Source organism: Mesorhizobium sp. 01N446, from assembly GCF_056399285.1.
The window spans coordinates 1-57671 of the sequence record NZ_JBFTRA010000005.1 but is presented as its reverse complement, the minus strand read 5'-3'; the positions used below and the strand labels follow the sequence as shown (position 1 = coordinate 57671).

Sequence of the window (57671 nt, the reverse complement as noted above, 5' to 3'; positions counted from 1 at the left end):
GCGCCTTGGTGGAACCGTCCTTGTACTGGGCGTAGATGGTGCCGTCCTTGCTGATCTGGATCTTGTCGATCGTGCTGGGCGCGTTGCCGTTGACCTGGGCGTCGGAAACCGTGAAGCCCGTGCCGAGCTGCGTCAGCTTCGACAGGTCGAGATTGAGGCTCGCGCCGCCCGGCACGGTAAAGGAAATGCTGGTGGGCGTACCGGTGAGCTTGCCGGTCGTGGTGTCGAAGGTCAGGTTGGCCGTGCCGAGTGCGCCGCCGGTGTAGGGGAACGATGTTCCCGGCGTCGCCTTCGACTGATCGAAAACCGCCACCTGCCAGGTGCCGGCACCGGTGTTGGTGAAATAGACGTCGAGCAGTTTCTTGTTGCCGAGATTGTCATAGGCGACCATCGACGACTTCGAGGTGTACTGCGCGGTGGCGGCGTTGGCGCCGGGCAGGTTGGCGGCGACGACAGGCGTCGCACCTGCCGGCAGATTACCGCTGAAACTGCCCAGGGTGCTTGGGGTCGCGGTCAATCCCTGGTCGGAAATGACGACCGGCTCCAGGCCTTCGAAGCCGTTCACTGTCGCCGCCGGAGTACCATTGGCGTAGCTGTAGGCCATCAGCTGGAAGCCGGCCGCGTTGACCAGCCTGCCCTGTGCATCGGGAACGAAGGCGCCGGCGCGGGTCAGGAAAGGCGTGCCGCTCGGATCCTGGACGACGAAGAAGCCATCGCCGCTGACAGCAAGGTCGGAGACAGAGGTCGTGTATTGCAGCACGCCCGGATCGCTGACAGCCTGCCGGATCGTGGTGGTGACGCCGCCGGAATTATAGGCGCCGCCCGTCGAGGGCATGATCAGGGTCGAGAACTCGGCCGAGGACCGCTTGTAGCCGGTGGTGTCGGAGTTCGCGATGTTGTCGGCGGTTGTCGACAGGCGGTTGGCCTGGGCGTTCATGCCGGAAACGCCGGTCCGCATCATTCCGTAGAGGCTCATCGAGATGTCTCCGCAATATCCATGCCACTGGCGGCGAGGCTAAGCGTCCTGTCTTGCGCGAGGCTGGCGCGGCGCGGCATCAGAAGACGAGCCGGTAGCCGAGGAAGCGTTTGGAATCGATCGGGTCGGTGCCCAGCTTCTCGCGCAGCTTCTTGCGCAATTTGCTGATGTGGCTCTCCACCACGTTCTCCTCGACCTCTTCGTCGAAGATGCCGTAGATGGCGTTGAAGACCTGGGTCTTGGTGACGCGCCGGCCACGGTTGCTCGCCAGATATTCGAGGATGCGGCGTTCGCGGCGCGGCAAGGGCAGCGGCTGCCCGTCGATCTCAGGGTCGCGGCCGTCCATGAAGATGCGCATGGCGCCGATCTCGGTGTAGGCGACATCCTCATGGGCGCGACGGCGGATGGCGGTGATGCGGGCCAGGATCTCTCTGATGTGGACGGGCTTGCGGATGACATCGTCAACGCCGCTCTCGAACAACCGCAGCGTGTTTTCCAGGGAATGCTGCTCGCTGAGCGCAATGACCGGAGCGCCGGTGCGGTCGCGGATCTGGCGCGGAGAGATGGCGCCGTCGCGGCAGTCGCCGATCAGGAAGGCCCGCACCGACCGCAGGTCGGTGTCGGCGGCCGAGTTGACCCACTCGCCGAATTCACCCGGCGCGAAGCCCGCGCAGGCAACGCCCTCGCGATCAAAAAGTGAATTGTATCCCTCAGTTACGAGCTCTCGCTCGTCAACGATCACGATCATCGGCCCCGCCTCCGAATCAGCACATCTGCCCCGTGGGGAAAGGCGTAACCGTTGGCGGGAATCCTGAACAACCGTCATTTCTTGTAACTAGTTTCTTGGGAGTCTGGAATCGCACCGGTTGCATTAGCGTGCAGCCAGATATGCTTGCGGCGGGAAGTTCTGAGCAAGTTCAAAACGGCAACCCGAAGCAGCGCGGTCGGCGTATTAGAAGCAGAAAATACGCTTACGGGTTGCAGAAGGCGCGGGCGTTGGTTGTCCATTTGCCGAAACCGGTGGCAACCATGTTGGCGATCACCCTGCACACATAGACCTTCTGCGCCGGGTCGTTGTCGGGGCCGGCATGGTAGCGGGCGACTGCCATCGACCAGGTCTCGTGGCGGGCATGGAGACTGGCCAGGAAACGCGCCGCGTAGTCGACGTTCTGGCGCGGGTCGAGCATGTCCTCGACGCTGCGGAAATGCGAGGAATGATAGTGGTGGTTGATCTGCATGCAGCCGAGATCGATCAGCGTCTTGCCCTCGCGCTGCGCGTTGGCGAAGGTGGCAAGAGCTTCGGCACGGCTCCTTGGGAAGATTGCTTTTCCTTCTATATTCAATGCGTTAGGCTGAAGGCTGCCTTTCTTGCCCGTCTCGGTCAGGCCGACGGCATAGAGGATGCCGGCGGGCACGCCGTAGCGGTCGGCGGCGCGCAGGATCTCGGGCTCGCAGGGATTGGTGGCGGCGAGGGCGGCGTTGGCGAGGCTAGATAAACATATCGCCGCCAGCGCGCTCGCGAGATGGCGAAGCGGCGCGGCCGTGGGCTTGCGCGTCATCATGATTACCCCTTGCGGACTGCTGGCCTGGTTGCTGGCCGCCGGCTCCATTGTTGCCGCCGCTGGAGTTTCCGGGCTGAAAGGCGGACTGGTCGCGGCCAGGCGCGGCAGTGAGCGAGGCGGTTGCATCCGTCCGGGTTGCAGCCGGAACGGCCACTGACGGTTGCATGATGGTGACCTTATCAACCTCGAAACCCAGCCCGCGCAGCGACTTGACGATAGCCTCGCTGTCGCTGGAAAGCCGGCGGTAGGCGTCGTGTGTTTCAGGCTTCAATTCAATCGAGAGTTGTTCTCCCGAGAGGCGAAGATGGGCGGTGACCATGCCCAGTTCGGCCGGGTGAAGTTCGATCTTCAACACATGTGTCGGAACGGCAACAGAGCCGGCCATCTGGCTGGTCGCGGAGGCTGTCGAAAACGCCGGCTGTGGGCCAACATCGGCCGCTACGGCGTTGATTACGTTGAGTGCTGCCTGGCTCATCGGCGCCTGCGGCGGGGCAGGGAAGCTGCGCTCGGAAACGACGTCGACGCGCGCCTGCGCCGAGAGCTGTTTTCCCGGCTCCGACCGCAACGAGGACTGGACGTCGGCGATGGACTTCAGCTGCGGCGGCGCCTGCTTCGGCTCGACGCCGGGCACATCGGCGGTTGTCGTCTCGGGCAGCGGGCCGGCGGCGATCGCATTGTCATGCCGTGGCGCGCCGGTGCCGGCGCTTGCGTCGCGGGCGGACTCGAGCTTCGTCAGCGGCCCGTCGACGAGCGAGACCCGCTCAGGCTTCGGCATCGGTTCGAGATCGTCGTGCCCGGCGGCGGATGCCGACCGATAGGCTTTCGACAGGAGCTGCCCGTCGAGCGCCGGTTCCTGTGCGGCCTCGCCCGCGTCGGCTGACTTGGCCGATGTCGAGAAATGGCGCAGATCATGAAACGCCATCAGCAAAGGCAGATGATCGTCGAGCGGCGTTGCGCCGGCGTCGGTCGTCGGCGTTTCGCTATCGGCGTCCTTGTCCGCTTCGACGTTCTTGCCGTCCTTCATGGATTTCGCCGCCGTCGATCCGGTGGGCATGGTCTGAGCCTTGCCGGACGGCATTGGCTCGCCCTCGCCCGCCTGCGCCGCGAGGCCGGCGGCAAGCTTGCTCCAGCGCGGATCGCGCGCGCCGTGTTCGGTGGTCGGCTGCTTTTCCGCCTGGCCCGCGCCGCCATGCACCATCTTGCCGAAACCAGCATCATCCTTCTTGCCGGACGCGGCCGGCTGCTCCGCGGTGCGGGCGGCGGTGAATCCTGGCAGGGCCGGGCCGAGGCTAGGGGTCATTTGGGGGCGGCTCCGAGCATCTGGTCGATCAGGTCGAGCTGTCGACGGGTTTTCATCATGGCGGCGTCGGTTGGATCGGTCGTGTCGGGGCCGGCGGATTTTGCCGGCGCCGATGCCGGCAGGACCGTCGCCGAATCGACTGGAGGCGCCGGTGTGCTCGGTGCGGCGGCCACCGTTCCGTCGGATGGTGGGGCGGCGGGCTGTTCGGAGGCGGCGCCCTCGACGGGCGGCAATCCGGCCTCGTCGGCGGCTTGCGTGGCGGCGACCTCGGATTTGGGCTGCGGCGCAAGCGGTACGGACACCGGACTTGCGGCCGGAACGGAAGCAGGCGGCGCCACCACCTCACCGGCGATCGCCTGAGCGGCGTCGAGCAGGGCGCGGTCACTGTCCGACAGTTTGCTGCGGTCGATCTTGCCGAGCTTGGTGCGCACATCCTCGATCGTACCGGACGTCACCGTGGACAGGCTGGAGTAAAGCTGGGCGCGCGGATCGCCCTGATTGGTGTTGCCGTCGCGGCCTTGCTCGGCGCGGGTGGAGGCGAAGGCCGACAATTCGCTGAGGCCGTCGATCGCGGCGCGGCGGGCGATGCGCAGATAGATCACCTTCTCGCGCTCGGGATCCATCATCGAGGTGATATCGGCGAGCTTGTCCTGGCTGATCGACATATGCAGCGTGATGACACCGGAGACGAAGGAATCGGCGAACTGGCTGGCATAGGGCGAATAGAGATAGCGCTCGACATACTGGGTGGAGACAAGCGCGAACCGAGCCGCGTCGCCCTGCGCCACGGCGATGCCCACCGAGCGCCGCAAGGCCGCTTCCTCGACCAGTGTGCCGGGGCTGAGCAGCTTGGCCTCGTCGAGCAGCGTCAGCGCCGCCGCCGGGTCGTCCGTCGCCATCAGCGATCCTTTGACCAGGGCAAGAAAGGCCCCGATGTCGCTCGGCAGCGTCATCGGATCGATTGGTCTCAGGACTTCAATAGCGCCGGCGGGCCGACCCACCAGATAGTTGATGACGCCCTTGGCGATCGACAGGTCTTGGGCATCCACCGAGTTGGCGCGAGAAACCGCCGCCTCGACCGTCGACGGATTGCCGCCGCTCATGCCGTAGACCAGGAGCGCGCGAAAATTCTTGGGGTCCTTGAAGTCGTCCGCGTCGGCTTCGCGCAGGCGCTGATCGGTCATTTCGAGCAGTTTGGCCTGCATCGGCATCGCGGCGTGATCGCCGGCGGCGATGCGGTCCTGGACGAGCTGCAGCGAGCGCACCAGCTGGTAGGGCTGCAGCGTGTCCTGGGCGAAGCCGGCCGACGGATATCCGGCTGCCAGCAGCAACAGGCCCATCAGCCGGCTGGTGATGGCCGCCCGCTTCATCCGCCGCTCGCCATCAGGATTTCGATGCGGCGGTTGGCCGCCGACAGGGGATCGGCCGGGTCTTTCGGCTGGCGGTCGGCGAAGCCGGCGACCTCGGTGATACGGCGTTCGTCGACGCCGCCGCGCACCAGCATGTAGTAGGCGGAATGCGCGCGCGCCGTCGACAGCCGCCAATTGTCGTAGCTGGCGCTGCGGAAGGGGCGCGCATCGGTGTGGCCGTTGATGCTGATGGTGCCCTTCTGGCTGTTGATGATGCGGCCGATCTTTTCCATCGCCAGCACCAGTTCGCGGCTCGGCACCGCCGATCCGACTTCGAACATGCCGAAGTCGAGCTGGTCGGTGATCGAGATGACGACGCCCTTGTCGGTGGCTTCGACCGAAACGCCGTCGTGTAGCTTGTCGCCGGGCTTGAAGGCATCGGCCAGCTGCCGCTTGACGTCGGCCGCGGCCTTTACGGCAGCGGCGGTCGGCGGCTTCTCCCCGGCTTCAGGCGCGGTCGTCTCTTGCGCGGCGGCTGCGGCATCGGCCTTGGCGGCAGCCACGGCCTTGCTGTCTCCCGTCTTGGCATCGCCGGCCTTGGCATCTCCGGTCTTGGTTTCGCTGGCCTTGGCCATCGTCGCGACGGTATTCTTGCCATCCTCGGCCAGGGGCTCGAGCGGTGCATCCTTGACGGGCGGCGCCGGCGGCACGGCCTTGACCTTGGCGACCTGCGTCTCGGCGGCCTTGTCGCCCGGCTTGAGCGGATCGCCCTCGATCTTGGGGCGCTGGGCACTCGCCTCGGCGGCGGGTGCTGCCACCTGCTGCGACCAGAAATCCGGTTCGAAGGGATCGCGGTAGGATGCGCCGCCCGAGGCGCCTGTGGCGGGACCGGCGTTCTGCGCGCCGCCGTCACCCTTCTGGCTGACATTCTGCATGACGCCGGTGTCGGTGGCGATTTCGGAGAGCACGGCGTAAGGATCGGCGAACAGATGATCGTCGGACTGCTCGGCCTTGTTCGGCTCCTGCTTGTCCTGCTTGCGGTTGGATGAGCCCGCCGCGCCGATGCCGTCCTGTCCGGATTTGGTCGTCGCCTCCTGCGGGTCGTCGGTCGTCATCCCCACCGCGCGCGGCCCATTGCCGAGATCCTCCAGGCCCTTGCGGCTCGACTCGCGGTCGACGAGCTTGACGGGGTTGAAGTAGCTGGCGACGGCCGCCTTGGTCTGTTCGTTGGCGGCGTTGATCAGCCACATGACCAGGAAGAAGCACATCATGGCCGTCATGAAGTCGGCGAAGGCGATCTTCCAGACGCCACCGTGATGGCCCTCGTCATGGTCGTCATGTGCCCGCCGCACGATGATGATCTCGTGCCTGCCGTGATCGGCATCGACAGCACTCATGACAGGACCTCGGAAAGGGTCGCCGACCATTCGGCGATGCGTGTCTCGAACACGGCCTCGTCAATGTTCACGGTCAGGTCGAAGCCTGGCGCCTCGATGAAGTCGAGATTTGCAATGCGTGGTCCAAGCGATGCCTTCAGCGTTTCGAACAGCGACAGTGGCCCGCGGACGGCGATGCGCACCGCTTCGCCGTCGCCGACAGCTTCGCGAATCGCGCCGGCAAGCGCTTCAAGCGAGCGCTTCTGCAGATCGTCGCTGACAACGCCGCCGATGATGCGGGCGACCGTGGCGGTGACAAGGTCTGTCACGCGCGCCTCCATGGCGTCGATGCGTAGCGAGACCGCCTTGCCGATATCGCCGCCGAAGCTTTCGAGGAAAACCCTCGCTTCCTCGGCATTCGCCTGGCGCTCCGCTTCCAGCGCCGCGTCATGGGCCGCGACGAGCCGTTCCGCCAGCGCTGCCTCCGCCTGGGCAACCGCCTCGGCGATCAGCGTGCCGATATCGGCCTCCGGTGCGGATATCTCCGGTCTGTGCTCGGACGCGGCCTGCGGCTGGCCGGCACGCGGCGCGCGCGTACCGAAATCAGGGAGAAGATCGAAAAGCGCTGCGGAGGCCATGGTTTACGCCGCGACTTCCTGGGCCGCCCATTTGCGCAGGATCTGCGCTGTGCGCTCCTCGTTGAGGTCGACCATGCGGGCAAGCCGCTCCTGTGGCGCCGGTCTGATCTTCTGGCGAAGATCATCGAGCGGATTGACGCCCGGCCGCGACCCGGGCAGGGCGCCGATGGCGGCACCCGCATCGGCGGACGCGACCGCTTCAGGCGTCGGCAGCGAACGCTGCACTTCATCGAAGTTCGGGCCCGACAAAGCGGGCGTCGCTTTTGCCGTCAGCGCGGCCGCCATCGGCCGCAGGCCGAAGAAGGCCACCAGGAACACCACGACGATGAAAGCGGCGGCGTTGATCAGCGTGCCGGCGTGCTGGCCGACGGAATCCAGCATTCCAGCCTGCGGGATCGCTTCGCCGTCCAGCCCGTCGATGAATTCGACCGCCGAGACGTCGATGACGTCGCCGCGCTTGTCGTCGAGGCCGGTGGCCGACGTCACCATCTTCTGGATCTCGGCGACGCGCTTGGCGATCTGCTCCGGTGTCGCGTCCTTGCCCAGGATCGCCTTCAGCCGGTCCTGGTTGACGACGACGGCGATCGACATCTTGGTCACGGTGTAGCCGTTGGAGACGGTGGCGATCTTCTTGGAATTGATCTCGTAATTGGTGATCTCTTCCTTGCGGTCGTTCGCCGAAGAGGTCTGCGGACCCTCGGTGCTGGTCGCCTGGGTCTCCGGCAGGTTCTGTTCGACGCTGGCCGGGGTCGAGGCCTGCTTCTGGTTGCTGTTCTCGTTGGCGCGCACCGACTGCACCGAGCGCTCGACACGTGAATTCGGATCGAAGATCGTCTCTTCGGTCTGGCGGGTGTCGGTGTTGACCTCGGCCTTGACGCTGGCGCGGAAATTGTCGGGTCCGAGATAGGGGGTGAGCGCGCGGCGGATGTTGTCGCCGATCTGCGCCTCGACGGTCTGCTCGACGCCGAGCGTGCGGGCCGCACTGGTGTTGGAGGGATCATCGCCGGCGGCGAGCAGGTTGCCGTTGGAATCGAGCACCGTCACCTTGTCGGCCGACAGGCCAGGCACGGCCGCGGCGACGAGATGGCGGATCGACTGGGCGCTTTTCTCGGCGTCGATGCCGGCATAGCGGATGACCACCGATGCCGAGGGCTGCTGTTCGTCGCGGCGGAAATTGGCGCGCTCGGACATGACGATGTGGACGCGCGCTGCCTTGATGCCCGATATGGACTGGATGGTGCGGGCGATCTCGCCTTCCAGCGCGCGCACGCGGGTGATCTGCTGCATGAACGAGGTCAGGCCCATCGCGCCGACATTGTCGAACAGCTCGTAGCCGGCATTGGCGCTGGTCGGCAGACCCTTTTCGGCAAGCAGCATGCGCGCCTGCGCCGTGGTGCCGGCCGGCACCAGAACCGAGGTTCCGTCGGCGCCGACGTCGAAGCCGATACCGGCCTCGCCCAGCACCAGGCCGATCTGGTTCACGTCGGAGCGGTCGAGCCCGACATAGAGCGTGTCGTAGGCTGGACGGTTGAGGTAGACCGAGGCGATGCCGATGACGCCCATCACCAGAACGGCAATGCCCGCCAGCATGGCGAGGCGCTTCACACCAAAACCGCGGAGATTCGAGATGATGCTCTGGATCTGTTCCGGCACGATAGAGCGACTCCCAGCATGATTGTCCGCCGGAACACTAGCCCTCGAAGCTTGTGCGAAAATGAAATCGGGCCGCGCTTGCGGCGCGGCCCGTGAAATGGAGGGAGCAGTGTCTGGCTGCTATGGCCGGATCAGCCGTTCTTGAACAGTGACAGGATCGACTGCGAGGAGCTGTTGGCGATCGACAGCGACTGGATGCCGAGCTGCTGCTGCACCTGCAATGCCTGCAGGCGGGTCGATTCCTTGTTCATGTCGGCATCGACGAGCTGGCCGACGCCGCGGTCGATGGAGTCCATCAGGCTCTGCGTGAAGGTCTTCTGCAGGTCGATGGAGCTCTTGGCGGCGCCCAGGATGGTGGCCTGGTCGGTCAGCTGGCTCATGACCTTGTCGATCTTGCCGATCATCTGGGTGATGATGTCGTCGGTTACACCCGCTGCCGTGATGTCGAGATTGAAGGCGGAAACGTTGTCGATCCTGGGGACCACCGCGCCCGCAGCCGTCTGGCCGGCGGTGTTGGCAGCGATGTCGGTCTGTCCACCAGCGATCGCAGCCGCATAGGCGGTGTCGTAAAGGTTCTGGGCGGCCGCCGTCGCGTATACGGACGTCTTGCGGTCGAGCGTGCCCTGGTTCTTGACGGCGGTGGCAAGACCGTTGTCGAACAGTTTCGTGCTCTCGACATCGATGTCGATCGTTCCGAGCGAGATGGCGCCGGAGGAGGAGCGATTGAAGGCCGCGACGATCTTGGCGTCGGGCTGGACGCCGTCATTGGGGGCAGAGACCTGCGTTGACGTCACCGAGAGATAATTCGAGCCCGAGAAGGTGGCGGCATCGGCAAAGGACTTCATCTGCGCCTGAAGCGTGGTGATTTCCGTCTGCGTCTTTGCCTTGGCCGCGGCCGTCTGGCCGATGGTGGAGAGCAGCTTGGTCTTGAGCTGACCGATCGACGTCAGAACATTGTTCATGCCGGTATAGGCGGTGTCGACTTTCGAGGCGCCGAGGCCGAGCGCGTCCTGCACCGTCGACAAGGCTGCGTTGTCGGAGCGCATCGTGGTGGCGATCGACCAGTAGGCGGCGTTGTCGGAGGCCTCGGAGACCCTGTAGCCCGTCGAGATTCGCGCCTGTGTCTGCTCGAGCGATTTGTTGGTGGCGTTAAGGCTTTGAAGTGCCGTCAACGCCGCAGCGTTTGTCATGATGCTCGCCAAGAAACTCGCTCCTTTTTCCCAGGCCGGTCTTTGTCAAAGCCGGCATTGCCCTCGCGAGCCGCTGGCCCGCCCATCAATTGCCGTCGCCCGACCGGGCCGATTCGCCAATCCGTTGTAAGCTATTGGTTAACCATGACTAGCGCGTTATGGTTAACGGCCTGTTAAAGGCTCGCTTTCGAGGGGGTAAGAAACGAGGGTTGCGCGGGGCTGGAGCAAACGCAAAACGGGCCGCGCTTTTGGCGCGGCCCGTTTCCTTGATTGGTCGGTCTAGGGCGATCAGCCGCGGAAGAGCGACAGGATCGACTGCGACGAGCCGTTGGCGATCGACAGCGCCTGGACGCCGAGCTGCTGCTGGACCTGCAATGCCTGGAGGCGGGTCGATTCCTTGTTCATGTCGGCATCGACGAGCTGGCCAACGCCGCGATCGATGGAGTCCATCAGGCTCTGCGTGAAGGTCTTCTGCAGGTCGATGGAGCTCTTGGCGGCGCCGAGCTTGGTGGCGGCGGTCGTCATGTCCTTGAGCGCGGCATCGACGACGGTCATCATCTGCGAGATCTGGCTGTCGCTGGCGGCAGTGGTGCCCGAGAAGATCGACAGGCTGGCGACCGAATAGGTATCGGTGGCCGCAGCCGCAGCACCCAGGGTCGGAGCCGAAGCCGTGGCGGTCTCGGCGCCGGAGACGCCGAGCCGGTTGGCGTCGAGGATGCCCTTCGACGTTGCGGCCGTGCCGGCTTCATACAGCTTGATGCTTTCCACGTTGACGTCGATCGTCGAGATCGAAACCGCGCCGGCGGAGGTGCGGTTGAAGGCCGAAACAACCTTGACATCCGCAGCGGTGGTGGCCGTCGCGCCGCTGTTTACTGACAGCATGTTGGTGCCGGAGAAGGTGGCGGAGTCGGCGTAACCCTTCAGCTGTGCCTGAAGGGCGGCGATTTCCACCTGGGTCTTTTCCTTGGCGGCGTCGGTCTGGCCGTAGGACGCGGTCAGCTTCTGCTGGATCGAGTTGATGGTGGTGATCGCGCTGTTCATGCCGGTGTAGGCGGTGTCGACCTTTGAAGCGCCGAGGCCGAGCGAGTCCGAAACGGTGGACATGGCCTGGTTGTCGGAGCGCATCGTGGTGGCAATCGACCAGTAGGCGGCGTTGTCCGAAGCCTGGGAAACGCGATAGCCCGTCGAGATGCGGGACTGGGTGGTGTCGAGGCTCTTCTGGGTGGCGTTAAGGCTCTGCAGCGCCGTCAAAGCGGCGGCGTTCGTCATGATACTGGCCATGGCTACTCGTACCTTGTTTTTACAGGTGTTTTTTTGACATACCGGTTTGTCCGGTATGACGGAGCGGCATCATGCCAATGACCGTTGCGTTTGGGTCACCCGCCATCTGCGAGCGACTATGGCGGCGAGTTCCTACCAAAGGCCTAAACCGGACGGTTAAGCAAAAATAATTGGAGAAAAAATCGACGCCTCGCGCACTGCGCGATCTTTGCGGGCAGTCGTCGCTTCGGGCCGCGACGGCGAGGTCAGTTGAAGGATCGCACCAGGCTGCCGACGAGCAGGTTCCAGCCGTCGATCAGGACGAAGAACAGGATCTTGAACGGCAGCGACACCACGGTGGGCGGCAGCATCATCATGCCCATCGCCATGGTGATGGTGGCGACGATCAGGTCGATGACCAGGAATGGCAGCACGATCAGGAAGCCGATCTCGAAGCCGCGGCGGATCTCGGAGATCATGAAGGCGGGCACCAGGATGCGCAGGTCGACCGTCTCTTTGGCAACGACCTGGCCGCGCTCGCGGGCGAGGTCGGCGAACAGGTCGAAATCCTTGTCGCGCACATTGTGCAGCATGAAGGTGCGGAACGGATCCGAAATCTTCTCGAAGGCCTCGGTCTGGCTGATCTGGTTGTCCATCAACGGCTTGACGCCGGTGTTCCAGGCCTGATCGAAGGTCGGCGCCATGACGTAGAAGGTCATGAACAGCGACAGCGAAATGAGGATGAGGTTCGCCGGCGTCGACTGCAGGCCGATGCCGGCGCGCAGGATCGAGAAGGCGATGACGAAACGGGTGAAGCTCGTCACCATGATCAGCAGCCCGGGCGCCACCGAAAGCACGGTCAGCAGGCCGAACATCTGGATGATGTAGCCGACGGTGGCGCCGTCGGCCTTGCCGATGCCGCCCAGGTCCAGCTGCTGCGCCGCCGCGACGGAGGTGGCGGCGCCGATCAGCGCCGCGGCGAGAAGGAACTTCTTCATTCGAGCAGCAATGTCCTGATGAGAACCTGTTTGGCGTGCCCCTGGCTGCGGATCGAGGCGCGTTCCTCGATATCGGCTTTCAGGTGCTGGTAACCGCTGGCGCCCTCGATCTGATGCATCTTCAGCGTACGCACGAAGGCCAGAAGGTCCTGATGGATGTCCTCCGTCATCGCCGGCGGCTGCGGCGTGTCGTAGACGACGGATACTTCCATCCTGATCCAGGTGTCGGCGGGTGAGGCGATGTTGGTGGTGATCGGCGCCAGCGCGACAAGCGTCGGCCCCGTGCCTGGCTGTTGCGCGGCAACGGGTTCGGCGACCTTGCCCTCATTTTCAGGCGCAGCCGGCACCGATGACGGTGCGCCGGCACCCTTGAGATAGCCGCCGGACATCCAGCCCATGCCGATGGCGGCGGCCGTCACCACCAGCAGCATGGCGCCCTGGACCACAAGGGATGGACCCTTGCGCGGCTGAAGCTGTTCGACATTGGCCACGGCGCTTTGTTCTCCAATCCCTAGAACGGAAGAACCTGGTCGAGAACCTGCTGGCCGTAGGCCGGCTGCTGGATCTCGGTGATGCGGCCGCGGCCGCCATAGGAAATGCGCGCCTCAGCGATGCGTTCGTAGGGGATCGTGTTCTCGGCGCCGATATCGGCCGGTCGCACGATGCCGGCGATGGTCAGCACCCTCAGTTCGGCGTTGACGCGCACTTCCTGCGAGCCGGTGATCATCAGATTGCCGTTCGGCAAGACATCAGTGACGATCGCCGCCACATTGAGTTCAAGCGTTTCCGATCGTTTGATCTCGCCATCGGCCGTCGTGTCCGTGGCGGAGTTGAGCGTGCCCGCACCTTTGCCGGCGGTGCTCCATTTGTCCCACTGCGCGCTGAGGTCGAAGCCGAGCTTGCGGTTGGCGGTGCGACTCCTGTCGTTCTGGTTCTTGAAATTGGCGCGGTCGTTGATCTTGATCCTGACAGTCAGGATGTCGCCCTGCGAGAGCGCCCGGGGATCGGTGAAGAGGCGGCTCTGGCGATCGTCCCACAGCGAGAACTTCTTTACCGGCGCCCGAGGCGGCTCGGGGTATCTGTACAGGGAAGACGTGTTGCCGCCGTCGATGCCTGAGCCGACCGGCGACAGCGACGGTTCCTTGCCGACTTCCCTGAGGTTGGTGCCGCAGCCGGACAGCGTGGCGACCGCGCACAGGATGAGCATTCTGCGGATCATGACGGATCTACCCTTCGGGCTGCGCTGGCCATGATGCCGGTGAGCGTTGCCGCCGCCTTCTGGTCCATTTCGTTGAGAATGACGCTGGCCTTGCGCGAATCGAGCTTCATCAGGATGGCCGCGGCCAGGTCGGCGTTGACGATTGCCAGGCGTTCGGCCGCCGCGTCGGGCTTCATGCCGGCATAGATCTTGACGACGCCGTCCTCGGCCCGAGCCAGGAACACCTCGCGCCGCTTCAGCCAGGTCTCGTATTCGGCTTTCTTCGCGTCCAGCGCTTTCATGCGCTCGTCGATGCCGGCCTGCAGTTGCTTCAGCTCTTCCGCCTGCAAGGCATAGCGGCGGTCGCGGGCGGCATCGGCGATGTTGGAGCAGAAGCGCTCGATCTCGCTCTGGTCAGGCGCCTTTTCCCGCGTCAATTGCTGCGGCGCCGCCGCGGGTTGCGCTCCGGGCAGAACCTGGCGAACGACATCCTCGCCATGTGCGCCGCCACTGGCAATGGCCATGGCCGCCAGAACCACGGCCGCCAACGGGATTGCGCGGGAGGAGCGTCTTTCGTGGGATGAGGGGGAAGAGATCATCGGCATCGCCTATTGGAGAACCAGATCGGCTTGCAGGGCGCCGGCCGACTTGATGCCTTGCAGGATGGCAATGATGCCGTCGGGCTTGACGCCGAGACGGTTCAGGCCGGAGACCAGAGTTTGCAGGTCGGGTCCGTCCAGCACGGCGACGCGCGCGTCGGGCCGGGTGGCGTCGATGGCGGTGAAGGGTTCGACGGCAGTTTCGCCCTTGGAGAAGGGTTCGGGCTGCACGACGCGCGGCGCTTCGGTGATGCGCACCGTCAGCGTGCCATGGCTGATGGCGACGCGCGAGATCTTGACGTCGTTGCCGATGACGATGGTGCCGGTGCGCTCGTCGATGACGACGCGGGCCGGGGTGTCGGATTCGACCACCAGGTTTTCGATCTCGGCATAGAAGCGCGCGGCCGAAACGCTCTTCGGCCTTCTGATCTGCACGGTGCGGGAATCGCGCTCGCCCGCCACGCGCATGCCGAAGCGCTGGCTGGTGTAGTCGTTGATCGCGTCGGCGATGCGGATCGCGGTCGAAAAATCGGGATTGCGCAATTGCAGCGTCAGTGTCGACTGGTCGTCGAACTCGGCCTTCACCGAACGCTCGATGATGGCACCGTTCGGCACCCGGCCGGCGGTCGGCACGCCTTGCGTCAATTGCTCGGCCTGACCCTTGGCGGTGAAGCCGGAAACGATGACCGCGCCCTGGCCCACGGCGTAGATCTCGCCGTCCGCCGCCTTCAGCGGCGTCATGATCAGCGTGCCGCCGGCAAGCGAGGTGGCGTCGCCCATCGAGGAGACGTCGATGTCGATGCGCGCGCCCGATTGCACATAGGGCGGCATGTTGGCGGTGACGATGACGGCGGCGACGTTCTTGGCGCGCGCGCTGCCACCTTCGGTGGCGATGCCGAGATTTTCCAGCATCGCGCGGATCGACTGTTCGGTGAACGGCGAATTGCGCAGGCTGTCGCCTGAGCCGGCAAGACCGATGACCAGGCCGTAGCCGACCAGCTGGTTGTCGCGCGAACTTTGCAGCTGAGCGATATCCTTGATGCGCGAGGCGACCTGGCCGGGCGGCAGCGAGCTTGGCCCGGGCGAAACGCGGAACATGCGGGTCGTGGTGGCCGGATCATATTCCGGATCATTGTCGACGCCGCCGTTCCTGGCGGCGAGTTCACGCTTGGCCTTGGGCGTCAGGCCGTCCGCCAGGGCCGGCTGCAGGCCGAGCGTGGCCGCGATCAGAAGGGCAAGCAGGCGCATCATGAAGCGCTGACCTGGATGGTCCCGTCGGCCATCACCGTGCCGGAGAGGATCTTGCCGCTGTCGCTGTTGCGAACCTTGATGAAGTCGCCGGCCGAACCTGGCTGCAAGGTCACCGCGGTAGCTGTTATCGTCAGTCCGCCGGCGATGAAGAACACCTGCACGGCGGCACCCTGTTCGACCAGCCAGGCTTCGCGGATGGCGGCGGTCGGGATGTAGCGTCCAGGCAGCAGTGTGCGCTTGGCGATCTTGCCCTGAAGTTCCTCGGCGCGGGTCGCCATCGCATCGGGCTTGTGCTTGCCCGGGATGAGGGTCACCTGTTTCAGGGCGGCGAGCTCGATGGTCTCGCCGGGATAGATGACGCGGTTGGGGATCAGCACGACCTCGCCGGCAGGCTGATTGCTGGCGATCTGCGTTGCCGACTGATTTGCCGATTCCTGGGCGAAAGCCGGCATGCCGCCGGACACCAGCGCGAGGATCAGCGCGGTGCGGTGGAATGCGGAGCAGGAGATCGGCATGGCCATCATCCCTTACCTGATGTTCTTGGAGACGACCGAGGCCATGTCGTCGGCGGCCTGGATCACCTTGGAATTCATCTCATAAGCGCGCTGCGCCGAGATCAGCTCGGTGATTTCCTTGACCGGATCGACGTTGGAAGCCTCGAGATAGCCTTGCTGGACGGTGGCGAAGCCAGGGTCGCCGGGCACACCGACGTTGGCCGGGCCGGAGGCCGCCGTTTCCTGGAAGAGGTTGTCGCCGAGCGGTGCGAGTCCCGCCTCGTTGGCGAAGTTGACGATCTGGAGCTGGCCGAGAGTCTGCAGATTGGTCTGGCCGTCGATGCGGGCAAAGACCTGACCGGTCTTGTTGACGATCACCTCGACCGCATCGGTCGGCACGGTGATGGCCGGAATGACATTGGCGCCATCCACCGTCACCAGCTGGCCGGTGGCGTTGGTGTTGAAGGCGCCGGCGCGGGTGTAGAGCGTGCCGCCGTCGGCGCCCTCGATCTGGAACCAGCCCCGGCCGGTCAGGGCCATGTCGAAACTGTTGCCGGTGCTCGTCAGCTCGCCCTGGGTATGCACGTTGCGCACGGCCGTCGTCTTGACGCCGAGACCGATCGAAACGCCTTCCGGCACCAGCGAGGCGTTGGAGCGGTTGGGCACGCCTTGCGTGCGGTCGACCTGGTAGAGCAGGTCGGAGAATTCGGCGCGCGCCCGCTTGTAGCCGGTGGTGTTGATGTTGGCGATGTTGTTGGCGATGACTTCCAGATTTGTCTGCTGGGCATTCATGCCGGTGGCGGCAATGGCAAGTGCTTTCATGCCCTAACTCCTCAAATGCCCATTCGACTGACTTCGAGATAGGCCGAAACGACCTTGTCGCGGATGGCGACGGCGGTCTGAAGCGCCTGCTGGGCGCTCATCACGGCATCGACGACCTGGCGGGTGTCGGCATCGCCCTTGAGCGCCTGGAGCGACACCTGTTCGGCATTTTGCAGCGTGTTGACGGTCTTGGAGGCTGCCTGGCTCACCGCTTCGGCGAAGGAGGTGCCAAGGTTGCCTGATATCGCCGGCGCGACACCGCCCTGAAGCAGGTCGGTCGCCGTATCGCCCAGCCCGGGCTTCAGGTTAAGCGCGCCGATGCCGTTCACGATCATTGGTTCCTCATCAGGTCGATGGTCATTGAAATGAGGTCGCGCGCCTGCTTCACGACCTGCAGGTTGGCCTCGTAGGAGCGGTTGGCCTCGGTCATGTCGGCCATTTCGATCAGCACGTTGACATTGGGCATCTTGACGTAGCCCTTCTCGTCGGCGGCCTCGTTGCCGGGCTGGAATTCGACGGGAAAGTCACTCGGATCGCGATCGATCGAGTTCACTTCAACCGTCGAGCTGCCCGAGGCCCGGTCGAGCTCCGAGACGAAGCTGATGGTCTTGCGCCGATACGGGTCGGCGCCGGGCGTGGTGCCGGTCGACTGGGCATTGGCGAGGTTTTCCGAAACCACGCGCAGGCGCTCGGACTGGGCGCCGAGGCCGGATGCTGCGACTTTCAGGGCTGCGGTCAGTGCGTCCATGGTCAGCTCTTCACCGCCATCATCATCATCGAGTGGAAGGCCTTGACGATCGCCGTGTTGAGCTCGAAGGAGCGGCGCACCTCGCCGGCCTTGAGAAGCTGGTCCTCAAGCACGACCGAGTTCTTGGACGGCAGGACCACGCCGTCATCTTCCTGCGGCTTGATGGTGAAGCCGGCATTGGTCGCCGCGCTGCCGAGATGGCCGGCCTCGGTGGTCCGCAGCGACACAGCCGTGCGGTCGAGCACCTTTTCGAAGGGCTCGACATCGTTTGCCGTGTAGCCGGGCGTGTTGGCGTTGGCGATGTTGCCGGCGATCGCCGACTGGCGCACGGAAAGCCATTGCGCTTGCTTGGCGGCGAGATCGAAAAGGGAAACGGGCTCCATGGGAATCTCCGGGCATGTGCCCAAAGACTAGGCCGCCAGTCTTGCGCGGACCTTGCGGGCAGCCGCTACCTGGAAAGCTGGATCACCTGGTTGGTGCTGGTCAGCATGACCCACTTGCCGTTGCGCTGCTCGATCGACGAGACCGTGCTCGAATCCGGCAGTAGCGAGCCGCGCTGGACGATCCACAGGCCGGTATCGTCCTCGATCATGGCGCGGCCATTGGCGACGTGGACCATGCGGAATTTCGCGACATCGGCCGGGAAGGGCTGATCGCCGGGCGGCTGCATCGGAGTGGCGTCATCCTGCACCGTTCCGGTGGCGAGCAGGTCGATGCTGGTGTTGGGAAGGTCCTTGGCCGTCAGCGGCGCGCTGCGCGAGGTCACCACGCCGCCACCCGCGCGTCCCGAATTGGTGCCGGTGCCGCCAAACTTGATCGCCTGAACGCCGAACTGCTCCTGGTTGAAGAAGATATACCAGGGAAACAGGGCGCAGATCAGGCCGAGCGTGACGCCGAGCGCGGCGATGACGAAGTCGCTTCGCCGGTCCGCTTTCTTGCTCAACTTTGGAAATTGCGCCTTTGGTGGTTGCGGCCATTCGGTGACGGGAAACAAGCCGTCGATCAGCGATTCGCGGCTTTCCTCGGTCATCTCGGCAGCCTTGACACGGGGAACCACGGGCATGGCGGACACGGCAGCCCGAGCCATGGGTTCGGATCGGGGCAGGGTCGGCTTGACGGCCCTGGCCAGAACAGCCGCGGTCTTGGCCGCGATGGCGCTGGCGGCCTTTGCCCTGGCACTTCTCTCTTCCTCGGCCCGAGCCGCCTCGGCGGCGTTCGCCTCGGCGATCATCTCGTTCAGGATGCGCTCGGTGTACTGGCGTTCAGTCTCCTGATTCGGCATTCAGCTTTCCCTTGAGATGGCGGGCGAGATCGGAGAACGGATCGGCCGACGGGCGGTCCCTTGGCGATTGCGTCAGCGCCTCGTAGATCAGCGGCACCTGGCGCACGGCGATGTCGAGTTCAGCGTCGGCGCCGCCCTGATAGGCGCCGAGCAGGCGGATGTCGCGCGTGTCCTCGAAGCGCGAGATCATGGACTTCAGCCGCGTCACCAAAGCGCGCTGTTCGACGCTCCAGGCCTTGCCGGCCAGGCGCGATATGGATGACAGCGGATTGACTGGCGGATAGCGGCCCTGTTCGGCGATCGCGCGGTCGAGCACGACATGGCCATCGAGGATGCCGCGCACGGAATCGGCGACCGGATCATTGTGGTCGTCACCGTCGACCAGCACGGAAATGATGGCGGTGATCGACCCCTTGCCTTCGGCCCCCGGTCCGGCGCGCTCGAGCAATTTGGGGAGTTCGGTGAAAACCGAGGCGGGATAGCCGCGGGCGACCGGCGGCTCGCCGGTTCCCGTCGCCACCTCGCGCAATGCGTGGGCGAAGCGGGTGATCGAATCCAGCACCAGGAGCACACGCTGGCCCTGGTCGCGAAAGTGCTCGGCGACCCGCATGGCGGTATCGGGCGCGCGCCTGCGCATCATGGCGCTCTCGTCGCTGGTGGCGACGACGGCCACGGTCTTGGCCATGCTGTCGCCGATCGTGTCCTCGAGGAATTCACGGACCTCGCGGCCGCGTTCGCCGATCAGCGCCACGACGACGGTGTCGAACGCATCGGCGCCGGCGAGCATGGCGAGCAACGTCGACTTGCCAACGCCCGAACCCGCAAAGACGCCCATGCGCTGGCCGAAGCACAGCGGCGTGAAGATGTCGATGACCTTGACGCCGGTCATGAAGGCGGTGCCGACACGCTGCCGCGCCATGGCGCCGGGCGTCGTGGTGCCACCCGACAGGTCTTCGCCCCTGATCAGCGGCGGACCGCCATCGATCGCCCGGGTGAGCGCGTCGATGGCGCGGCCGCGCCATGAATCGTGCGGCGCCACCGCGAGCGGACCCCGGCGGAACACGGCATCGCCGATACCGGCATCGGCTGAGCGTTCGAAGGGAGCGACGACGACCTCGTCGCGGCTGATCTTGACGATCTCGCCGCGGCGCGCGCCGGACTGGCCGCGCTGCTCGACGATGTCGCCCAGCCTGGCGAAATCGGAAAGGCCGCGCACCTTGTAGTGCGTGGACGTGACTTCGGTTACGAGTCCGCCACGCTTGACCAGCCCGTCGGTGTTGCCGAAACGCCTGATAACGCGTTCCAGCGCGGCGAGCCGATCCTCGGGCGCCGGCTGGAGTTGCCTTTCGGGTGCACGGATGGAGGACCGGTCGAGCGGCATGCTAGGACTTCGAGCCGAGCGTCTTGATCGCCTCGTCGGTTGAGGAATCCGTCTGCCGCATCAGGGCCGCGGTGTTCTCGAAGGCGCGCTGGACCATGATCAGCCGGGTCATCTCCAGCACTGGATTGACGTTGGATTCCTCGACGAAACCCTGGGCGATACCGACATCGGAACGGTCGGTGACCGGCTCGGGGGTGCGCGCCGGCACGATGCCGGAATTGCCGTAGCGCACGAAATTCTCGCCGGGGTCGAAATTGTAGAGGCCGATCGAGCCGACAAGCTGGTCGTTCTGGCGCAGCGAGCCATCGGCGCCGGCCTTGGGCGGGCCGTTGCGGGGGTCGAGCTGGATCGGCGCGCCGCCGGCGTCGAGCACCGGATGGCCTTCGATCGACATCAGCTCGCCATTCTCGTTCATCGAGAAGCGGCCGTCGCGGGTCATGACGGTGCCGGCCGGTGTGTCGATGGCGAACCAGGCGTCGCCCTGGATGGCGAAATCGAACGGATTGCCGGTCTCGGCGAGGGAACCGTGGGCACCCGAAAGATAGGTCTTGCCCGACGAGGCGAACGACACCGATTTCTGGCCGGCGCCCGAGACCACATCCTCGAATTTCACGCCGGTGGCGCGAAAGCCGACGGTGTTGGCGTTGGCGACATTGTCGGCGATCGTGTCGAGCCGGCGCTCGAGCGCCATCTGCGCGGAAAGGGCGACGTAGAGACTGTCCCGCATGATCAGAACTTCAACTTCTGCATGGCCATCATCAGGTCGGTGGAGATGCCCGCCGCGACCGGCTGGGCGAAAAGCACGCTGACCGACGAAACGGCCGTCGAGGTCGGATTGTTGATCTCGTACATGCTGGTGAAGCGCGTCAGGAACTTGCTGAGCTTCGCGGGATCGGTGAAATCGGTGAGGTCGAGCTTCTGCTCGAACAGCTGTGCCTGCTTGTCGATGTCGGCGGTGGCGAAGGAATCGGGAAGCCCCAGCGCGGTGCGCACGACGCTGGCAAGAGCGGTATCGGCCAGCACATCGTACCAGCTGGTGATGTCGGGCGCCTTGCGTTGGAAGTAAAGCGCCAGCCGCACGCCCTCATTGGTCTTGCCGGCATCCTCCTCAAGCGTCTGGCGCATGTACTTGTCGACGGTCGGCTGCTGCGCCGGATTGATGGTGGTGGCGTTCGAGCCGTACTGCTCGAAGTTGAGGGCCGAGGCCAGTCCCGCGTAGGCCGGGTTATTCTGCTTGTTGGCGACGCTGTTTGGGTCGCGCACGCCACCCTGCAGGACCTGCTTGATCAGGGTCTTGTCCTCGGTCGCCGAGTCGAGACCGTATGCGGCCAGCGCGTAGGTGTAGAGCCGGCTGTTCGACATCAGGTCGTCCACGGACTTCACCTTGGTGATGTTGGCCAGGTAGTAGGCCGTTTCGCCCTTCACATAATCGGATTTCGGATCGAGGCCGGCGATCTGTGCCTGGATGGCGTAGTTCTTCGTCACCAGCTGCTGCGCCTTGTTGTAGATCGTCGCGTCGGCGCCATTGGCGGCGAAGTTGAAGGCGCTGACGAACTGGGCATAGCGCTTGTCGGTCAGCTTGTTGGCGAAACTGTTGGGGCTGGAAACGCCTTCCTTGAGCGCCTTGACCATGAAGGCCTTGGCGTAATCCATGTCCGCCAGCCCGTAGGCTTTCATGGCATATTTGAACAGCCGGTCATTGTTGACGAAATCGTCGATCGATTTCACCTTGGTGATGTTGGCCAGGTAATATTTGGTATCGCGATCGACCGTCGGCTGCTGCTCGATGCGGTCGATCGACTTGTTGATGTCTTTGGTGATCAACTGGTAGCTGGTAAAGGTATTGAGCAACGTCATGCCTCCGGCCGAAGCTTAATGTCGCGACAATAACCTCACTTCCTTGCGCGAAACTGAATCGCCCGACATTCGGTCCCGTGGCAGCCCGGATTCAAGCCTCACACAAGGCACGGGGACTATCCGTTGCACCTGATGTGAAATGCGGAAGGACCTGTCGTGGGCATTCTGATTGGACTTGTGGTGACGCTCGGCTGCGTCCTTGGCGGCTTCATGGCCATGGGCGGGCATCTGCACGTGTTGGTCCAACCGTGGGAAGCCGTGGTGATCTGCGGCGCTGCACTGGGCACCTTCCTGGTCGCCAACCCGATGAAGACGGTCAAGGATACCGGCAGGGGCATTCTCGAGGCCTTCAAGCAGGCGGTGCCGAAGGAACAGGATTATCTGGAAACGCTCGGCGTCCTCCACAGCCTGATGCGCGAGCTGCGCTCGAAATCGCGCAGCGAGGTCGAGGCGCATATCGACAATCCGGAAGAATCAGCCATCTTTCAGGCCTTTCCGACAGTGCTCAAGAACCACGATCTGATGAATTTCATCTGCGACTACTGCCGCATCATCATCATCGGCAATGCCCGCTCGCACGAGATCGAGGCGCTGATGGACGAGGAAATCCAGACCATCAAGAGCGACAAGATGAAGGCCTATCACGCGCTGGTCGCGGTCGGCGACGGCCTGCCGGCGCTGGGCATTGTCGCCGCCGTGCTTGGCGTGGTCAAGGCGATGGGCGCACTCGACCAGTCGCCGGAAATCCTGGGTGGCCTGATCGGCGCCGCGCTTGTCGGCACCTTCCTCGGCATCTTCCTGTCCTACGCCGTGGTCGGCCCCGTCGCCACCAAGATCAAGACGGTGCGCGAGAAGAAGAACCGCCTCTACATCATCGTCAAGCAGACGCTGCTCGCCTACATGAACGGCGCGCTGCCGCAGGTGGCGATTGAATTCGGCCGCAAGACCATCTCGTCCTATGAGCGGCCGACCATCGACGCCGTCGAGCAGAGCACGATGAACACCGGCAGCGCCGAGAAGAAGGCCGCTTGAGCGATGCACGTCAGATCGGTGCCGATACGGCCATGACCAGCCCAGGCAGCCCCGCGCAAGCGCGCTCGCTGATCATCGAGCGCCTGGTCGGCGACAGCGGCGAGGCTGATCAGGTCATCGACGCCGGCCGCGCCATGGCCGAACGCGCCGTGCCGCTGCTGCAGAAGGGTCTTTCGGGCGAGCTCGGCGTTCCCGTCATCGTCGACCTCAAGGCCGTCGAGGTCAGCCGCGTCCCCGAGGCGCGCTCGCGCGCCGGCGACAATTTCGCCATGACCATCGTCGGCTCGCCGGCATCCTCGGATGCGATGACACTCGTTATCGACGCCGCCGCGATCGCGATCATGGTCTCGACGCTGTTTGGCGGCGATCCGGATATGCCGGCATCGCCGATCGAGCGCGACCTGTCGCCGATCGAGGCCGATGTTTCGACCATGGTGTTCCAGGAGGTGGCGCAGGCGTTCAACGGATCGGGGCGGCGCTCGCTCGACCTGCGGCTGCCCGCGCCGCGAGCGATGTCGGGCGCCGAGGCGAAGCGGCATGTGCTGCGCGACGGCGCCGCCATCCGCATCGTGCTTGGCATCTCGACGCCGGTCGACAGCGGCTTCATCACCGTGACGCTGCCGCAGCGTGTCGTCCTTGTCGGCCGCGACGGCACCGCCGGCGTCGTCGAGGACGATCATGGCACCAGTTGGCGCGCACGTTTTTCGGAAGAGGTGATGCGTTCGACGGTGGCGCTCGAAGCCACCATGCCGCTGACGCGGCTGACGCTTGGCGACCTTGCCAATCTCGAAGTGGGCCAGGTCATCGACTTCGACGAAACGGCGCAATCACGGGCCCGCCTCAACGCGCGCGGCCAGACGCTGTTCGTATGCGAGTTCGGCAAACTGGGGCAGAATTACACCGTCCGAATCAGGCATCCTTTCGATGCCGGGCAGGATTTCATCGATGGGCTCATGCCGGCCGGTGCCGGGCGCGCCTGAGCTTTTGGAGACGATTCATGGCCAAGACCAAAGTGGAAGCAGCAGAACTCGACCAGCCGGATGAGCAGCTCGACCGCGCCATCGAGGAATTGCGCGGGGTCCTGCATGAGGAGGAGCAACGCCCGGACGCGGCGTTCAAGGCCGCCGCGGGCGCCAATTCCAATGTCATCATGAACATCCCCGTGGATGTCCAGATCATCCTCGGCAGCACCGAGATGGCGGTGGCTGATCTGATGGCGCTGCAGAAGGGCTCGACGGTGGCGCTCAACCGCCGCATCGGCGAACCGGTCGACGTCGTGGTCAACGGCCGCAAGATCGCCCGCGGCGAGATCACGGTGCTCGAAAGCGATCCCTCGCGTTTCGGCATCAGGCTGACCGAGATCATCGCCGGCACGAAGGGCGCCTAGATATGGCTGGCGGGGCTTGCCGATTGCAGCGGAGGCGAGAGGCAGCATGACGCCGCTGACGACCCTGACGCGCGCGCAGAAGGCGGCCGCCATATTGGTGGCGATGGGCAAGCCGTCCGCCAGCCGCCTGTTGAAATTCTTCAAGCAGGAAGAGCTGAAGGCGCTGATCGAGGGCGCCCGGCTGCTCAGGACCATTCCGCAGAGCGATCTCGAGCGCATCGTCGCCGAGTTCGAGGCCGAGTTCACCGAGGGTGCCGGCCTGCTCGATTCCGCCGACAGAATGGACACCATCCTCAACGAATCGCTGTCGCCCGAAGAGATGAATGCCATCATGGGCAACAAGAAGCCGGAGGCGGCGCCTGAAGGGCCGCCTCCGATCTGGCCCGATCTCGAAAAACTCGAACCTTCGCGGCTGGGCACCTTCCTGGCTGGCGAACATCCACAGACGGCTGCCATGGTGCTGTCGAAGCTGGGACCGCAGGCAGCGGCGAGCGTGCTTTTGACGCTCACGAAACCGATGCGCGGAGAAATCATCAAGCGCATGGTGACGATGGCCAATGTTCCGGCCGCCGCCACCAAGATCGTCGAGAACCGATTGCGCACCAGCGTGCTGTCGGAAATCTCGACCAAGGACACGTCGGCCGGGCAGGCGCGTGTCGCCAGCGTGCTCAACGAGCTGGACAAGCCGCTGCTCGAGGAGGTCATGCAGGACCTGGAAGCCGCCGGCACGCCCGACCTCGACGGTGTGCGGGCAAGGCTTTTTGCTTTCGACGACCTGCCGCTGCTCACCCAGAAGGCGCGCGTGCTCCTGTTCGACGGACTGTCGACCGAGCTTGTCACGCTGGCGCTGCGCGGCACGTCGGCGGCACTCGCCGAAGCGGTGCTGTCGGCGATCGGCGCGCGGTCGCGGCGCATGATCGAAGCCGAACTCGGCCAGGGCTCGGAGGGCGTGCCTGCCGCCGACATACTGGCGGCACGCAAGACCATCGTGACGACGACAATCCGGCTGTCGCGCGAGGGCGCATTCGAACTTCCCGCGACGCAGAACGCCGCTTAGGGCATGTCCGACGCCGCCGACAAGGACTCCAAAACCGAAGAGGCGACGGAAAAGAAGGTCCGCGACACGATCGAACAGGGCAAGCTGCCCCATTCGAGGGAAACCGCGATCCTCGCCTCCTTCGTCGCCATACTGGTGTTCACCGTCTTCTATGCAAAGGACGCGGTCATGAACCTCGGCATGTTCCTGTCGATGTTCCTCGAGAAGCCCGAGGCCTGGCCGATGAACACCGAGACCGATGTCATCGATCTCTACAAGATCGTCATGCTGGAAGTGGGCCGCGCCGTCGTCAGCCTGCTGGTGCTTTTGACCGTCGCCGGCATCGGCGCTTCGGTGCTCCAGAACATGCCGCAATTCGTCGGCGAGCGGATCAGGCCGCAGCTTTCGCGCATTTCGATCACCAAGGGCTGGAACCGGATGTTCGGCGCCCAGGGCTGGGTCGAGTTCCTGAAATCCCTGGCAAAGGTCGGCTTCGCCATTGCCGTGCTTACCTTCACGCTGTCGGAGGATCACCGTAAGCTGCTTGCCGGGATGATCACCAATCCGATCGCTTTCGGCCTCGTCATCCGCGGCATCGCGGTCGACATATTGGTGGCGATCGTCTTCGTCATGGGGCTGATCGCGGCGATCGACATCGTCTGGTCGCGCTTCCACTGGAAGCAGGACCTGCGCATGACCAAGCAGGAGGTGAAGGACGAGTTCAAGCAGTCCGAAGGCGATCCGATCGTCAAGTCGCGGCTGCGCTCGCTGGCACGCGACCGCGCGCGCAAGCGGATGATGACGGCGGTGCCGCGCGCGACGCTGATCATCGCCAACCCGACCCACTTCTCGATCGCGTTGAAATATGTGCGCGACGAGGATTCGGCGCCGCTCGTGGTGGCCAAGGGGCAGGATCTGGTGGCGTTGAAAATCCGCGAGATCGCCAAGGAGCACAACATTCCGATCTTCGAGGACGTGGCGCTCGCGCGCTCCATGTACAAGCAAGTTTCGGTCGATAATGTGATCCCGTCGCAATTCTACCAGGCCGTCGCCGAACTGGTGCGGATCGTCTACTCGAAAAAGGCTGAGCGCAGACAGATTTCATGAACCGCCAACCGCACGCAAAATCCCGCGAGATCATCGTCGCCAGCGCCATCGAGCAGGTGGTCGGCGAACTGAGATTGATCGATGTCGCCGACTACATCGCCTTCATCCGGCTGGAGCATTTCGCCTGCCTTTCGGATCTGGTCGATTCAGCGGTGGAGCTGTTCTTCATGCCGGGCACGCTCAAACTCGGCCATGGCGGCGAGGCGCATGTCGACTGGAGCGGCAGTCCGCGCATCGTGCTCGACCTGGAACTCAGGCCACCAGGGGTGACCGTCTATTTCCAGCTGACGCTGAGCGAGGCCGGCAATTCGGTCGCGGTCAATTACGTGTCATTCGAAAAGCCCGGCGAAGACCCCGAGCACAATACGGCGCTGCTGGAAGCAGTGATCGAACAGGCCCGGATCCGCAAAGTCGAGCCCATGGCGTTCTAAGGCGCCTTGTCAGGCGACAGCAATCATTCGATCAGGCCCAGCCGCAGCGCCTTGGCGACCGCCTGGTTGCGGTTGACGGCGTTGAGCTTCTGCGTCGACTGGGTCAGGTACTGGTTGGCCGTGTGCACCGACAGCTTCAGCAGCCGCGCGATTTCCTCGCTTGTATTGCCGTTGGCTGTCAGCTTCAGGCATTCCAATTCGCGTTTGGAGATGGCGCGCATCCTGCCGGCATCGCCGGGACGGATACGGGCGACAGCGGCGAACAGGGAAAAGCAGCGGGCGTGGATTTCGTAGAGCGTATCCTGCGGCAGCGCGATCTCCGATCCCAGGAAGACGACAAGGCCGCACTGACCGCGATCGGCGTGGACGGGAAAGGCAATGCCACTGGTGCCGGGCGCCAGGGGGGATATCTGCGCGGTCCAGGCAAGGTTGCCGAACATCTCGGCCATGGCTGCGACGCCGTCATCCGTCCACCAGCGTGGCTCCGTCGAATTGTGGGTGTGGCGCACGATCTCCTCGCCATTGGCGCCCGAGATGAACTTCGTCGCCACGGCAATGCCGGGATAGTCGGAATCGAAACACGGCACCAGCCGCGCCCGTTCCGGCGACGGGCTGACGAAGTACAGGCCGAAGGCTGAGGCGTTGATGTCGACCGATATCCAGCGGCAGCGGCGCACGGCATCGGGAACGGTGACGGCGTGATGGGTTTCGGAGCTGAGCGAGAAGGCGCCGAAGGGGCTGCGCTGCTCGTTGAAGAGGGCCTCCGCGGCGTCCTTGATGTCAGCGTGTTTCAAATGATGCCACTCCTGATCGCCGTGGCGATGGCCATCGCACGGTTGGAGGCCGCGAATTTCTGGATGGCGTGGGTGATGTAGCTGTTGACGGTGTTGGAGGAGACGCCAAGGATGACCGCCACCTCGTCGGTGGTCTTGCCTTCCGAGACCCAGAACAGGCATTCGCGCTCGCGATCGGACAGCGGATCCTGCATGGCGGCGGCGGCGATCAACTGCGGGATATGCGAGAGCGCGTAGCAGCATTTCAACTGCGCCTTCATCAGCGCCGGCTGGTCGATGTGGCCTGGCGTCGCCGCCGAGAACAGGGCGAACAGCCGCTGGCGGCCGACATTCAGCCGCAGCGAATAGATCTCGGCATGGCCGAGCACGTCGAGCAGGCGGGCCTCGTCGCCGGAGACCAGCCCGTCCGCATCGGGCGCCGCCGCGGCCACCAGCGGCCTTGGACGGATGCCGGGCGCGACGGTGAGGGCTCCCTGGGCAAGGCTGGCGATCAGCCGCTTGCCGATCAGTTCGATGGCGTCGAAAATCCAGTTCGACGAGACAATGCGCGCGTCGTTGCGGTCCTGGTCGTGGACGATGGCAACCAGCATGTAGCTGTCGGCGCCGATCTCGGCGGTCAGTTCCATGAAAAAGCTGGTCAGATCACCGCGCGACGCCAGGCGCGAGCCCAATGTGTCGGATTGAAGAAGCGCGGCGGGACTGCTCATTTGCTGCTTTTGGCCGGAATCGTTTCTGCTGTCCGGATGCTGGAGGCCAGCCGCCGAACCCTAAAAACGCGTTACTTTCACGAGACGCACACGAGGCGCGGTGCCGCGCCAATCAGACGGAATCCATCAGGGAACGCGAAGACATCCGCGTCTGGCGCCGGAGAAATTCCGGAACGTGAGACTTTGGGTGGTCGCCGCGCCCCCCGAGGACCGGCTGATTCGGGTCTAATCTACCCGCAGATGAATCCGACATCAAACGCGATTTGACAAAATCGAATCCGGTGGACTCGCGTGCGACTCATAGGCCGATTTTCACGGCCTCCGCGCGTGTGAAAATGCCGGGACTGCGCAAGCCGGCCATATCCGTGTGCTGCCCGATGCGATAGATTCGCGAGCGCCGGAGGGGTGGGCACCGCCGGCGATGGAGTTCGTAGCTGCATTACGGCCGCGGTCGTTCGCGGTGGTGTCATGCGGGCTCCTGGCATCTTTTGTTTCGGGGGAAACGGTGAGCGATTCATTTCGGGAAGTTACTTCCGTCTCGTGGTTCGGACGGATCAAGCGCGCGGTCGGCGGGGTCATCTTCGGCCTGCTCTTGATCGTGCTGATGGTGATCGGGCTGTTCTGGAACGAGGGCCGCGCGGTGCAGACGGCGCGGTCGCTGGCCGAAGGGTCGGGCGCCGTGGTCTCGATCAATGCCGACAGCGTCGATGCCGGCAATGACGGAAAGCTGGTGCATGTCAGCGGGCCGGTGACGGCCGACAGTGGCCTGTCGGATCCGGATTTCGGCATCGCCGCGCAAGGGCTGCGCCTGTCGCGCAGCGTCGAGATGTACCAGTGGAAGGAAGAGTCCAAATCCGAGACCACCAAGAAGCTTGGCGGCGGCGAGGAGACGGTGACCACCTACAGCTATGCGAAGGTTTGGGACGACAGCCAGATCGACTCGTCGGATTTCAAGAAGCCGGACGGCCATCAGAACCCGCCAATGGCGATCCACAGCCGCGCCTTCCAGATTCCGCAGGGCAAGCTCGTTGCCTTCGACCTGGATACGCCGGTGCTCGACCGCATCGATGGCGACAAGACGTATTCGCTGTCCTCCAGCCAGTCGGCGGCGATCAAGGCCGCGTACACCGGGACGAAGCCGCTCAGCATCGTCGACGGCAAGATCTATCTAGGCAGCGACAACACGACGCCCGCGCTGGGCGACTATCGGATCGGCTACGAACTGGCGCCGCTCGGCGTGGTCAGCATTGTCGCGCGCCAGGCCGGCAGCCGGTTCGAGCCCTACCAGACGCAAGCGGGCGATGCGCTGCTGATGGTCGATACCGGCAACGTGCCGGCCGACAAGATGTTCGCCGAGGCGGTGAGCACCAACACGCTGATCACCTGGCTGCTGCGCGCCGCCGGCCTTTTGCTGCTGACGATCGGCTTTGCCCTGTTCCTCAGCCCGATCGGCGTGATCCTCGACGTCATCCCGTTCCTCGGCAGCATGGCGCGGATGGGAACCGGCATCATCGCCTTCTTCCTGGCGATCCTGGTCGGCACGACGACGATCGCGATCGCCTGGTTCTGGTATCGGCCGGTTCTGGCCGCCGGCATACTGGCCGCCGGCGTCATCGCGGCTGCTGCGGTGTACTATCTCGGCCGCTCACGCAAGGCTGCCGCACCAATGGCGACGCCCAGCGCTGGCGCCGCAGCGTAGCTCGCAAAAAGGGCGGCCAAGCCGCCCTTTTCTCTCGTGCCCGTCGTTGTCGGCCGCGTGCCGGCAGCAGCCTTACCGGTCCTCGAAGCCGGTCAGCACGCCGACGGCGTTGATGCCGATCTCCTCGACGGCATAGCCGCCTTCCATGACGAACAACGTCGGCAGGTTAAGTTTGGCGATGCGGTGGCCGATCTTGGGATAGTCAGGGCTTTTCAGCTTGAACTGGCTGATCGGGTCCTTCTCGAAGGTGTCGACGCCGAGCGAGACGATGACGATGTCGGGCGCGTAGGCGGCGAGCCTGGCGCAGGCATCCTCCAGCGAGGCGTTCCAGGCGTCCCAGTCGGTGCCGAAGGGCATGGGATAGTTGATGTTGAAACCTTCGCCGGCGCCCGCGCCGCGCTCGTCGGCATGGCCGAGGAAGAACGGATATTCGACCATCGGGTCGCCATGCAGGTTAAGCACCTGCACGTCGGCGCGGTCGTAGAAGATTTCCTGCGTGCCGTTGCCATGGTGGTAGTCGACGTCGAGGATGGAGATGCGCTTGGCGCCCTGGTCGAGGAACCATTGCGCGGCGACGGCGGCGTTGTTGATGTAGCAATAGCCGCCCATGAAGCCGGCGCCGGCATGGTGGCCCGGCGGACGGCAGAGCGCGAAGGCCGACCGTTCGCCGCCCTTGACCAGGCCGGCCGCGGTCAGCGCCACGTCATAGGACGATTTGATCGCGGCCCATGTACCTTCGACGAAGGTGGCGCCGGCGTCGAAGGAATAGTAACCGAGCAGCGCGTCGATGCGCTTTGGCGGCACGTCGCCGCGCAGGCCGCGCGTCGGCCAGGTAAAGGGCATGGCCGTGCCCTCGTGACCCGACGCCACCCATTGCGGCCAGACCGTCGGCAGGAAGTCGATATAATCTGATTTGTGGATGCGCTTGGCCGCGGCAAGATCGTGCTCGAGCGGCAGGACGATCGGACCGAGCTTCTCGCTTTCGACCCGCGCCTTGATGAACTCGGCACGCGAGGGTTTTTCAAAACCCGGCACGATGGCCGATGTGACCAGTTCCATCTGGCCGGCATGGCCAGCATGAAGCGGCGAATAGACAGTCTTCATGAAATTCCTCTCGAAATGCGCAATCAGTCCAGGTTGAGATAGGGGCTTACCAGAGCGAGCCACATGGCTTCGACATCGTCCTCGATGAGGTCGAATGTCCTGCGATCTCTCTTCAGTCCGACCAGCCGGCAGGCGTGCCCGACCTCCATCATCACAAGGCCGAGCCGTTTGGCGATCTTGTCATCGAGAGCAGGATTCACATGCCGCAGCCAGGCGGCGTAGAGCGCGATGATCTGTTCGTCATATTCGTCCTGGATAGGCCTGAGATCGGCGTTGCCTGAAATCGCCTCGATCACCGGCATCAGGGTCGCGTTCTCGATATAGATACTGGATGTGTCGATGAAGAGCTTGCGCACTTCGCGCCGGAATTCTTCGCGGTTGGTGGGCCGGGGAACCTTGATGCGCTTCTCGATCACCTCGGGAAAGGAGGACAGCCAGCGCCGGGCGAGGTCCAGAAGAATGGCTTCCTTGTTGGGAAAGTACTGGTAGACCGAACCGACCGACAGGCCGGCGCGCTGCGCGATGGCGAGCGTCGTCGGTGTCCTGGTCCCTTGCTCCCGCGTCAGGATCAGCGCCGCGTCGAGGATCCGGTCGACCACCTTGCTCGACCGTTGCTGCCGAGGCTGCTTGCGCGGCTCGAGCGCTATCCTGGTTTTGCGGTCGAGACTGCGCTTCACTACTCGATGCCCTCGTTCCCCGCTTGCTCCCAACACAGGCGCAGGGTGCTGTCCACAATACATTCTAAATTCCGCATGTTGACAAACGCGAATAATCAGTCGCATTCTTTATCCACGCTGTCCCTAGGGATAACAAGGGGAATTTCGAAGGCAGCGGACTGGCATCGTTTTTTGTTCCGTGGCGCCGCTCCGGTGGAGTGGCAGGTCGTTGAGCGCAGGGCTGTCGGTCTCAATCGGTCATCAAAAGCGCGGAGTCGCGATGTCTGTTACGGGTGCGGATCACAATGCGGATCTGATCGTCATCAATGGTTGCGTGCTGACCATGGACGGTGGCAATCCCGTGGCCGAGGCCGTAGCCGTCAAGGACGGCGCCATCATCGCCGTCGGCAGCCGCGCCGCAATCGAAGAGCTCAAGGGATCGGCCACACAGGTGATCGACGCCGAGGGCGGCTCGGTCCTGCCCGGTTTCATCGAAGCCCATATGCATCTGTTCTCGGGAGGGGCCGAGCTCGCGCATCTTCAGCTTGGCGGCGTCCATGGCTTCGAGGCGTTGCAAAAGGCGATCCGCGACTACGCATCGACCAAGCCCGAGGCAAAAATGCTGGTTGGGCAGGGCGTCGACTACACCGTGCTTGGCAGCGAGCGGGTGACGCGTCACCATCTCGACCAGATCCTGCCGGATCGCCCCTTCTGCATGGCCGCGCCCGACCACCACACGATGTGGGCCAACACCAAGGCGCTTGAAATGGCGGGCATCCTGCAGGGCCGTGCGCTTGGTCCTGGCAATGAAATCGTCATGGGCGAGGATGGCCTGGCAGCGGGCGAACTGCGCGAGGGCGAGGCCTTCGGTCCGGTCCTCGATCTTGCCGGCGAGGGCCGGGTGCGGCTGGGGCTGGCGACCGGCGGCGAGCCGGATCCAATGCCGTCCGCCGCCGAACGCGCCGCCGACCGCGACATCATGCGGCGAGGCCTCGCCTGGTGCGCGCGCCACGGCATCACCTCCATCCAGAACATGGACGGCAACCTCTACCAGCTCGAACTGCTGGCCGAAATCGAGGCCGAAGAGGGCTTGCCCTGCCGCGTGCAGATCCCGTTCCACTACAAGAATTTCATGACGCTCGACGTGCTCGAGAAGGCGTCCTTGATGGCCGAGCGCTACAACAGCGAATGGCTGTCCTCAGGCATGGTCAAGGTGTTTTACGATGGCGTGCTCGATTCCTGGACGGCGGTGATGGTCGAGCCCTATGCCGATCGTCCCGACTGGGTCGGCGAGCCGCTGTTCACGCCGCAGCAATTCATCGACCTGGCCGTTGCCGTCGACAGGCGCGGCCTGCAGATCGCGGTTCACTCGATCGGCGACGGCGCGGTGCGTGCGGTGCTCGACGGCTATGAGGCGGCGCAAAAGGCCAATGGCAAGCGCGACAGCCGCCACCGCGTCGAACATATCGAGGTCACCACCACGTCGGACGTGCCGCGCTTCGCCGAACTCGGCGTCATCGCCTCGATGCAGCCGCCGCATCCGCCCGGCGCCATGGATTTCCCGCTGGAGCCGACCGTGTCGCGCATCGGGCCGGCCCGCTGGCCGCTGAGCTATGCCTGGCGGACCCTGAAGGATGCCGGCGCGCATGTCGTCTTCGCCTCGGATTGGCCGGTGTCGCCGATCGACCCGATCCTGGGCATTCAGGCGGCAGTGATGCGCAAACCATGGGCAGACAGCGACCCTGACCAGAGCTTCTCGCTGCAGGAATCGGTCGCCGCCTACACGGTCGAGGGCGCCTATGCCGAATTCGCCGAACACCGCAAAGGCACACTGAAATCAGGCTACATGGCCGATCTTGTGGTTCTGTCGGCCGATATCGAGAAGACGGCGCCGGCCGACCTGCACAAGGTGCGCCCGGTGACGACGATTTGCGGCGGCAAGGTCACCTATCAGGCCTGACAATGGCATGAGGCTTGCTGGTTAAAGACGGACTGAACTGTGATTCAATGCCGGGCTTGCCAACCTACCGGGCGTGTGGTCACATCGAACAGGGGAACAGCTCCGCCAGCAAGAGCGGGGTCAACAGTGAGGCGTAATCGTGCCGGACAAACCGGATCGGAATGCGATTGAAGTTGTAAACGTCAGTAAAATTTTCGGATCGGGTGAGGGGCAGGTCGCGGCCCTCGACAAGGTCTCGGTATCCATTCGCGAGAACGAGTTCTTCACGCTGCTGGGACCGTCCGGTTGCGGCAAGACCACCCTTCTGCGGCTGATCGCCGGCTTCGACTTTCCAACCGCCGGTGAAATCCTGCTCTACGGCCAGGACATCGCGCCGCTGCCGCCCTTCAAGCGGCCGGTCAACACCGTCTTCCAGTCCTACGCGCTGTTCCCGCACATGACGGTGGCCGACAATATCGGCTTCGGCCTGGAGATGCTGGGCAAGCCCAGGGCCGAGATCAAGGCGCGCGTCGCCGAGATGCTCAAGCTGGTCAAGATGGAGGCGCTGGCCGGCCGCCGCACCGCCCAGATTTCCGGCGGCCAGCAACAGCGCGTGGCGCTGGCCCGGGCGCTGGCGCCGCAGCCGAAAGTGCTGTTGCTCGACGAACCGCTCTCGGCACTCGACTACAAGCTGCGCAAGGAGATGCAGATCGAGCTGAAGCGGCTGCAGCACGAGACCGGCATCACCTTTATCTTCGTCACCCATGATCAGGAAGAAGCGCTGACCATGTCGGATCGCATCGCGGTGATGTCGTCGGGCAAGATCCTGCAGGTCGGCTCGCCCTGGGACATCTACGACAAGCCGGCGGAGCGCTTCGTCGCCGACTTCATCGGCGAGACCAACTTCCTCACCGCCGCCATATCGGGCACCGGCAACGGCAAGACGCGCGCGACCCTCAAATCCGGCACGACCATCGAGGCAACCGTTGCCGAAGGGTTCCAGCCGAAGGACAACGCCACCGTGGTGGTGCGGCCCGAGCATGCCAAGCTGACCAAGGACAAGGGCGACCTGTCGGGCACGGTCGAGAACATCGTCTATTTCGGCACCGACACGCATATCCATGTCCAGCTCGACAGCGGCGAGGCCTTCACCGTGCGCCAGCAGAACACGCGCAGCGCAGGCTGCGGTTTCGAGCGTGGCGACAAGGTCGGCATCCTGATTGGCAACGACGCCGCGCAAGTGCTGAGGGACTGATGGCCACCGCGGAGGAAATCGCCAAGGCAGCGGAACGGCGCGATGTCCGTGACCGCTGGCTTTTGTCGGCGCCGGCGCTGCTGGTCATCCTGCTCGCCGCGACCGGCCCGTTGCTGATCGTGCTCGTCTACTCGTTCCTGACGCCCGGCGCCTATGGCGACGTGAAGTGGCAGTTCTCGCCCGATGCCTGGATATCGGTGTTCATGGAACGCGACATTTTCGACGACACGCTTTCGCTCGCGGCGGCGCATGTCACGATCTTCTGGCGCTCGATCAAGCTTGCGGTGGTGACCACGCTCGCCACTTTGGCGCTCGGTTTCCCGACCGCCTATTTCATGGCCACACGCAGCGAGAAGACCAGGGATCTCTGGCTGTTCCTGATCACCATCCCGTTCTGGACCAACCTGCTGATCCGCACCTTCGCCGTGCTGCAGATCATCCGCAACGAAGGCATCATCAACACGATCCTGCTCAAGCTCGGCATCATCTCGGCACCGATCCAGATCCTCTACACCGACACCGCGATCCTGATCGGCATGGCCTATGTCTATCTGCCGCTGATGGTGCTGCCGATCTACGCCAGCATGGAGAAGCTCGATTTCCGCCTGGTCGAGGCGGGCTACGATCTCTACGCGACACGCTTCAAGGTGCTGCGCAAGATCATTTTCCCGCTGGTCAAACCCGGCGTCATCGCCGGCTCCATCCTGGTCTTCATTCCGGCGCTCGGCGCCTATGTGACGCCGGTCGTGCTTGGCGGCGGCAAGAACATGATGCTGTCCAACCTGATCGAATTGCAGTTCGGACAAGGCCGCAACTGGCCGCTTGGCTCGGCGCTGTCGATCACGGTGATGGTCATCGTCATGCTGGCGCTGCTTGCCTATGTGCGCAACGCCGGCAAGTCAGGGGTGCGTCATGGCTAGCAACTTCTCCATCAAGCACCAGCCGGGCTTCACCGCGATCGCGGCGACCTGCTTCGTCGTGCTCTATCTGCCGATCATCGTGCTGGTCGCCTACGCCTTCAACGCGGCGAGCTCGACATCCGAATGGGGCGGCTTTTCGCTGAGATGGTTCCAGTCGGCATACCAGAACACGCAGGTCATCGACGCAACGCTGCGCTCGTTCCAGATCGGTGCGATCGCGGCGGTGCTGTCGACCACCTTCGCCACCATGGCGGCACTCGCCACCACGCGCACGGCCGCCTATCCCGGCCTCACCTTCAAATATGCGGCGATCAACCAGCCGCTGATGGTGCCCGAGATCGTCACCGGTGTGGCGCTGCTGATCTTCTTCTCGCGCATCAAGATATTCACCGGCTATTCCGGCCTCGGCTATTTGATCGCCGCGCATACGGCGTTCTGCATTCCGTTCGCCTATCTGCCGATCCGGGCGCGGCTGGAGAATATGGACCTGACGCTCGAGCGCGCCGCGGCCGATCTCTACGCGACGCCGTGGAAGACCTTCCGCCGCATCACGCTGCCGCTATTGTGGCCCGGTATCCTTGCTGGCCTGATGCTGGCCTTCGTCATCTCGCTTGATGACGTCGTCATCACCGAGTTCGTCAAGTCGGGCGGCCAGGACACGCTGCCCACCTACATGCTCGGCCAGATCCGCCGCGGCGTCACACCCGAGATCAACGCGATATCGACCGCTTTCCTGCTGCTTTCGGTCGCGATCGTCACGTTGTTTTTCTTCGTCAGCAGGAAACGAGACTGAAACCGACAATGGGAGTTAGAACGATGAACTGGAAGACAACAGCGACCGCCATGGGGTTGGCGCTGCTCGCTTCGACGGGCCTGGCCCGCGCCGAGGGCGTGCTGAACATCTACAATTGGGGCAACTACACCAGCCCCGACGTGATCAAGAAGTTCGAGGACAAATACAAAATCAAGGTGTCGATCACCGACTACGATTCCAATGACACCGCGCTCGCCAAGGTTCGCCAGGGCGGGACCGGCTTCGACATCGCCGTGCCGTCGCAGACCTACGTGCCGATCTGGATCAAGGAAGGCCTCCTGCTCGAGACCGATCCCGGCAAGATGGAGAATTTCAAGAACGTCGCACCGGAGTGGGCCAATCCTGAATTCGATCCGGGCCGCAAATATTCGGTGCCGTGGGCCTGGGGCACGATCGGCGTCGTCGTCAACACCGACGCCTACAAGGGGCCGGCCGATACGTGGGGCATCGTCTTCAACACGCCCGACGAGCTGAAGGGCAAGGTCAACGTCGTTCCCGAGATGAATGACGTCATCTTCGCGGCGATCAAATATGTCGGCGGCCAGCAATGCACCGACGACAAGGCGGTGCTGAAGAAGGTGCGCGACCTGCTGGTGGCGGCCAAGCCGAACTGGATCGCGATGGAATACAACACCATCGAAAAGATGGGCGCCGGCGACTTCAAGGCAACCAGCGACTGGAACGGCTCGGCGCTGCGCCAGCGCCTGGCCAATGCGGCCATCCATTACAACTATCCGAAGGAAGGCTTTGGTCTTTGGAGCGACAACGTCGTCGTCCTGAAGGAGGCCAAGAACGTCGAGAACGCCAAGCTGTTCCAGAACTTCATCATGGATCCGGAAAACGCGGCTGGTCTCTCGGCCTTCCACCGTTACGCCAACGCCATCACCGGCTCGGAAAAATACATGCCGGCCGACATGAAGGATGCGCCGGAAGTCGTCATTCCGGCCGACGCCAAGCCGAAGGGCGAATTCCAGAAGATGTGCGCGCCGGAAACGCAGGAACTCTACACCAAGATCTGGACCGAACTGCAGAAGTAATCGCTGCATGCCAGACCCGGCGGCATACGCCGCCGGGTCTTTTCTTTTCCGGGAATGGCCTTTCATGGACTCCTATCGCAACAGCGATCCGCGGCCGCCGATCATGCAGGGCTCGCCGCCCGCCATGGTGCCGCCAAGGCTCGACTGGGACCGGCCGCCATGGAACCGCTGGGCGTTCCAGCACATCAGGGAAATTCTGCCGACCGCCGAAGTCTGGCGCGGTAACGGCCACCGCCATCGTCTCGAACGCGCCGAGGTCGATCTCGACGGGCTGCCGGTCGAGGACAGCCAAGGCAGGCCTTCGACGCTCGCCGGGCTGCTCGACGAGACCTATACGGATGGGTTCCTCGTGCTCAGGCACGGCAAGGTTGCCCATGAGCGCTATTTCAACGGCATGGACGAGCGCACGCTGCATCTGTCGCAGTCGATGGCCAAGTCCATCACCGGCTCGGTGTTCGGCATATTGGCCGGACGCGGCCTGATCAATCCGGCCAGGCCGGTCACGGATTACCTGCCGGAACTCGGCGCCACCGGCTGGGCCGGCGCCAGCGTCCAGCATGTGCTCGACATGACGACGGGCGTGCGTTTCTCCGAAGAATACACAGACCGCTATTCCGACATCGGCCAGGTCGATGTCGCCACCGGCTGGAAGCCGGTGCCGCCAGGCAGCGATCCGAACTTCCGCTGGCCCTCGCATATGTTCGAGCTGATCCTCGGCTTGAAGGACACTGTCCGCCCGCATGGTGCTCAGTTTCAATACCGCTCGATCGAGACCGACGTGCTCGCCTTCCTCATGGAGCGGGTGACGGGCAAGCGGCTGGCACAACTGGTGTCGGAAGAACTGTGGCAAAAGCTCGGCGCCGACGAAAGCGCCTGTTTCACCGTCGACAGCGCCGGCTATGCGCTGGCCGATGGTGGCTTCAACGCGACGCTGCGCGACTATGGCCGCTTCGGCCAGATGATCCTCGACAATGGCGGCGGCATCGTGCCGGCCGACTGGATCGAGGCGACACGCAATGGCAGGCACGGGCCGGACTTCTCCCCAAGCCTGCCCGAAGGCAGCTACCGCAACCAGTTCTGGATCGAGAATCCCGCCTCGCGCGCACTGATGTGCCGGGGCGTGTTCGGGCAGATGATCCATATCGACTGGAACACAGGAATGGTCGTGGTGAAGCTTTCGACCTGGCCGGATTTCAGCAATCTCGCCTATTCCACGGCGACGCTGAAGGCCGTGCACGCCATCGCCGCCGCACTGCCCTGAGCCCCCATAAGAAACGACCCGGAAGGAAACGCCATGACCGGCAAGACCGCGTTCGAGATCCGCTACGGCTTCGCCCGCAACGAGGTGCTGCTTTCCAACTGGCGCGAAAACCCGTTCAACCGATGGTCGTTCCAGAACCTCGGCGAACTGGTGCCGACGGCACGCGTGGCCGCGGCATCGGCTGGTGCCGAGGCCCCCGCGAAGGATTTCGCTGGTCTGCTCGGCGAAACGGTTTCGGTGGCCAACGCGCCGGAGACGGTGGCCGAATTCCTGGCGCGCTCCAGCACCGACGCGCTGACGGTGATGAAAGGCGGCAAGGTGATCGGCGACTGGTTCGCGCCACACATGGATTTCGGCGCCCGCCACATCATCTTCTCGATCAGCAAGTCGGTGACTGCGATCATCGCCGGCATATTGGAAGGCGAGGGGTTGTTCGATCCGGAAGCGCCGGTGACGCAATATATTCCGGAAGCCGCCGGCTCGGCCTATGGCGATGCAAGCGCTCGGCATGTGCTCGACATGAGCGTAAGCCTCGATTTCGAGGAGGCCTATCTCGATCCGGAAAGCGCCTTTGCCCGCTATCGCCGCGCCACGCTGTGGAACCCGGGCGGCGGCACGGAAAGCCTGCGCGAATTCATCCTGTCGCTGCAGCGGCTTGCCGAGCCGCATGGCCAGACCTTCCGCTACAGGTCGCCCAATTCCGACCTGCTCGGCCTGCTGCTGGAGCGCGCTTCCGGCCAGCGCTTCAGCGACTTGATGCGCGAAAAGCTGTGGCAGCCGCTCGGTGCCGTGAGCGAAGCCTCGATCGGCGTCGACATGGAAGGCACGGCACGGACCGCCGGCGGCATTTCGGTGACGCCGCGCGACCTGGCGCGCATCGGCGAGATGATGCGTCAAGGCGGCACCGCCAATGGCCGCCGCATCGTGCCTGAGGCCTGGGTGCGCGACACGGTCAGCACCGGCGGCAGTGCGGAAGCTTGGCAGCGCGGCGCCATGCTGCCGCTCTTCCCGCAAGGCCGCTATCGCAACAAATGGTACCAGTCGGGCAAGCCGAGTGGCGCCTATTGCGGCATAGGCATTCATGGCCAGTGGCTCTATGTCGATCCGAAGGCCGAAGTGGTCATCGCCAAGATGTCGTCGCAGCCGGAACCCGTCGACGATCCGCTGGACCTCGAAATCGTCGCTTTCTTCGAGGCGCTGACCCAGCTGGTCTGACCGGGCGGGCACGGTTTCGTTGCCGCATGCTTTCCTGTGGACCGGCCGCGGCGGTTGAAAACGTCGCGGTTGGCGAAGCTGGCATCTGCGCCTATGGTCGCCGCTCTTTTGAGGAGAGCAGGAACGACATGGCATCCGATATCAAGCGCATCGCAGCCATCATCGCGGCAGAGATCAAGGCGCGGCCCGAACAGGCGGCGGCGGCGATCGAATTGCTCGACGAGGGCGCGACGGTGCCGTTCGTGGCGCGCTACCGCAAGGAGGTGACCGGCGGGCTTGATGACACGCAGCTGCGCGACCTTGCCGAGCGGCTCGCCTATCTGCGTGAGCTTGACGCCCGCCGCGACACCATCCTCGGCTCGATCCGTGAGCAGGGCAAGCTGACCGATGAACTGGAGACCAAGATCGCGGCCGCCGCCACCAAGGCGGAACTCGAAGACATCTACCTGCCCTACAAGCCGAAGCGCCGCACCAAAGCCGAGATCGCCCGTGAGCGTGGATTGGGGCCGCTGGCGGAGGCCATCCTTGCCAACCGTTCACTGGTGCCCACCGAGGCGGCTCTGGCCTACGTCACCGAGGAGGTGGCCGACGTCAAAGCCGCACTTGAAGGTGCGCGCGACATCCTGTCGGAACAGTTCGCCGAGAATGCCGATCTGGTCGGCAAGCTGCGGACCTACATGAAGGATCGCGCCTTCATGCGCGCCCGGGTGGTCGACGGCAAGCAGGAGGCCGGCGCGAAATTCTCCGACTATTTCGACCATGTCGAACGCTGGGCCAACGTGCCGAGCCATCGTGCGCTGGCCATGCTGCGCGGCCGCAACGAAGAGGTGCTGTCGCTCGACATCGAGGTCGATGCCGACGATGCGTCGCCGGTGAAGCCGGTCGAACGGATGATCGCCAATGCCTATGCGATCGGCGCCAGCCTGCCCGGCGACCGCTGGCTGATGGAGGTCGCCGGCTGGACCTGGCGCATCAAGCTTTCGCTGCACCTGACGCTCGACCTGATGCGCGATCTGCGCGAACGGGCCGAGGAAGAGGCGATCCATGTCTTTGCCCGCAATCTCAAGGATCTGCTGCTCGCGGCGCCGGCCGGTTCGCGGCCGACGATGGGGCTCGACCCCGGCATCCGCACCGGCGTCAAGGTCGCGGTGGTCGACGGCACCGGCAAGCTGGTGGCGACGACGACGGTCTACCCGTTCCCACCGAAGAACGATGTGCGCGGCACGCAAGCCGAACTCGCCAAGCTCATCCGCCTGCACAAGGTCGAGCTGATTTCGATCGGCAACGGCACCGGCAGCCGCGAGACCGAGAAGCTGGTGGCGGACATGTTGTCCGACATGCCTTCCGACGGCGGGCCGAAGCCGCTCAAGGTCATCGTCAGCGAGGCCGGCGCCTCGGTCTATTCGGCATCGGCGACGGCGGCGGCTGAATTCCCCGGCCTCGACGTGTCCTTGCGCGGCGCGGTGTCGATCGCGCGGCGCCTGCAGGATCCGCTGGCAGAGCTGGTCAAGATCGAACCCAAATCGATCGGCGTCGGCCAGTACCAGCACGATGTCGACCAGTACCGTCTCGGCCGCTCGCTGGAAGCGGTGGTCGAGGACGCGGTCAACGCGGTCGGCGTCGATCTCAACACCGCCTCGGCGCCGCTCCTGGCCCGTGTTTCCGGCCTTGGCGCGTCGCTCGCCGACGCGATTGTCGCGCATCGCGATGCGACCGGTCCGTTCGCCAGCCGCAAGGACCTGCTCAAGGTGCCGCGGCTTGGACCACGCGCTTTCGAACAATCCGCCGGCTTCCTGCGCATCGCCAATGGCAGCGAGCCACTCGATGCCTCGTCGGTGCATCCGGAAGCCTATGGCGTGGCCAAGAAGATCGTCGCCGCCTGCGGCCGCGATGTGCGCTCGCTGATGGGCGACAGCGCCGCGCTCAAGGCGCTCGATCCGCGCGTCTTCGTCGATGAGCGTTTCGGCCTGCCGACGGTGCGCGACATTCTGGCGGAGCTGGAAAAGCCCGGCCGCGATCCGCGTCCCGGCTTCAAGACGGCGACCTTCGCCGACGGTGTCGACGACATCAAGGATCTGAAGCCCGGCATGCTGCTGGAAGGCACCGTCACCAATGTCGCGGCCTTTGGCGCCTTCGTCGATATCGGCGTCCACCAGGATGGGCTGGTGCATGTCTCGCAGCTGGCCGACCGGTTCATCAAGGACGCGCATGAGGTGGTCAAGGCCGGTGACGTGGTCAAGGTGCGCGTCGTCGACGTCGACATCAAGCGCAAGCGCATCGCGCTCTCAATGCGCAAGGACGGTGGCGAGGGCGGCGCATCCAGGGGCGGGCCGCGCGACAATGGCGGCGGCAGGCCGGCGCCCCGCTCGCCAGCGCCGCAACGCCAGCCGGAACGGCCGGCCCAGCAAGGGGCCTTCGGTGCCGCGCTGGCGGATGCGCTGAAGCGGAAGTAGCTACCACGCCAGAACAGCCGGCTCCTTCTCAAGCTGGCCGAGCAGCCAGTCGCGGAAACTGGCGACCGGGGGATGGCCGCGCTTGTCGTGCGGGACGACGAAATAATAGGCGCTGCGGCTTTGCATGGGCTGGCCGGGCGCCGTCACCAACTGGCCGCGTTGCAATTCGCCCGCGATGAGGAGCAGCGGCAGCAGCGCCACGCCAAGCCCCGCCATGCAGGCCTGGGCGGCGGTGCCGAACTGTTCGAACTGCATGCCTGGTCCGGTCGGTGCGCTCAGACCCTGATGCTCGAACCATTCGGTCCAGGCGCCGGGTCGCGTTGCCATGTGCAGCAGCGGCAGGCGGCCGATATCGGCCGCTGAGGCGATGGCGCGGCCGGCGAGGAATCCGGGCGATACAACCGGCGCCACCGTCTCGCGCACCAGAAGTGTGGAGTCCGCCTCCGGCCAGTCTGGCAGGCCGTAGTGGATGGCTGCGTCCAGCCTTTCCCTGGCGAAGTCGAAGCGGCCGACGCGGGTGACGAAGTTGATGGTGATGTCGGGGTTGTTCTCGACGAAATCGGGGATCATCGGCATCAGCCAGCGTGTGCCGAAGGTCGGCAAGATGGCGAGGTTCAGGATCCCACTATGCCGATTGCTCATCAATCCAAGTGCTGCACCGCGCAACTGGCCAAGTGCTGAACGCACCGCTTCGGCATAGATTTCCCCTGCTGTCGACAGCCGGACATTGCGGCTGTCGCGCTCGAACAATCGGCGGCCGAACTGATCTTCCAACAGCCTGATCTGCCGACTGACCGCGCCCTGGGTCAGATCCAACTCCTGTGCGGCGGCGGTGAAACTGCCAAGCCGGGCCACCGCTTCGAAGGCGGCAAGGGCACTGATGTTGGGCAAAAGGCGGCGCTGGACACTCATGATCCATTCCTAACGCTCATTGATCTGTGACGCAATTTCGTTTGATTTTTTGAGGCCACGGGCCGATAAGCCGGGCTTCACCGGTTTGAGGATCGAGAAGCCATGGCCGCCGACAAGAATGCATTCGTCTGGGAAGACCCGTTCCTGATCGAGGACCAGCTTTCGGAAGAAGAGCGCATGGTGCGCGACGGTGCGGCGGCCTTTGCCGCCGACAAGCTCGCGCCGCGCATCGAGGATGCCTACCTCAATGAAAAGACTGACGCCGGCATCTTTCGTGAGATGGGTGAGGCCGGCCTGCTCGGCATTACCATTCCGGAAGAATATGGCGGGCTCGGCGCCAACTATGTGACCTACGGGTTGGTCGCGCGGGAAGTCGAACGCGTCGATTCCGGCTATCGCTCGATGATGTCGGTGCAGTCGTCGCTGGTGATGTATCCGATCTACGCCTATGGCTCGGACGAACAGCGCAAGAAGTACCTGCCCAAGCTCGCCAGCGGCGAGTGGATCGGCTGTTTCGGCTTGACCGAGCCGGATGCCGGCTCCGACCCGGGCGGCATGAAGACGCGCGCCGAGAAGACCGCCAACGGTTACAAGCTCTCCGGCTCGAAGATGTGGATTTCCAACGCGCCGATCGCCGACGTGTTCGTCGTCTGGGCGAAGCTGAAGGGCGAGAACGGCAAGGACGAGATCCGTGGTTTCGTGTTGGAAAAAGGCATGAAGGGGCTGTCGGCGCCGAAGATCGGCGGCAAGCTGTCGCTACGCGCCTCGATCACCGGCGAGGTGGTGATGGAAGGCGTCGAGGTCGGCGAGGACGCGCTGCTGCCCAACGCCAAGGGCCTTGGCGGCCCGTTCGGCTGCCTCAACCGGGCTCGCTACGGCATCTCCTGGGGTTCGATGGGTGCAGCGGAAGATTGCTGGCACCGCGCTCGCCAGTATGGGCTCGACCGCAAGCAATTCGGCAAGCCGCTGGCCGGCACGCAGCTTTACCAGAAGAAGCTCGCCGACATGCAGACCGAGATCGCGCTCGGCCTGCAGGCATCCTTGCGCGTCGGGCGGCTGCTCGATGCAGGCAAGATGGCGCCGGAGATGATCTCGATCGTCAAGCGCAACAATTGCGGCAAGGCGCTCGACATCGCCCGCCAGGCCCGCGACATGCATGGCGGCAACGGCATCCAGATCGGCTACCACGTCATGCGCCACGCGCAGAACCTGGAGACCGTCAACACCTATGAGGGCACGCATGACGTGCATGCGCTGATTCTTGGAAGGGCGCAGACCGGGATACAGGCGTTCTTTTGAAGCAGAGCGGTCCTGGATTTGAGACCGCTCGCTAAACAGATCGTACAGGATTTCTAGATAAACGGTGTTGTCTCTTCAGTTGCATTGGAGAAGGCAATGCCGTTGCGAAGTAGCGCCGATTGCATCCGCGAGGGGCTCAAGCGTCTTCGCGGCGAGCGTTTGGTGCAGAAGGATGGCTATCCGGGCCAATTCAGCTTCCACGGGGGTACATGGGTCTCCGGGAGCGAAGAGTGCCGCTTTTCGGTATACTCTGGGCACGACTGGACATTCCGTCTGAATTCCGGGGCTGTCCGCAAGATGTACGCTTGGGATGCCGGGCTGTTTTTCGGCGGCTCCCAGGGTGTTGTTATCTCCATTACCCGCTGGTTTGAGAAGATCGAGCATCCACGCCCGGCTCTCTCCCATGTCGAGGCCACTGCCGCATCTCGCTGGCTTGCTGCGATTGCTCGCCGGCTTAGCGAGTTCGCATTATTTCCAAGCTCCGCGCGACCTCTGCACACCAAGGTCGCTGCAGCGTATTGCTCGCATATCGCTGTCGAACGGATCAACTACACCGATCCGTTTCGGGCCAAGGTTGAAGGGCTTTCGGACTCGGATCTCGAAGATATTCGGGCGCTGATCGAGAAGCCGTTGCAGGATCTGTTATGGCGCAGCATCAAGGAAGTGCAGGTCAATGCAGAATACTGGCAGGGATTGACCGTTCCCGTCATTGCCGGCGAACTCCACTGGAATTGGCGAAAGCCAATGCCGGAACTGCTGGCGGTCCAGGATACGATCCTGGATTTCGTCCGAACCTTCACACCGGAACGCGCTACGGGCCGTCCGCTCTCACGCTATAGGGTCGAAACCAGTGAGCGCGATTACTGGTCTTCGACCGTGACCGTGGATAATGAACCGGATGTTCGGATTCAGATTCCGGTTGTCAACCGCGAAGATCCAAACATCTATGAAGTGGACGTCAGGATCGCCGGGATATCGTTTCCTGTAAGGATCGAGAGGTTGACCCCTGTCCCTCTAGAGGCAATGCCGTTACGTCCTGAAGGGGGGCCTCAATATCTTGAGTACCACCTTCTTTTTCACCCTCGCAGTGCCCGCTTCGCGGCTTTTCCCGAATCCCCGCAGGCTCTGACGCTGGAAATTGGTGACCGCGCGGCTGAGCACGTCAAGAACGCCTGGCTTGCAGTTCATCTTGAGAGGATGCGCAAATATGGCAGATTTGTCGATGTGTTGATCATCTAGGCTCAAATGGGCTGGCCCGTTCCACGACGGAGCAGGAGCCAATGGATGTCGCGAAGACCTTGCCAGGCGAAATTGCGCGGTCCTTTGCTGCTTAAATTAGGTGCACCGCAACATCTGTGCTTGGAGAATGGCCAGCAGATGTGTCAGGGTTCGGCGAATTCGTTTGAAACGCCGATCTCCGGGGCCCCATGGCAATTCTGGCAGCCGTCTACCATCTGACCCACTACAAATACGACCGGCCGGTGGTTCTCGGCCCCCAGATCGTCAGGCTACAGCCGGCGCCGCATTCCCGGACAAAGGTGTTGAGCCATTCGCTCAAGGTCGAGCCGGCGAACCACTTCGTCAATCTGCAGCAGGACCCTTACGGCAACTTCCTTGCCCGCTTCGTCTTCCCCGAGCCGGTGACGGAGTTGAAGATCGAGGTCGACCTCGTTGCCGACATGACGGTCTACAATCCGTTCGATTTCTTCGTCGAGCCGTCGGCCGAGACATTCCCGTTCGAATATCCGGAAGAGATCAGGGATGATCTCGCCATCTATCGGACGCCTGAGCCGGCAGGGCCGCTGCTCTCGGCCTTCCTCAAAACCATCGACACCAGCGCGAAGAACACCGTCAATTTCCTCGTCGACCTCAATGCGCGGCTGCAGCGCGAGATCGCCTATATCGTGCGCATGGAGACTGGCGTGTTCTCGCCGGAGGAAACGCTGGCCGCCGGCAAGGGATCGTGCCGGGATTCGAGTTGGCTGCTGGTGCAGATCCTGCGCAATCTCGGCATCGCCGCGCGTTTCGTCTCCGGCTACCTGATCCAGCTCAAGCCTGATCTCGTTGCGCTGGATGGGCCGGCCGGCACATCGGTCGATTTCACCGATCTTCATGCCTGGTGCGAGGTCTACCTGCCGGGCGCCGGCTGGATCGGCTTCGACCCGACGTCGGGCCTGCTCACCGGTGAAAGCCATGTGCCGCTTGCCGCCACGCCGCATTTCCGCAATGCGGCGCCGATTTCCGGCATGGCGAGCTTCGCCAATGTCGAATTCGGCTTCGACATGCGGGTCGACCGCATCGCCGAGCACCCGCGCATCACCAAGCCATTCTCCGACGAAAGCTGGCAGGCGCTCGATGCACTCGGCAACAAGGTCGATGCGGCACTTGGCGAAGGCGACGTGCGGCTGACGATGGGTGGCGAGCCGACCTTCGTCTCGATCGACGATTTCGAATCCGCCGAATGGAACACCGCCGCCGTCGGGCCGACCAAGCGCGAAAAGGCCGATGCGATGATCCGCAGGCTGCGCGAGCGCTTCGCGCCGGGCGGTTTCCTCCACTACGGTCAGGGCAAATGGTATCCGGGCGAAAGCCTGCCGCGCTGGACCTTCTCGCTCTACTGGCGCGCCGACGGCCAGCCGGTGTGGAGCGACCCGTCGCTGATCGCGCGCGAAAAGAGTTCGGCCGATGTCGGTCCGCAGCAGGCCGAAAGCCTGCTTACCGCGATCGCCGGTGAACTCGGCATCGACAAGACCATGGTCAGCGAAGCCTATGAGGATCCGGCCGAATGGCTGCTCAAGGAAGGCAAGCTGCCGGAAAATGTCGATCCGTCCAACTCCAAGCTGGAAGACCCGGAAGAACGCAGCCGCATGGCGAAAGTGTTCGAACGCGGGCTGACCAAGCCGTCCGGCTATGTGCTGCCCGTGCAGCGCTGGAACAGCCAGGCGTCCGGACCACGCTGGCGCTCGGAGAAATGGAAGACGCGGCGCGGGCGGCTGTTCCTGGTGCCCGGCGATTCACCGGTCGGATACCGCTTGCCGTTGGGCACGCTGCCCTATGTGCCGCCGGCGCAGTTCCCCTACATCGTGCCGGTCGACCCGTCGCTGCCGCGCAGCCCGTTGCCGGCACGCGAAGCGATCCTGCCCACCGCGGCGCCGGCCGAACTGGAAGGCGCCGACGAGATGGCGCGCCGCCAGCAGGCGGTGTCGTTCACCGCCGCGACCGGTCAGCAGGACCGGGTCGAACAGGAGATCACCGAGATCGGTGGTGCGGTGCGCACCGCGCTTTCGGTCGAGCCCCGCGATGGAAGGCTTTGCGTGTTCATGCCGCCGGTCGAGGCGCTGGAGGACTATCTGGAACTGGTCGCGGCCGCCGAGAATGCGGCAAGGGCGATCGGTCTGCCGGTCCATATCGAGGGTTATGGGCCGCCGCATGATCCGCGCCTCAACGTCATCCGCGTCGCGCCCGACCCCGGTGTCATCGAGGTCAACATCCATCCGGCTTCCAACTGGCAGGATTGCGTGGCGACGACCACGGCGATCTATGAGGAGGCGCGGCTGACGCGGCTTGGCGCCGACAAATTCATGATCGACGGCCGCCACACCGGCACCGGCGGCGGCAATCATGTCGTGGTCGGCGGCGCGACGCCCAATGACAGCCCGTTCCTGCGCCGGCCCGATCTGTTGAAGAGCCTGGTGCTGCAATGGCAGCGGCATCCATCGCTATCCTACCTGTTCTCCGGCCTGTTCATCGGCCCGACGAGCCAGGCGCCGCGCTTCGACGAGGCGCGTCACGATTCGCTCTACGAGCTTGAAATCGCCATGGCGCAGGTGCCGCATCCGGACCAGGGCGCGGCACCCTTGCCGTGGCTGGTCGACCGGCTCTTCCGCAACCTGTTGACCGATGTCACCGGGAATACGCACCGCTCGGAAATCTGCATCGACAAGCTGTTTTCGCCGGATGGGCCGACGGGGCGGCTGGGACTGGTCGAGTTCCGCGGCTTCGAAATGCCGCCCAATGCGCGCATGAGCCTGGCGCAGCAACTGCTTGTCAGGGCGATCATTGCGCGCGCGTGGAAGAACCCGCTCGACGGCCGCTTCGTGCGCTGGGGCACTTCGCTGCATGACCGTTTCATGCTGCCGCATCATGTCTGGGCTGACTTCCTCGACGTGCTCGACGACCTCAAGCTCAACGGCTTCGAGTTCCGGCCTGAATGGTTCGATGCGCAGCTCGAATTCCGCTTTCCGTTCTGCGGCGAAGTCCAGCACGCCGGCATCAAGCTGGAACTGCGGCAGGCACTGGAGCCGTGGCATGTGATGGGCGAGCAGGGCGCCATCGGCGGCACCGTGCGCTTCGTCGATTCCTCGGTCGAGCGGCTGCAGGTCAAGACCGAAGGCCTCAACCCGGAACGCCATGCCATCGTCTGTAACGGCCGCATCGTGCCGATGAAGGTCACGGATAACCGGGAAGTGGCGGTGGCGGGCGTGCGCTTCAAGGCCTGGCAGCCGGCTTCGGGGCTGCATCCGGCGCTGCCGGTCAACACGCCGCTGGTGTTCGACATCTATGACCGCTGGTCAGGAAGGGCGATCGGCGGCTGCGTCTACCATGTCGCGCATCCCGGCGGCCGCAATTACGACACCTTCCCGGTCAACGGCAACGAGGCGGAAGCGCGGCGGCTCGCCCGCTTCGAACCGCGCGGCCATACACCATCGGCCTATGTGCTGCGCGAGGAACAACCGGCGGAAGATTTCCCGATGACCCTTGACCTCAGGCGGCCGGCAAGACTCTGATCAGCGATGGCAAAGGGGAATCACAAAAGGATACGCGGCAAGCCGCAGATCCACAGCCTGCTGGAGCACTACCAGCCGATCGACGGCGTCGTCGACGAGATGGTCGACGCCGCAGGCGATCCCCGTCCGGTCTGGAAGCATTTCATCGAGGCGCTCGACGATCTCGGCGCCGAAAAGCTTGGCCAGCGCTTTGCCCGCGCCGACCAGTATCTGCGCGATGCCGGTGTCTACTACCGTGTCTATGACAAGGCTGGCGCCAATGAGCGCGAATGGCCGCTGGCGCATGTGCCGCTGCTTATCGAAGACGCCGAATGGGCGGCGATCAGCGCCGGGCTCGTGCAGCGCGCCGAGCTGTTCGAGGAAACCATCGCCGATATCTATGGGCGCAACCGGCTGATCGAAAAAGGCATCCTGCCGGCGGGATTGATCGCGGCCAGCCCCGAATATTTGCGGCCTGTCGTGGGTACCACGCCGGCCGGCGGCCATTACCTGCATTTCTGTGCCTTCGAGCTTGGCCGTGGACCCGATGGCCAGTGGTGGGTGCTGGGCGACCGTACGCAGGCGCCGTCGGGCGCCGGCTTTGCCCTGGAGAACCGCGTCGCCACGACGCGCGCGCTCTCCGATATCTATGGCGAGATGCATGTGCACCGGCTTGCCGGCTTCTTCCGTCGCTTCCGCGATGCGCTGATCGGCATGGCCAGGGAAAGCGAAGGCCGCGTCGCCATATTGACGCCAGGGCCGCTCAACGAAACCTACTATGAACACGCCTACATCGCCCGCTATCTCGGCATCATGCTGCTCGAAGGCGAGGATCTGACTGTTTCCGGCGGCAGGCTGATGGTGCGCACCGTTTCCGGCCTGATGCCGATCAGCGTGCTCTGGCGGCGCCTCGACGCCGCCTTCGCCGATCCGCTCGAATTGCGCCCGGATTCGCAGATCGGCACGCCGGGGCTGGTCGAGGCGATCCGCCAGGGGGCGGTGGCGACAGTCAACGCGCTGGGCTCGGGCCTGATGGAAACGCGCGCACTGCTCGCCTTCCTGCCCAAGATCGCGCGCGAATTGCGCGGCGAGGAGCTGCTCCTGCCGAGTGTCGCGACATGGTGGTGCGGGCAGGCGACCGAACGCGCCCATGTGCTTGCCAATATCGACCGCATGGTGGTCGGCCCGGCGCTCTCGACGAGACTTGCCTTCGAGGATGACGGCCAGACCACGCTCGGCTCGACGCTGTCGGCCGGCGAGCGGGCCGAACTGGTGGCGCGCATCGAACGCGATGGCGGCGCCTTCGTCGGCCAGGAAGCGGTGACGCTGTCGACGACGCCGGTCTTTGTCGGCGGCTGGCTGGAGCCGCGGCCGGCGAGCCTGCGGGTCTACCTGGCGCGCACGCCCGATGGCTGGACGGTGATGCCGGGCGGGTTCGCCCGCGTCGGCCTGTCGCTCGACCCGACGGCGATCGCCATGCAGCGCGGCGGCCAGGCGGCCGATGTCTGGGTGGTCAGCGACAGGCCCGTCGAGCGCGAGACGCTGCTGCCGCAAGAGGGCGACAGCTTCACCCGCACCAGGCCGGGCAGCCTGCCCAGCCGCGCGGCGGAGAACCTGACCTGGCTCGGCCGCTATATAGAGCGCTCGGAAGACACGGTGCGCATCCTGCGCGCCTATCATGTGCGGCTGGCCGAGACGTCCGATCCGGACATGCCGCTGCTGGCCGACATCAGGGACTATCTCGAACCGTTCGGCATCGACGTCTCGACGGCGATCCCGTTGGGGCTGATCGGCACACTCGACAGCGCCGTCTACAGCGCCGGACAGATCCGCGACCGCTTCTCGCCCGACGGCTGGCTGGCGCTGAAGGACCTGTCGAAGACCATCCATCAGTTCGCCAAGACGGTGGCGCCGGGCGACGACGCGACACGGGCCATGACCGTTATCCTGCGCAAGCTTGCGGGTTTCTCCGGCCTTCTGCACGAGAACATGTACCGCTTCGCCGGCTGGCGCTTCCTCGAGATCGGCCGGCGGCTGGAGCGCGGCATTCAGATCGCCCGCACGCTGTCCCGGCTGACCCGCGCCAAGGCGCCGGACGGCGCGCTCGACATGATGCTGGAGATCGGCGACAGCGTCATGACCCATCGCCGGCAATATCCGGTGCAGGCCGGCCGGCGCACGGTGATCGATCTTCTGGCGCTCGATCCGCTCAATCCGCGCTCGATCCTGTTCCAGTTGGAAAGGCTGAAGGCCGAGATCGGCCTGTTGCCGTCGGTCGGCGGCGAGGGTCACATGTCGCCGGCGGCCAAGGAGATCCTGCAGCTCAACACGGCCATCGCCATCAAGGAGCCTTCGGACATGACGGCAAAGGCGCTGGATGAACTCGCCTATGAAATCGGCGGTCTCTACAACAGCCTCGCCAAGGCCTATTTCGGCTAGAGCAATTCCAGGAAAAGTTTGAAACGGTTTTCCGTCCGGAATTGCGTCAAAACAAAGAGTTAGGCAGGTTGCGCAAAAGTTTCGCGCGGTTTTGCGACAGGAACCTGCGCCAGGACAGAAAAGTTTTGCATGCTTTACGACATCAGGCTTCATCTCCATTACGATTATGCCGCCGCGGCGGGCGGCGGACGCCACCAGATCCGCGTGCTGCCATCGACGATACCAGGCGTGCAGCGCGTCATTGCCGCATCGCTGTCCTTTGCCCCGGCGCCCAACGAGCGTTCGGATTTCTCCGATTTTTTCGGTAACAACGTCACCTCCATCGCCTTTCGCGACGCGCATGACGCGCTCGACATCAGGATGAGCGCCCGCGTTTCGGTGTCGCGGCCGGAACCCGGGCTCGACGTGTCGCCCGATATCGGGCGGCTGCGGCAGGAACTGGCCGCGGTGCGGTCGCTGGCGTCTGCCTCGCCGCACCATTTCCTGGCGGGAAGCGCTCACTCCGGCATCGATGCGGCGATCACCTCCTATGCGCGGGACAGCGTCGGCACCTCGGCCGCGGGAACGGCAATGGACCTGTGCAACCGCATCCATCGCGACTTCACCTATGACGGCGAGGCGACCACCGTGCGGACCCGGGCCAGCGATGCCTTCAAGCTGAAGCGCGGCGTCTGCCAGGACTTTTCGCACATCATGATCGCCGGCTTGCGCGGGCTCGGCATTCCGGCCGGCTATGTCAGCGGCTTCCTGCGCACCATACCGCCCAAGGGCAAGCCGCGGCTGGAAGGCGCCGATGCCATGCATGCCTGGGTCAAGGTCTGGTGCGGGCGTGACGCCGGCTGGCAGGAGTTCGACCCGACCAATGGCATGCGGGCCAGCAACGACCATATCACCGTCGGTTATGGCCGCGACTATTCCGACGTCGCGCCGATCGTGGGCGTGCTGAAAACCACCGGCGGACAGGTCGGCGAGCAGGCTGTCGACGTCATTCCGGTTGCGCTCGAGAAGGTATGAAGCGGCTGAAAAGCGCGAAGCGTTCCGCCATTGCAATTCTGGGTGGACGAAGCGACTTCTCAAACATAGAAGGGGCCGCTAATCTCCATTCGTTTCGAGGGACAGCCATTGTTGCTGCCAATGGGCGCGGGCGCGGGGTCTTGTAATTGAAAGCGGTCAGCGTCGTCATCCCTGCCTACAATGCGGCGGCCACTATCGCGACGACGCTGGCGTCGCTTAGCAGTGAGGCCGAGGTTATCGGCGAAGTCCTGCTGGTCGACGATGCGTCGACTGACAACACGGCCGATGTCGCACGGCAGGCGGCGGCGAAATTGGCTTTGCCGCTGCGTGTGCTGCCGGCCGAATGCCGCGACGCCGGCGCCGCCCGCAACGTGGCGCTGGCGCAGGCGCTCCATCCCTGGGTGTATCTGATCGACGCCGACGATCTGCATCTTCAGGGCGGATTGCGCGCGCTGCTGCGGCAAGCGGAGAACCAGCCGAAAGCCGGCATGATCGTTGGCGCCTACCGGCGGCGGGTGAATGGCCAGGATCGGCAGATCAAGGTTCCGAACGGCTATCAGGCTGCGTGCCTGGCAAATGCTTCGGCCTATGTGAAAGGCGACATACGCTCCGTCGCCGTGGGCAGCGTGCTGGCATCCCGGCAACTGATCGGCGATACGCGGTTTCCGGTGGGCCTTGCCTATGACGAGGACACGCTATTCTGGGCACGGCTGATGAGCAAGGCTTCGCTGGCCATGACTCCGCAACCCGTGATGGTCTATGAGGTTTCGCCGGCCCGCTCCGACGACCGCTTTGCAATCAACCCGGTGCGGCGCTTCCTGGAATGGCGAAGGGAATTGCGCACGCTCACCGATTGCGGCATCCCGGTTTCGGCGCTCAAGACCAGGGAAGGGCTCGTCGCCCTCAAGATTGCCCGCGTCCATTATGCGCGCGGCGACCTCGACATCGCGGCGCGCTTCCTGGCAGTGGCCGCGGCTGCGCCAAAGCGGCGCTCAGAAGCCTGGCGCTGCCTGCGCTACAGGCTCAAGCTCGCGGTGCGACGGCGGCTGTCGGCGCCACGGGTAGAACTGCAAGGCGTCTTGTAGTCGTAAGGTTCCGCCATTCGCGTATCGCGGCCAGCCGACTTTCGAGCGGGCGTGGAACCAGCAGTCGGCCAGCAGCTTATCTACGCATATTTGCGTGGAGCTTACATGCTGCAGAGATCCGGATTGTCGCTCAGCCGGTCGGCTGACGGGGATGTTGTGCCGAGGAACGGGGCGCAAAGCGCGGCCGAGCGCGCCGCGCTGACCTATGTCAGCGATGCCGAGCCTGGTATCCGCCGGCTGAAGACCAGCAAAGGATTTTCCTACAGGGGACCGGACGGGAAAGCGGTCTCGGATGCCGTCCGGGCGCGCATTGAGGCGATCGTCATCCCGCCGGCCTGGACGGATGTGTGGATCTCGCCTGATGCCGACGGGCATATCCAGGCGACCGGAAGGGATTTGCGGGGGCGCAAGCAGTATCGCTATCATCCGCAATGGGCCGAAGAACGCGACGGCGCCAAATATTCCAGCCTCGTTGCCTTCGCCGAGAGCCTGGCCAAGCTGAGGCGCACGATAGACAGCGATCTGCGCCGCCACGGCCTGCCGTTCGAACGTGTCGTCGCCGCCGTCGTCTGGCTGCTCGACAACACGATGATCCGCGTCGGCAATGCCGCCTATGCGCGCGACAACAAAAGCTTCGGCCTGACGACGTTGCGCGACCGCCATGTCGATATCAAGGGATCGAGCCTGCGCTTCGCCTTCAAGGGCAAGTCCGGCAAGGAATGGAAACTGAAACTGGTCGATCGCCGCATCGCCGGCATCGTGCGGGGTGCGCAGGATCTGCCCGGCCAGAAACTGTTCCAGTATCTTGACGGGGACGGCAACAGGCGCCCGGTCCGCTCCGACGACGTCAACCGCTATATCAGGGACGCCGCCGGCGATGCGTTCAGCTCCAAGCATTTCCGCACCTGGGGCGGCACCATCCACGCCGCGTCGCTGTTTGCACAGACGGAACTGCCCGAAAGCCAGACACAGCAAAAGCGGGTGATGAACAGCGTCATCGACAAAGTGGCCGAGCGGCTGGGCAACACCCGTGCGGTCTGCCGCAAATGCTATATCCACCCGCAGGTTTTCGAGGCCTGGTCGCAGGGACGGTTGCTGGCCGAAATGGCGGAGGCCAACAAGCGCAAGCGGTCCATGGAAGGTCTCGATGACGAGGAAGCGCTCGTGTTGAGATGGCTGAAAAGGCACGAAGGGTGACGCGCAACAATTGGCGGTCGCCATGTCAGATTTTTTTATCGACGCCGTGTCGGGATCGGTCATACTGTTTCGTCCTTTGATACAGAAAAGGACCAGCCATGCTCTACGCCATACTCTGCTATGCCTCCGAAGACGTCGTCAGCTCCTGGAGCAAGGCGCAGGACGACGAAGTCATGGCCAATCTCCTCAACGTTCAGGACAAGTACGCAAAGGCCGGCCGGCTTGGCCCGGTGGCGCGGCTTTTGCCGACGACGGCGGCGACGACGCTGAGGAAAGTGAAAGGCGAATCGGTCGTCATCGACGGGCCATTCGCCGAGACCAAGGAGCAGTTCCTCGGTTTCTACACGCTCGAATGCGCCGATCTCGACGAGGCTGTCGAATTCGCCCGTGAGCTCTCCGAGGTCAACCCGAGCGGCGGCTCCTACGAAATCCGGCCGGTCTCGGTGTTCAATCCCACCGGTGTTGCCGTATGACCGAACTTGCCTGGATCAGCTCCGCGATCAGCGCCGCCCGCCCGCAGGCAATGGGCGCGCTGCTGCGCTATTTCCGCGATCTCGATACGGCGGAGGAAGCTTTCCAGGATGCCTGCCTCAGGGCGTTGAAGAACTGGCCGCAGAACGGGCCGCCGCGCGATCCGGCGGCCTGGCTGATCTTTGTCGGCCGCAACAGCGGCATCGACGCGGTGCGCAAGCGCGCCAAGCAGGCGCCGATGCCGGAAGAGGACCAGATCTCCGATCTGGAGGATGCCGAGAGCGACATCGCCGAGCGGCTGGACGGCGCGCATTACCGTGACGACATATTGCGGCTCTTGTTCATCTGCTGCCATCCCGATTTGCCGGCGACGCAGCAGATCGCGGTCGCGCTGCGCATCGTCTCCGGTCTCACCGTCAAGCAGATCGCGCGTGCCTTCCTGGTCGGCGAAAGCGCCATGGAGCAGCGTATCACCCGCGCCAAGGCACGCATCGCCGAAGCCGGTGTGCCGTTCGAGACGCCGGGCGCTGTCGAGCGCTCCGAGCGTCTCGCCGCGGTGGCGGCAATGGTCTACCTGATCTTCAACGAAGGCTATTCGACCAACAGCGGCGAGGCACCCGCCCGCGCGCCGCTATGCGAGGAGGCGATCCGGCTCGCCCGGCTGCTGCTGCGGCTGTTCCAGACCGAGCCGGAGATCATGGGGCTGACGGCGCTGCTTTTGCTGCAGCATGCACGCGCGCCGGCCCGCTTCGACGAAGACGGCGAGATCGTGCTGCTCGAGGACCAGGATCGCGGCTTGTGGAGCCGCAAGATGATCGACGAGGGGCTGGCGCTGGTCGACAAGGCATTGCGCCATCGCAAGCCGGGTCCCTATCAAGTGCAGGCTGCTATCGCCGCTTTGCATGCCCGGGCAGAGAAGGCCGAGGACACCGACTGGGTGGAGATCGACCTGCTCTACGGGCTGCTCGAACAGATGCAGCCGTCGCCCGTCATCACGCTCAACCGCGCGGTGGCGGTGTCCAAGGTGCGCGGCCCGGAAGCCGCCCTTGCCATGATCGAGCCGCTGGAGCCGAGGCTGTCCGGCTATTTCCACTTCTTCGGCCTCAAGGGCGGGCTTTTGATGCAGCTCGACCGGGGCGAGGAGGCGCGTGTCGCCTTCGACCGGGCCATCGCGCTTGCCAACACGGCGGCGGAAGCGGCCCATATCCGCATGCATATCGACCGGCTGATGAAGGACGGCGCCGTGCGCGTGCCGGCGAAAAAGGCCAACTGAGCCACGTTTGCCCATCTGGCTCAACCGTGTCACCAGGGCTTAGACCATGCCGGGGTGGCGATTTTCCCTCGAAACGAGTAAGGCCACGCCATGACTGTGCCTGAGGTGCCTTCTCGGCGCGCGGGCGAATGGCGCGAGGCGTTGACCCGACGCCATATGATGACTCTGAAAGGGACAAAAATGACCATAGCGAAGGAAACGACCGAGCTTCTGGCGAAACTGGGTGTGGCCAAGGACACGCTTGTCGGGGGCGACCTGATCGTGCGCAGCCCGGTGACCGGCGAACAGATTGCGGCGCTGAAGACCATTTCGCCCGCCGATGCGGCCAAGACCATCGATGCCGCGCACAAGGCATTCCAGTCCTGGCGGCTGGTGCCCGGCCCGAAGCGCGGCGAACTGGTGCGGCTGCTCGGCGAGGAATTGCGTGCCCACAA

Annotated in this window: 54 protein-coding genes (1 of these 54 running past the window's edge); 25 read left to right on the top strand and 29 right to left on the bottom strand. The window is 64.3% G+C overall.

What is annotated here, in order from left to right:
* The 24 genes from AC1DPX_RS19530 to AC1DPX_RS19415 form a co-directional block, all read right to left on the bottom strand.
* On the bottom strand, window positions 1-976 hold the 5' portion of the coding sequence (locus tag AC1DPX_RS19530) for a flagellar hook protein FlgE (RefSeq protein WP_477238913.1). It extends 281 nt beyond the left edge of the window; only the first 976 of its 1257 coding nucleotides appear in the window; its start codon is at window positions 974-976; the stop codon falls past the left edge of the window.
* 79 nt (window positions 977-1055) lie between these two features.
* Window positions 1056-1724 (bottom strand): response regulator transcription factor, encoded by a 669-nt coding sequence (locus AC1DPX_RS19525; protein WP_010911291.1) that lies wholly within the window; start codon window positions 1722-1724, stop codon window positions 1056-1058.
* Between the two features lie 223 nt (window positions 1725-1947).
* Entirely contained in the window at window positions 1948-2535 is a 588-nt protein-coding gene (locus tag AC1DPX_RS19520; protein WP_202358066.1) for a transglycosylase SLT domain-containing protein, read from the bottom strand.
* Window positions 2465-3838 (bottom strand): flagellar hook-length control protein FliK, encoded by a 1374-nt coding sequence (gene fliK / locus AC1DPX_RS19515; RefSeq protein WP_477238911.1) that lies wholly within the window; start codon window positions 3836-3838, stop codon window positions 2465-2467. Before fliK ends, AC1DPX_RS19520 begins: the two co-directional genes overlap by 71 nt.
* Complete coding sequence (locus AC1DPX_RS19510) at window positions 3835-5208, bottom strand: chemotaxis protein MotC (protein WP_477238909.1); 1374 nt, start codon at window positions 5206-5208, stop codon at window positions 3835-3837. The genes fliK and AC1DPX_RS19510 overlap by 4 nt, the downstream gene beginning before the upstream one ends.
* Window positions 5205-6584, bottom strand: a complete 1380-nt coding sequence (locus AC1DPX_RS19505) for a MotB family protein (RefSeq protein WP_477238907.1) — start codon at window positions 6582-6584, stop codon at window positions 5205-5207. Before AC1DPX_RS19505 ends, AC1DPX_RS19510 begins: the two co-directional genes overlap by 4 nt.
* On the bottom strand, window positions 6581-7201 hold the full coding sequence (locus AC1DPX_RS19500) for a hypothetical protein (RefSeq protein WP_477238905.1): 621 nt from the start codon (window positions 7199-7201) through the stop codon (window positions 6581-6583). The genes AC1DPX_RS19505 and AC1DPX_RS19500 overlap by 4 nt, the downstream gene beginning before the upstream one ends.
* 3 nt (window positions 7202-7204) lie before the next feature.
* Window positions 7205-8854 (bottom strand): flagellar basal-body MS-ring/collar protein FliF, encoded by a 1650-nt coding sequence (gene fliF, locus AC1DPX_RS19495; protein WP_477238903.1) that lies wholly within the window; start codon window positions 8852-8854, stop codon window positions 7205-7207.
* Window positions 8855-8985: 131 nt separating this feature from the next.
* Window positions 8986-10056, bottom strand: a complete 1071-nt coding sequence (locus tag AC1DPX_RS19490) for a flagellin N-terminal helical domain-containing protein (RefSeq protein ID WP_202358072.1) — start codon at window positions 10054-10056, stop codon at window positions 8986-8988.
* A gap of 276 nt (window positions 10057-10332) precedes the next feature.
* A complete protein-coding gene (locus AC1DPX_RS19485; RefSeq protein WP_202358073.1) occupies window positions 10333-11325 on the bottom strand; it encodes a flagellin N-terminal helical domain-containing protein in 993 nt (330 codons plus the stop codon).
* A 245-nt stretch (window positions 11326-11570) separates the two neighbouring features.
* Window positions 11571-12302 (bottom strand): flagellar type III secretion system pore protein FliP, encoded by a 732-nt coding sequence (gene fliP, locus AC1DPX_RS19480; protein WP_202358074.1) that lies wholly within the window; start codon window positions 12300-12302, stop codon window positions 11571-11573.
* Window positions 12299-12793 (bottom strand): flagellar basal body-associated FliL family protein, encoded by a 495-nt coding sequence (locus AC1DPX_RS19475; RefSeq protein WP_477238901.1) that lies wholly within the window; start codon window positions 12791-12793, stop codon window positions 12299-12301. The genes fliP and AC1DPX_RS19475 overlap by 4 nt, the downstream gene beginning before the upstream one ends.
* A 20-nt stretch (window positions 12794-12813) precedes the next feature.
* Window positions 12814-13521 (bottom strand): flagellar basal body L-ring protein FlgH, encoded by a 708-nt coding sequence (flgH, locus tag AC1DPX_RS19470; protein ID WP_202358076.1) that lies wholly within the window; start codon window positions 13519-13521, stop codon window positions 12814-12816.
* Window positions 13518-14105 (bottom strand): MotE family protein, encoded by a 588-nt coding sequence (locus AC1DPX_RS19465; protein WP_477238899.1) that lies wholly within the window; start codon window positions 14103-14105, stop codon window positions 13518-13520. Before AC1DPX_RS19465 ends, flgH begins: the two co-directional genes overlap by 4 nt.
* 3 nt (window positions 14106-14108) lie before the next feature.
* Window positions 14109-15350, bottom strand: a complete 1242-nt coding sequence (locus AC1DPX_RS19460; RefSeq protein ID WP_477238897.1) for a flagellar basal body P-ring protein FlgI — start codon at window positions 15348-15350, stop codon at window positions 14109-14111.
* A complete protein-coding gene (flgA, locus tag AC1DPX_RS19455; RefSeq protein ID WP_477238895.1) occupies window positions 15347-15871 on the bottom strand; it encodes a flagellar basal body P-ring formation chaperone FlgA in 525 nt (174 codons plus the stop codon). The genes AC1DPX_RS19460 and flgA overlap by 4 nt, the downstream gene beginning before the upstream one ends.
* A 6-nt stretch (window positions 15872-15877) precedes the next feature.
* Complete coding sequence (gene flgG, locus AC1DPX_RS19450) at window positions 15878-16666, bottom strand: flagellar basal-body rod protein FlgG (protein ID WP_202358080.1); 789 nt, start codon at window positions 16664-16666, stop codon at window positions 15878-15880.
* Between the two features lie 11 nt (window positions 16667-16677).
* Entirely contained in the window at window positions 16678-17001 is a 324-nt protein-coding gene (gene fliE / locus AC1DPX_RS19445; protein ID WP_202358081.1) for a flagellar hook-basal body complex protein FliE, read from the bottom strand.
* The gene (gene flgC, locus AC1DPX_RS19440) at window positions 16998-17414 is read right to left on the bottom strand and encodes a flagellar basal body rod protein FlgC (RefSeq protein WP_027060084.1); all 417 of its coding nucleotides are present in this window, start codon (window positions 17412-17414) and stop codon (window positions 16998-17000) included. The genes fliE and flgC overlap by 4 nt, the downstream gene beginning before the upstream one ends.
* Window positions 17415-17416: 2 nt before the next feature.
* Window positions 17417-17797, bottom strand: a complete 381-nt coding sequence (flgB, locus tag AC1DPX_RS19435; protein WP_202358082.1) for a flagellar basal body rod protein FlgB — start codon at window positions 17795-17797, stop codon at window positions 17417-17419.
* A 65-nt stretch (window positions 17798-17862) separates the two neighbouring features.
* Window positions 17863-18696, bottom strand: coding sequence for a hypothetical protein (locus AC1DPX_RS19430; RefSeq protein WP_477238893.1), 834 nt, complete (start codon window positions 18694-18696; stop codon window positions 17863-17865).
* Window positions 18677-20077 (bottom strand): flagellar protein export ATPase FliI, encoded by a 1401-nt coding sequence (gene fliI, locus AC1DPX_RS19425; RefSeq protein WP_477238891.1) that lies wholly within the window; start codon window positions 20075-20077, stop codon window positions 18677-18679. Before fliI ends, AC1DPX_RS19430 begins: the two co-directional genes overlap by 20 nt.
* Before the next feature lies 1 nt (window position 20078).
* Window positions 20079-20804, bottom strand: coding sequence for a flagellar basal-body rod protein FlgF (flgF, locus tag AC1DPX_RS19420; RefSeq protein ID WP_202358085.1), 726 nt, complete (start codon window positions 20802-20804; stop codon window positions 20079-20081).
* Between the two features lie 2 nt (window positions 20805-20806).
* Window positions 20807-21928 carry a DUF1217 domain-containing protein gene (locus AC1DPX_RS19415; RefSeq protein ID WP_477239433.1) on the bottom strand — a complete coding sequence of 374 codons (1122 nt, stop codon included), beginning with the start codon at window positions 21926-21928 and terminating at the stop codon, window positions 20807-20809.
* A 162-nt stretch (window positions 21929-22090) separates the two neighbouring features.
* Between AC1DPX_RS19415 and motA the strand changes: the two genes are divergently transcribed.
* Genes motA through AC1DPX_RS19385 form a run of 6 tightly spaced genes read left to right on the top strand, consistent with a single transcriptional unit; the run spans window position 22091 to window position 26927 of the window.
* Entirely contained in the window at window positions 22091-22966 is an 876-nt protein-coding gene (gene motA, locus AC1DPX_RS19410; protein WP_202358086.1) for a flagellar motor stator protein MotA, read from the top strand.
* A gap of 32 nt (window positions 22967-22998) precedes the next feature.
* A complete protein-coding gene (locus AC1DPX_RS19405; protein ID WP_477239431.1) occupies window positions 22999-23946 on the top strand; it encodes a FliM/FliN family flagellar motor switch protein in 948 nt (315 codons plus the stop codon).
* Between the two features lie 17 nt (window positions 23947-23963).
* The gene (gene fliN, locus AC1DPX_RS19400; RefSeq protein WP_202358087.1) at window positions 23964-24353 is read left to right on the top strand and encodes a flagellar motor switch protein FliN; all 390 of its coding nucleotides are present in this window, start codon (window positions 23964-23966) and stop codon (window positions 24351-24353) included.
* Between the two features lie 46 nt (window positions 24354-24399).
* Window positions 24400-25410 (top strand): flagellar motor switch protein FliG, encoded by a 1011-nt coding sequence (locus tag AC1DPX_RS19395; protein WP_477238889.1) that lies wholly within the window; start codon window positions 24400-24402, stop codon window positions 25408-25410.
* A 3-nt stretch (window positions 25411-25413) separates the two neighbouring features.
* Window positions 25414-26496 (top strand): flagellar biosynthesis protein FlhB, encoded by a 1083-nt coding sequence (gene flhB / locus AC1DPX_RS19390; protein ID WP_477238887.1) that lies wholly within the window; start codon window positions 25414-25416, stop codon window positions 26494-26496.
* Entirely contained in the window at window positions 26493-26927 is a 435-nt protein-coding gene (locus AC1DPX_RS19385; RefSeq protein ID WP_032931512.1) for a hypothetical protein, read from the top strand. The genes flhB and AC1DPX_RS19385 overlap by 4 nt, the downstream gene beginning before the upstream one ends.
* 23 nt (window positions 26928-26950) lie before the next feature.
* Here the strand turns inward: AC1DPX_RS19385 and AC1DPX_RS19380 are convergent, their stop codons facing one another.
* Window positions 26951-27721, bottom strand: coding sequence for a helix-turn-helix transcriptional regulator (locus AC1DPX_RS19380; protein WP_202358090.1), 771 nt, complete (start codon window positions 27719-27721; stop codon window positions 26951-26953).
* Window positions 27718-28428: a helix-turn-helix transcriptional regulator gene (locus AC1DPX_RS19375; protein WP_202358091.1), complete on the bottom strand. Its 711-nt coding sequence runs from the start codon at window positions 28426-28428 to the stop codon at window positions 27718-27720. Before AC1DPX_RS19375 ends, AC1DPX_RS19380 begins: the two co-directional genes overlap by 4 nt.
* Window positions 28429-28933: 505 nt before the next feature.
* Between AC1DPX_RS19375 and AC1DPX_RS19370 the strand changes: the two genes are divergently transcribed.
* Window positions 28934-30127 (top strand): TMEM43 family protein, encoded by a 1194-nt coding sequence (locus tag AC1DPX_RS19370; protein WP_477238885.1) that lies wholly within the window; start codon window positions 28934-28936, stop codon window positions 30125-30127.
* Between the two features lie 72 nt (window positions 30128-30199).
* Here the strand turns inward: AC1DPX_RS19370 and AC1DPX_RS19365 are convergent, their stop codons facing one another.
* Entirely contained in the window at window positions 30200-31231 is a 1032-nt protein-coding gene (locus AC1DPX_RS19365; protein WP_477238883.1) for a histone deacetylase family protein, read from the bottom strand.
* 23 nt (window positions 31232-31254) lie between these two features.
* Window positions 31255-31908, bottom strand: a complete 654-nt coding sequence (locus tag AC1DPX_RS19360) for a TetR/AcrR family transcriptional regulator (protein WP_477238881.1) — start codon at window positions 31906-31908, stop codon at window positions 31255-31257.
* 259 nt (window positions 31909-32167) lie between these two features.
* Here AC1DPX_RS19360 and AC1DPX_RS19355 point away from each other — a divergent pair, with 259 nt between their 5' ends.
* The 8 genes from AC1DPX_RS19355 (at window position 32168) to AC1DPX_RS19320 (ending at window position 42781) form a co-directional block, all read left to right on the top strand.
* A complete protein-coding gene (locus AC1DPX_RS19355; protein WP_477238879.1) occupies window positions 32168-33847 on the top strand; it encodes an amidohydrolase in 1680 nt (559 codons plus the stop codon).
* Between the two features lie 139 nt (window positions 33848-33986).
* Entirely contained in the window at window positions 33987-35081 is a 1095-nt protein-coding gene (locus tag AC1DPX_RS19350) for an ABC transporter ATP-binding protein (RefSeq protein ID WP_202358096.1), read from the top strand.
* Window positions 35081-36001 carry an ABC transporter permease gene (locus tag AC1DPX_RS19345; protein WP_202358097.1) on the top strand — a complete coding sequence of 307 codons (921 nt, stop codon included), beginning with the start codon at window positions 35081-35083 and terminating at the stop codon, window positions 35999-36001. The genes AC1DPX_RS19350 and AC1DPX_RS19345 overlap by 1 nt, the downstream gene beginning before the upstream one ends.
* Window positions 35994-36794, top strand: a complete 801-nt coding sequence (locus tag AC1DPX_RS19340) for an ABC transporter permease (RefSeq protein WP_202358098.1) — start codon at window positions 35994-35996, stop codon at window positions 36792-36794. The genes AC1DPX_RS19345 and AC1DPX_RS19340 overlap by 8 nt, the downstream gene beginning before the upstream one ends.
* 23 nt (window positions 36795-36817) lie before the next feature.
* Window positions 36818-37852, top strand: coding sequence for an ABC transporter substrate-binding protein (locus AC1DPX_RS19335; protein ID WP_202358099.1), 1035 nt, complete (start codon window positions 36818-36820; stop codon window positions 37850-37852).
* Between the two features lie 64 nt (window positions 37853-37916).
* Window positions 37917-39113: a serine hydrolase domain-containing protein gene (locus tag AC1DPX_RS19330; protein WP_477238877.1), complete on the top strand. Its 1197-nt coding sequence runs from the start codon at window positions 37917-37919 to the stop codon at window positions 39111-39113.
* A gap of 33 nt (window positions 39114-39146) precedes the next feature.
* Window positions 39147-40328, top strand: a complete 1182-nt coding sequence (locus AC1DPX_RS19325; RefSeq protein WP_477238875.1) for a serine hydrolase domain-containing protein — start codon at window positions 39147-39149, stop codon at window positions 40326-40328.
* A gap of 128 nt (window positions 40329-40456) precedes the next feature.
* Window positions 40457-42781, top strand: coding sequence for a Tex family protein (locus AC1DPX_RS19320; protein WP_477238873.1), 2325 nt, complete (start codon window positions 40457-40459; stop codon window positions 42779-42781).
* Here AC1DPX_RS19320 and AC1DPX_RS19315 read toward each other — a convergent pair whose 3' ends face one another.
* Entirely contained in the window at window positions 42782-43693 is a 912-nt protein-coding gene (locus tag AC1DPX_RS19315; RefSeq protein ID WP_202358103.1) for a LysR family transcriptional regulator, read from the bottom strand.
* A 102-nt stretch (window positions 43694-43795) separates the two neighbouring features.
* On the opposite strand from AC1DPX_RS19315, the gene AC1DPX_RS19310 reads away from it, so the two are divergent.
* The 10 genes from AC1DPX_RS19310 to AC1DPX_RS19265 all read left to right on the top strand — a co-directional run.
* Window positions 43796-44992, top strand: a complete 1197-nt coding sequence (locus tag AC1DPX_RS19310) for an acyl-CoA dehydrogenase (RefSeq protein WP_477238871.1) — start codon at window positions 43796-43798, stop codon at window positions 44990-44992.
* A 96-nt stretch (window positions 44993-45088) separates the two neighbouring features.
* Window positions 45089-46231 carry a hypothetical protein gene (locus AC1DPX_RS19305; RefSeq protein ID WP_477238869.1) on the top strand — a complete coding sequence of 381 codons (1143 nt, stop codon included), beginning with the start codon at window positions 45089-45091 and terminating at the stop codon, window positions 46229-46231.
* A 188-nt stretch (window positions 46232-46419) separates the two neighbouring features.
* On the top strand, window positions 46420-49779 hold the full coding sequence (locus tag AC1DPX_RS19300; RefSeq protein ID WP_477238867.1) for a transglutaminase family protein: 3360 nt from the start codon (window positions 46420-46422) through the stop codon (window positions 49777-49779).
* 6 nt (window positions 49780-49785) lie between these two features.
* The gene (locus tag AC1DPX_RS19295; RefSeq protein ID WP_477238865.1) at window positions 49786-52197 is read left to right on the top strand and encodes a circularly permuted type 2 ATP-grasp protein; all 2412 of its coding nucleotides are present in this window, start codon (window positions 49786-49788) and stop codon (window positions 52195-52197) included.
* A 129-nt stretch (window positions 52198-52326) separates the two neighbouring features.
* A complete protein-coding gene (locus AC1DPX_RS19290) occupies window positions 52327-53211 on the top strand; it encodes a transglutaminase family protein (RefSeq protein ID WP_202358107.1) in 885 nt (294 codons plus the stop codon).
* 146 nt (window positions 53212-53357) lie between these two features.
* On the top strand, window positions 53358-54296 hold the full coding sequence (locus tag AC1DPX_RS19285) for a glycosyltransferase family 2 protein (protein WP_477238863.1): 939 nt from the start codon (window positions 53358-53360) through the stop codon (window positions 54294-54296).
* Between the two features lie 105 nt (window positions 54297-54401).
* Window positions 54402-55493: a DNA topoisomerase IB gene (locus tag AC1DPX_RS19280; RefSeq protein WP_477238861.1), complete on the top strand. Its 1092-nt coding sequence runs from the start codon at window positions 54402-54404 to the stop codon at window positions 55491-55493.
* 98 nt (window positions 55494-55591) lie between these two features.
* Window positions 55592-55966 (top strand): YciI family protein, encoded by a 375-nt coding sequence (locus tag AC1DPX_RS19275; protein WP_127275602.1) that lies wholly within the window; start codon window positions 55592-55594, stop codon window positions 55964-55966.
* Complete coding sequence (locus AC1DPX_RS19270; protein WP_202358110.1) at window positions 55963-57237, top strand: RNA polymerase sigma factor; 1275 nt, start codon at window positions 55963-55965, stop codon at window positions 57235-57237. The genes AC1DPX_RS19275 and AC1DPX_RS19270 overlap by 4 nt, the downstream gene beginning before the upstream one ends.
* Before the next feature lie 180 nt (window positions 57238-57417).
* The coding region (locus AC1DPX_RS19265; protein ID WP_477238859.1) for an aldehyde dehydrogenase family protein at window positions 57418-57671 on the top strand (254 nt) is incomplete at its 3' end.

Coding starts and splice junctions, on each gene's coding strand:
- AC1DPX_RS19430 (WP_477238893.1), bottom strand. CDS start 18,696: ATGCCGAATCAGGAGACTGAACGCCAGTACACCGAGCGCATCCTGAAC.
- fliE (WP_202358081.1), bottom strand. CDS start 17,001: ATGATCGTGAACGGCATCGGCGCGCTTAACCTGAAGCCCGGGCTGGGC.
- AC1DPX_RS19465 (WP_477238899.1), bottom strand. CDS start 14,105: ATGCCGATGATCTCTTCCCCCTCATCCCACGAAAGACGCTCCTCCCGC.
- fliK (WP_477238911.1), bottom strand. CDS start 3,838: ATGACCCCTAGCCTCGGCCCGGCCCTGCCAGGATTCACCGCCGCCCGC.
- AC1DPX_RS19385 (WP_032931512.1), top strand. CDS start 26,493: ATGAACCGCCAACCGCACGCAAAATCCCGCGAGATCATCGTCGCCAGC.
- AC1DPX_RS19300 (WP_477238867.1), top strand. CDS start 46,420: ATGGCAATTCTGGCAGCCGTCTACCATCTGACCCACTACAAATACGAC.
- AC1DPX_RS19355 (WP_477238879.1), top strand. CDS start 32,168: ATGTCTGTTACGGGTGCGGATCACAATGCGGATCTGATCGTCATCAAT.
- AC1DPX_RS19305 (WP_477238869.1), top strand. CDS start 45,089: ATGCCGTTGCGAAGTAGCGCCGATTGCATCCGCGAGGGGCTCAAGCGT.
- AC1DPX_RS19335 (WP_202358099.1), top strand. CDS start 36,818: ATGAACTGGAAGACAACAGCGACCGCCATGGGGTTGGCGCTGCTCGCT.
- AC1DPX_RS19345 (WP_202358097.1), top strand. CDS start 35,081: ATGGCCACCGCGGAGGAAATCGCCAAGGCAGCGGAACGGCGCGATGTC.
- flgA (WP_477238895.1), bottom strand. CDS start 15,871: ATGGCCATGCCGATCTCCTGCTCCGCATTCCACCGCACCGCGCTGATC.
- AC1DPX_RS19330 (WP_477238877.1), top strand. CDS start 37,917: ATGGACTCCTATCGCAACAGCGATCCGCGGCCGCCGATCATGCAGGGC.
- fliN (WP_202358087.1), top strand. CDS start 23,964: ATGGCCAAGACCAAAGTGGAAGCAGCAGAACTCGACCAGCCGGATGAG.
- AC1DPX_RS19510 (WP_477238909.1), bottom strand. CDS start 5,208: ATGAAGCGGGCGGCCATCACCAGCCGGCTGATGGGCCTGTTGCTGCTG.
- AC1DPX_RS19365 (WP_477238883.1), bottom strand. CDS start 31,231: ATGAAGACTGTCTATTCGCCGCTTCATGCTGGCCATGCCGGCCAGATG.
- AC1DPX_RS19325 (WP_477238875.1), top strand. CDS start 39,147: ATGACCGGCAAGACCGCGTTCGAGATCCGCTACGGCTTCGCCCGCAAC.
- flgG (WP_202358080.1), bottom strand. CDS start 16,666: ATGAAAGCACTTGCCATTGCCGCCACCGGCATGAATGCCCAGCAGACA.
- AC1DPX_RS19375 (WP_202358091.1), bottom strand. CDS start 28,428: ATGAGCAGTCCCGCCGCGCTTCTTCAATCCGACACATTGGGCTCGCGC.
- AC1DPX_RS19525 (WP_010911291.1), bottom strand. CDS start 1,724: ATGATCGTGATCGTTGACGAGCGAGAGCTCGTAACTGAGGGATACAAT.
- AC1DPX_RS19275 (WP_127275602.1), top strand. CDS start 55,592: ATGCTCTACGCCATACTCTGCTATGCCTCCGAAGACGTCGTCAGCTCC.
- flgC (WP_027060084.1), bottom strand. CDS start 17,414: ATGGACGCACTGACCGCAGCCCTGAAAGTCGCAGCATCCGGCCTCGGC.
- AC1DPX_RS19270 (WP_202358110.1), top strand. CDS start 55,963: ATGACCGAACTTGCCTGGATCAGCTCCGCGATCAGCGCCGCCCGCCCG.
- AC1DPX_RS19460 (WP_477238897.1), bottom strand. CDS start 15,350: ATGATGCGCCTGCTTGCCCTTCTGATCGCGGCCACGCTCGGCCTGCAG.
- AC1DPX_RS19485 (WP_202358073.1), bottom strand. CDS start 11,325: ATGGCCAGTATCATGACGAACGCCGCCGCTTTGACGGCGCTGCAGAGC.
- AC1DPX_RS19505 (WP_477238907.1), bottom strand. CDS start 6,584: ATGAGTGCTGTCGATGCCGATCACGGCAGGCACGAGATCATCATCGTG.
- flgF (WP_202358085.1), bottom strand. CDS start 20,804: ATGCGGGACAGTCTCTACGTCGCCCTTTCCGCGCAGATGGCGCTCGAG.
- AC1DPX_RS19395 (WP_477238889.1), top strand. CDS start 24,400: ATGACGCCGCTGACGACCCTGACGCGCGCGCAGAAGGCGGCCGCCATA.
- AC1DPX_RS19320 (WP_477238873.1), top strand. CDS start 40,457: ATGGCATCCGATATCAAGCGCATCGCAGCCATCATCGCGGCAGAGATC.
- AC1DPX_RS19340 (WP_202358098.1), top strand. CDS start 35,994: ATGGCTAGCAACTTCTCCATCAAGCACCAGCCGGGCTTCACCGCGATC.
- flhB (WP_477238887.1), top strand. CDS start 25,414: ATGTCCGACGCCGCCGACAAGGACTCCAAAACCGAAGAGGCGACGGAA.
- fliI (WP_477238891.1), bottom strand. CDS start 20,077: ATGCCGCTCGACCGGTCCTCCATCCGTGCACCCGAAAGGCAACTCCAG.
- AC1DPX_RS19500 (WP_477238905.1), bottom strand. CDS start 7,201: ATGGCCTCCGCAGCGCTTTTCGATCTTCTCCCTGATTTCGGTACGCGC.
- AC1DPX_RS19315 (WP_202358103.1), bottom strand. CDS start 43,693: ATGAGTGTCCAGCGCCGCCTTTTGCCCAACATCAGTGCCCTTGCCGCC.
- AC1DPX_RS19280 (WP_477238861.1), top strand. CDS start 54,402: ATGCTGCAGAGATCCGGATTGTCGCTCAGCCGGTCGGCTGACGGGGAT.
- fliP (WP_202358074.1), bottom strand. CDS start 12,302: ATGAAGAAGTTCCTTCTCGCCGCGGCGCTGATCGGCGCCGCCACCTCC.
- flgB (WP_202358082.1), bottom strand. CDS start 17,797: ATGGAGCCCGTTTCCCTTTTCGATCTCGCCGCCAAGCAAGCGCAATGG.
- AC1DPX_RS19310 (WP_477238871.1), top strand. CDS start 43,796: ATGGCCGCCGACAAGAATGCATTCGTCTGGGAAGACCCGTTCCTGATC.
- AC1DPX_RS19520 (WP_202358066.1), bottom strand. CDS start 2,535: ATGACGCGCAAGCCCACGGCCGCGCCGCTTCGCCATCTCGCGAGCGCG.
- AC1DPX_RS19295 (WP_477238865.1), top strand. CDS start 49,786: ATGGCAAAGGGGAATCACAAAAGGATACGCGGCAAGCCGCAGATCCAC.
- AC1DPX_RS19290 (WP_202358107.1), top strand. CDS start 52,327: ATGCTTTACGACATCAGGCTTCATCTCCATTACGATTATGCCGCCGCG.
- AC1DPX_RS19405 (WP_477239431.1), top strand. CDS start 22,999: ATGACCAGCCCAGGCAGCCCCGCGCAAGCGCGCTCGCTGATCATCGAG.
- flgH (WP_202358076.1), bottom strand. CDS start 13,521: ATGATCCGCAGAATGCTCATCCTGTGCGCGGTCGCCACGCTGTCCGGC.